At 66.0% G+C, this 55,375-nt stretch carries 53 protein-coding genes, 1 tRNA gene and 10 pseudogenes (2 of these 64 only partly in view); 36 read left to right on the top strand and 28 right to left on the bottom strand.

Annotated features, from left to right (window positions below; all coding sequences use genetic code 11):
• Positions 1-595, bottom strand: partial view of an HD domain-containing protein gene (locus ACFQJD_RS05105; RefSeq protein WP_379796625.1) — the 5' portion only. 206 nt of this gene lie to the left of the window's left edge; only the first 595 of its 801 coding nucleotides appear in the window; the start codon lies at positions 593-595; its stop codon lies beyond the left edge, outside the window.
• A 192-nt stretch (positions 596-787) separates the two neighbouring features.
• On the opposite strand from ACFQJD_RS05105, the gene ACFQJD_RS05100 reads away from it, so the two are divergent.
• The 3 genes from ACFQJD_RS05100 (at position 788) to ACFQJD_RS05090 (ending at position 1,936) form a co-directional block, all read left to right on the top strand.
• Positions 788-1,087, top strand: a complete 300-nt coding sequence (locus ACFQJD_RS05100; RefSeq protein WP_379800410.1) for a twin-arginine translocase TatA/TatE family subunit — start codon at positions 788-790, stop codon at positions 1,085-1,087.
• Between the two features lie 57 nt (positions 1,088-1,144).
• Positions 1,145-1,217: transfer RNA gene (locus tag ACFQJD_RS05095), tRNA-Arg, on the top strand.
• A 182-nt stretch (positions 1,218-1,399) separates the two neighbouring features.
• Positions 1,400-1,936: a hypothetical protein gene (locus ACFQJD_RS05090; RefSeq protein WP_379796623.1), complete on the top strand. Its 537-nt coding sequence runs from the start codon at positions 1,400-1,402 to the stop codon at positions 1,934-1,936.
• 32 nt (positions 1,937-1,968) lie between these two features.
• On the opposite strand, the gene ACFQJD_RS05085 is transcribed toward ACFQJD_RS05090, so the two are convergent.
• Complete coding sequence (locus ACFQJD_RS05085) at positions 1,969-2,892, bottom strand: sodium:calcium antiporter (protein WP_379796621.1); 924 nt, start codon at positions 2,890-2,892, stop codon at positions 1,969-1,971.
• 251 nt (positions 2,893-3,143) lie between these two features.
• Between ACFQJD_RS05085 and ACFQJD_RS05080 the strand changes: the two are divergent.
• From ACFQJD_RS05080 to ACFQJD_RS05035, 10 genes and pseudogenes are all read left to right on the top strand, one after another.
• Positions 3,144-5,994: pseudogene (locus ACFQJD_RS05080) on the top strand (type II/IV secretion system ATPase subunit).
• Complete coding sequence (locus ACFQJD_RS05075) at positions 5,995-8,031, top strand: type II secretion system F family protein (protein WP_379796619.1); 2,037 nt, start codon at positions 5,995-5,997, stop codon at positions 8,029-8,031.
• Complete coding sequence (locus tag ACFQJD_RS05070) at positions 8,013-8,549, top strand: DUF7287 family protein (protein WP_379796617.1); 537 nt, start codon at positions 8,013-8,015, stop codon at positions 8,547-8,549. The genes ACFQJD_RS05075 and ACFQJD_RS05070 overlap by 19 nt, the downstream gene beginning before the upstream one ends.
• Positions 8,550-8,551: 2 nt before the next feature.
• A complete protein-coding gene (locus tag ACFQJD_RS05065; protein ID WP_379796615.1) occupies positions 8,552-9,139 on the top strand; it encodes a DUF7288 family protein in 588 nt (195 codons plus the stop codon).
• A complete protein-coding gene (locus ACFQJD_RS05060; protein ID WP_379796613.1) occupies positions 9,127-9,840 on the top strand; it encodes a hypothetical protein in 714 nt (237 codons plus the stop codon). The genes ACFQJD_RS05065 and ACFQJD_RS05060 overlap by 13 nt, the downstream gene beginning before the upstream one ends.
• Before the next feature lie 136 nt (positions 9,841-9,976).
• On the top strand, positions 9,977-10,186 hold the full coding sequence (locus ACFQJD_RS05055; protein ID WP_379796611.1) for a hypothetical protein: 210 nt from the start codon (positions 9,977-9,979) through the stop codon (positions 10,184-10,186).
• The gene (locus ACFQJD_RS05050) at positions 10,183-10,431 is read left to right on the top strand and encodes a hypothetical protein (protein ID WP_379796609.1); all 249 of its coding nucleotides are present in this window, start codon (positions 10,183-10,185) and stop codon (positions 10,429-10,431) included. Before ACFQJD_RS05055 ends, ACFQJD_RS05050 begins: the two co-directional genes overlap by 4 nt.
• A complete protein-coding gene (locus ACFQJD_RS05045; RefSeq protein WP_379796607.1) occupies positions 10,403-10,891 on the top strand; it encodes a DUF7266 family protein in 489 nt (162 codons plus the stop codon). Before ACFQJD_RS05050 ends, ACFQJD_RS05045 begins: the two co-directional genes overlap by 29 nt.
• Positions 10,884-11,276, top strand: coding sequence for a DUF7289 family protein (locus ACFQJD_RS05040; RefSeq protein WP_379796605.1), 393 nt, complete (start codon positions 10,884-10,886; stop codon positions 11,274-11,276). The genes ACFQJD_RS05045 and ACFQJD_RS05040 overlap by 8 nt, the downstream gene beginning before the upstream one ends.
• The gene (locus ACFQJD_RS05035) at positions 11,276-11,644 is read left to right on the top strand and encodes a DUF7289 family protein (protein ID WP_379796603.1); all 369 of its coding nucleotides are present in this window, start codon (positions 11,276-11,278) and stop codon (positions 11,642-11,644) included. Before ACFQJD_RS05040 ends, ACFQJD_RS05035 begins: the two co-directional genes overlap by 1 nt.
• On the opposite strand, the gene ACFQJD_RS05030 is transcribed toward ACFQJD_RS05035, so the two are convergent.
• The gene (locus ACFQJD_RS05030; protein ID WP_379796601.1) at positions 11,634-13,103 is read right to left on the bottom strand and encodes a DUF7289 family protein; all 1,470 of its coding nucleotides are present in this window, start codon (positions 13,101-13,103) and stop codon (positions 11,634-11,636) included. The genes ACFQJD_RS05035 and ACFQJD_RS05030 overlap by 11 nt on opposite strands.
• A 184-nt stretch (positions 13,104-13,287) precedes the next feature.
• Between ACFQJD_RS05030 and ACFQJD_RS05025 the strand changes: the two genes are divergently transcribed.
• A complete protein-coding gene (locus ACFQJD_RS05025) occupies positions 13,288-13,500 on the top strand; it encodes a hypothetical protein (RefSeq protein ID WP_379796599.1) in 213 nt (70 codons plus the stop codon).
• Here the strand turns inward: ACFQJD_RS05025 and ACFQJD_RS05020 are convergent.
• Complete coding sequence (locus ACFQJD_RS05020) at positions 13,463-14,662, bottom strand: MBL fold metallo-hydrolase (RefSeq protein WP_379796597.1); 1,200 nt, start codon at positions 14,660-14,662, stop codon at positions 13,463-13,465. The genes ACFQJD_RS05025 and ACFQJD_RS05020 overlap by 38 nt on opposite strands.
• A gap of 174 nt (positions 14,663-14,836) precedes the next feature.
• Between ACFQJD_RS05020 and ACFQJD_RS05015 the strand changes: the two genes are divergently transcribed.
• Complete coding sequence (locus tag ACFQJD_RS05015; protein WP_379796594.1) at positions 14,837-16,369, top strand: aldehyde dehydrogenase family protein; 1,533 nt, start codon at positions 14,837-14,839, stop codon at positions 16,367-16,369.
• Positions 16,370-16,535: 166 nt separating this feature from the next.
• Here the strand turns inward: ACFQJD_RS05015 and ACFQJD_RS05010 are convergent, their stop codons facing one another.
• Genes ACFQJD_RS05010 through ACFQJD_RS04995 form a run of 4 tightly spaced genes read right to left on the bottom strand, consistent with a single transcriptional unit; the run spans position 16,536 to position 18,269 of the window.
• On the bottom strand, positions 16,536-17,342 hold the full coding sequence (locus ACFQJD_RS05010) for a carbon-nitrogen family hydrolase (protein ID WP_379796592.1): 807 nt from the start codon (positions 17,340-17,342) through the stop codon (positions 16,536-16,538).
• Positions 17,339-17,764, bottom strand: coding sequence for an SRPBCC family protein (locus tag ACFQJD_RS05005; RefSeq protein ID WP_379796590.1), 426 nt, complete (start codon positions 17,762-17,764; stop codon positions 17,339-17,341). The genes ACFQJD_RS05010 and ACFQJD_RS05005 overlap by 4 nt, the downstream gene beginning before the upstream one ends.
• 37 nt (positions 17,765-17,801) lie before the next feature.
• Positions 17,802-18,026, bottom strand: a complete 225-nt coding sequence (locus ACFQJD_RS05000; RefSeq protein WP_379796588.1) for a DUF7123 family protein — start codon at positions 18,024-18,026, stop codon at positions 17,802-17,804.
• Positions 18,027-18,086: 60 nt separating this feature from the next.
• Complete coding sequence (locus ACFQJD_RS04995) at positions 18,087-18,269, bottom strand: DUF7525 family protein (RefSeq protein ID WP_379796586.1); 183 nt, start codon at positions 18,267-18,269, stop codon at positions 18,087-18,089.
• 136 nt (positions 18,270-18,405) lie between these two features.
• Here ACFQJD_RS04995 and ACFQJD_RS04990 point away from each other — a divergent pair, with 136 nt between their 5' ends.
• Together ACFQJD_RS04990 and ACFQJD_RS04985 are read left to right on the top strand one after the other, a co-directional pair.
• Entirely contained in the window at positions 18,406-19,611 is a 1,206-nt protein-coding gene (locus ACFQJD_RS04990; RefSeq protein ID WP_379796584.1) for an LEA type 2 family protein, read from the top strand.
• A gap of 165 nt (positions 19,612-19,776) precedes the next feature.
• Positions 19,777-20,154 (top strand): DUF7528 family protein, encoded by a 378-nt coding sequence (locus ACFQJD_RS04985; protein WP_379800408.1) that lies wholly within the window; start codon positions 19,777-19,779, stop codon positions 20,152-20,154.
• Between the two features lie 18 nt (positions 20,155-20,172).
• Here ACFQJD_RS04985 and ACFQJD_RS04980 read toward each other — a convergent pair whose 3' ends face one another.
• The 4 genes from ACFQJD_RS04980 to ACFQJD_RS04965 all read right to left on the bottom strand — a co-directional run bounded on the left by ACFQJD_RS04980 (position 20,173) and on the right by ACFQJD_RS04965 (position 23,659).
• Positions 20,173-21,204: a PhoU domain-containing protein gene (locus tag ACFQJD_RS04980; protein WP_379796582.1), complete on the bottom strand. Its 1,032-nt coding sequence runs from the start codon at positions 21,202-21,204 to the stop codon at positions 20,173-20,175.
• Positions 21,205-21,305: 101 nt separating this feature from the next.
• Positions 21,306-22,355: an ATP-NAD kinase family protein gene (locus ACFQJD_RS04975; protein ID WP_379796580.1), complete on the bottom strand. Its 1,050-nt coding sequence runs from the start codon at positions 22,353-22,355 to the stop codon at positions 21,306-21,308.
• Between the two features lie 38 nt (positions 22,356-22,393).
• A complete protein-coding gene (locus ACFQJD_RS04970) occupies positions 22,394-23,179 on the bottom strand; it encodes a VOC family protein (protein ID WP_379796578.1) in 786 nt (261 codons plus the stop codon).
• A gap of 45 nt (positions 23,180-23,224) precedes the next feature.
• Positions 23,225-23,659 carry a TIGR04206 family protein gene (locus ACFQJD_RS04965; protein WP_379796576.1) on the bottom strand — a complete coding sequence of 145 codons (435 nt, stop codon included), beginning with the start codon at positions 23,657-23,659 and terminating at the stop codon, positions 23,225-23,227.
• A 207-nt stretch (positions 23,660-23,866) separates the two neighbouring features.
• Between ACFQJD_RS04965 and ACFQJD_RS04960 the strand changes: the two genes are divergently transcribed.
• Positions 23,867-24,277 (top strand): disulfide bond formation protein B, encoded by a 411-nt coding sequence (locus ACFQJD_RS04960; protein ID WP_379796574.1) that lies wholly within the window; start codon positions 23,867-23,869, stop codon positions 24,275-24,277.
• Here ACFQJD_RS04960 and ACFQJD_RS04955 read toward each other — a convergent pair.
• Positions 24,278-25,385 (bottom strand): annotated as a pseudogene (locus ACFQJD_RS04955) (OBG GTPase family GTP-binding protein).
• A gap of 146 nt (positions 25,386-25,531) precedes the next feature.
• On the opposite strand from ACFQJD_RS04955, the gene ACFQJD_RS04950 reads away from it, so the two are divergent.
• The 6 genes from ACFQJD_RS04950 (at position 25,532) to ACFQJD_RS04925 (ending at position 29,285) form a co-directional block, all read left to right on the top strand.
• Positions 25,532-25,735, top strand: coding sequence for a hypothetical protein (locus ACFQJD_RS04950; RefSeq protein ID WP_379796572.1), 204 nt, complete (start codon positions 25,532-25,534; stop codon positions 25,733-25,735).
• Between the two features lie 60 nt (positions 25,736-25,795).
• Positions 25,796-26,158 carry a DUF7541 family protein gene (locus tag ACFQJD_RS04945; RefSeq protein ID WP_379796570.1) on the top strand — a complete coding sequence of 121 codons (363 nt, stop codon included), beginning with the start codon at positions 25,796-25,798 and terminating at the stop codon, positions 26,156-26,158.
• Positions 26,159-26,206: 48 nt separating this feature from the next.
• Positions 26,207-26,536: a DUF6684 family protein gene (locus ACFQJD_RS04940; RefSeq protein WP_379796568.1), complete on the top strand. Its 330-nt coding sequence runs from the start codon at positions 26,207-26,209 to the stop codon at positions 26,534-26,536.
• A 67-nt stretch (positions 26,537-26,603) separates the two neighbouring features.
• Positions 26,604-28,364: a cytochrome c oxidase subunit I gene (gene ctaD, locus ACFQJD_RS04935; protein ID WP_379796566.1), complete on the top strand. Its 1,761-nt coding sequence runs from the start codon at positions 26,604-26,606 to the stop codon at positions 28,362-28,364.
• Positions 28,365-28,559: 195 nt separating this feature from the next.
• Complete coding sequence (locus ACFQJD_RS04930; RefSeq protein WP_379796564.1) at positions 28,560-28,817, top strand: DUF7520 family protein; 258 nt, start codon at positions 28,560-28,562, stop codon at positions 28,815-28,817.
• Positions 28,818-28,859: 42 nt separating this feature from the next.
• Positions 28,860-29,285, top strand: a complete 426-nt coding sequence (locus ACFQJD_RS04925) for a universal stress protein (protein WP_379796562.1) — start codon at positions 28,860-28,862, stop codon at positions 29,283-29,285.
• Here the strand turns inward: ACFQJD_RS04925 and ACFQJD_RS04920 are convergent.
• The 7 genes and pseudogenes from ACFQJD_RS04920 to ACFQJD_RS04890 form a co-directional block, all read right to left on the bottom strand.
• The gene (locus ACFQJD_RS04920; protein ID WP_379796560.1) at positions 29,282-29,803 is read right to left on the bottom strand and encodes a thioredoxin family protein; all 522 of its coding nucleotides are present in this window, start codon (positions 29,801-29,803) and stop codon (positions 29,282-29,284) included. The genes ACFQJD_RS04925 and ACFQJD_RS04920 overlap by 4 nt on opposite strands.
• Before the next feature lie 153 nt (positions 29,804-29,956).
• Positions 29,957-30,708: pseudogene (locus ACFQJD_RS04915) on the bottom strand (ABC transporter ATP-binding protein).
• Entirely contained in the window at positions 30,705-31,463 is a 759-nt protein-coding gene (locus ACFQJD_RS04910) for an ABC transporter ATP-binding protein (RefSeq protein ID WP_379796558.1), read from the bottom strand. Before ACFQJD_RS04910 ends, ACFQJD_RS04915 begins: the two are co-directional and overlap by 4 nt.
• Positions 31,460-32,644: a branched-chain amino acid ABC transporter permease gene (locus tag ACFQJD_RS04905; protein ID WP_379796556.1), complete on the bottom strand. Its 1,185-nt coding sequence runs from the start codon at positions 32,642-32,644 to the stop codon at positions 31,460-31,462. Before ACFQJD_RS04905 ends, ACFQJD_RS04910 begins: the two co-directional genes overlap by 4 nt.
• Positions 32,641-33,594 carry a branched-chain amino acid ABC transporter permease gene (locus ACFQJD_RS04900; RefSeq protein WP_379796554.1) on the bottom strand — a complete coding sequence of 318 codons (954 nt, stop codon included), beginning with the start codon at positions 33,592-33,594 and terminating at the stop codon, positions 32,641-32,643. Before ACFQJD_RS04900 ends, ACFQJD_RS04905 begins: the two co-directional genes overlap by 4 nt.
• Positions 33,595-33,697: 103 nt before the next feature.
• Entirely contained in the window at positions 33,698-35,122 is a 1,425-nt protein-coding gene (locus tag ACFQJD_RS04895) for an ABC transporter substrate-binding protein (RefSeq protein ID WP_379796551.1), read from the bottom strand.
• A gap of 122 nt (positions 35,123-35,244) precedes the next feature.
• Positions 35,245-35,916: a haloacid dehalogenase type II gene (locus tag ACFQJD_RS04890; RefSeq protein WP_379796549.1), complete on the bottom strand. Its 672-nt coding sequence runs from the start codon at positions 35,914-35,916 to the stop codon at positions 35,245-35,247.
• A gap of 153 nt (positions 35,917-36,069) precedes the next feature.
• On the opposite strand from ACFQJD_RS04890, the pseudogene ACFQJD_RS04885 reads away from it, so the two are divergent.
• The 3 genes and pseudogenes from ACFQJD_RS04885 to ACFQJD_RS04875 all read left to right on the top strand — a co-directional run bounded on the left by ACFQJD_RS04885 (position 36,070) and on the right by ACFQJD_RS04875 (position 38,512).
• Positions 36,070-36,823 (top strand): annotated as a pseudogene (locus ACFQJD_RS04885) (GNAT family N-acetyltransferase).
• A 67-nt stretch (positions 36,824-36,890) separates the two neighbouring features.
• Positions 36,891-38,381 (top strand): sodium:solute symporter family transporter, encoded by a 1,491-nt coding sequence (locus ACFQJD_RS04880; protein WP_379796547.1) that lies wholly within the window; start codon positions 36,891-36,893, stop codon positions 38,379-38,381.
• On the top strand, positions 38,381-38,512 hold the full coding sequence (locus ACFQJD_RS04875; RefSeq protein ID WP_379796545.1) for a hypothetical protein: 132 nt from the start codon (positions 38,381-38,383) through the stop codon (positions 38,510-38,512). Before ACFQJD_RS04880 ends, ACFQJD_RS04875 begins: the two co-directional genes overlap by 1 nt.
• 31 nt (positions 38,513-38,543) lie before the next feature.
• Here ACFQJD_RS04875 and acs read toward each other — a convergent pair.
• The 3 genes and pseudogenes from acs to ACFQJD_RS04860 form a co-directional block, all read right to left on the bottom strand.
• A pseudogene (gene acs / locus ACFQJD_RS04870) lies at positions 38,544-40,519 on the bottom strand (acetate--CoA ligase).
• A 177-nt stretch (positions 40,520-40,696) separates the two neighbouring features.
• Positions 40,697-42,393, bottom strand: a pseudogene (locus ACFQJD_RS04865) (acyl-CoA mutase large subunit family protein).
• Positions 42,394-42,505: 112 nt separating this feature from the next.
• A complete protein-coding gene (locus tag ACFQJD_RS04860; protein ID WP_379796543.1) occupies positions 42,506-43,144 on the bottom strand; it encodes an FAD-dependent oxidoreductase in 639 nt (212 codons plus the stop codon).
• A 186-nt stretch (positions 43,145-43,330) separates the two neighbouring features.
• Between ACFQJD_RS04860 and ACFQJD_RS04855 the strand changes: the two are divergent.
• Together ACFQJD_RS04855 and ACFQJD_RS04850 are read left to right on the top strand one after the other, a co-directional pair.
• Positions 43,331-45,089, top strand: a pseudogene (locus ACFQJD_RS04855) (2-oxoacid:acceptor oxidoreductase subunit alpha).
• Positions 45,086-45,948, top strand: a pseudogene (locus ACFQJD_RS04850) (2-oxoacid:ferredoxin oxidoreductase subunit beta). The pseudogenes ACFQJD_RS04855 and ACFQJD_RS04850 overlap by 4 nt, the downstream one beginning before the upstream one ends.
• Positions 45,949-46,054: 106 nt before the next feature.
• Here ACFQJD_RS04850 and ACFQJD_RS04845 read toward each other — a convergent pair.
• Positions 46,055-46,387 (bottom strand): universal stress protein, encoded by a 333-nt coding sequence (locus tag ACFQJD_RS04845; protein WP_379796541.1) that lies wholly within the window; start codon positions 46,385-46,387, stop codon positions 46,055-46,057.
• Between the two features lie 113 nt (positions 46,388-46,500).
• On the bottom strand, positions 46,501-46,683 hold the full coding sequence (locus ACFQJD_RS04840) for a hypothetical protein (protein ID WP_379796539.1): 183 nt from the start codon (positions 46,681-46,683) through the stop codon (positions 46,501-46,503).
• A gap of 242 nt (positions 46,684-46,925) precedes the next feature.
• On the opposite strand from ACFQJD_RS04840, the pseudogene ACFQJD_RS04835 reads away from it, so the two are divergent.
• Both ACFQJD_RS04835 and ACFQJD_RS04830 read left to right on the top strand, forming a co-directional pair.
• Positions 46,926-48,160, top strand: a pseudogene (locus ACFQJD_RS04835) (digeranylgeranylglycerophospholipid reductase).
• 105 nt (positions 48,161-48,265) lie between these two features.
• Positions 48,266-49,048 (top strand): aldo/keto reductase, encoded by a 783-nt coding sequence (locus ACFQJD_RS04830; protein WP_379800406.1) that lies wholly within the window; start codon positions 48,266-48,268, stop codon positions 49,046-49,048.
• 110 nt (positions 49,049-49,158) lie between these two features.
• On the opposite strand, the gene ACFQJD_RS04825 is transcribed toward ACFQJD_RS04830, so the two are convergent.
• The 3 genes and pseudogenes from ACFQJD_RS04825 to ACFQJD_RS04815 form a co-directional block, all read right to left on the bottom strand.
• Positions 49,159-50,265, bottom strand: a complete 1,107-nt coding sequence (locus tag ACFQJD_RS04825; RefSeq protein ID WP_379796537.1) for a DUF373 family protein — start codon at positions 50,263-50,265, stop codon at positions 49,159-49,161.
• 99 nt (positions 50,266-50,364) lie between these two features.
• Positions 50,365-51,365: pseudogene (sppA, locus tag ACFQJD_RS04820) on the bottom strand (signal peptide peptidase SppA).
• A gap of 70 nt (positions 51,366-51,435) precedes the next feature.
• Entirely contained in the window at positions 51,436-52,359 is a 924-nt protein-coding gene (locus tag ACFQJD_RS04815) for a coiled-coil protein (protein WP_379796536.1), read from the bottom strand.
• Positions 52,360-52,701: 342 nt separating this feature from the next.
• Here ACFQJD_RS04815 and ACFQJD_RS04810 point away from each other — a divergent pair, with 342 nt between their 5' ends.
• The 5 genes from ACFQJD_RS04810 to coxB all read left to right on the top strand — a co-directional run.
• Positions 52,702-52,845, top strand: a complete 144-nt coding sequence (locus ACFQJD_RS04810) for a hypothetical protein (RefSeq protein ID WP_379800592.1) — start codon at positions 52,702-52,704, stop codon at positions 52,843-52,845.
• A gap of 36 nt (positions 52,846-52,881) precedes the next feature.
• Positions 52,882-53,295, top strand: coding sequence for a DUF371 domain-containing protein (locus ACFQJD_RS04805; RefSeq protein ID WP_379796534.1), 414 nt, complete (start codon positions 52,882-52,884; stop codon positions 53,293-53,295).
• 38 nt (positions 53,296-53,333) lie between these two features.
• A complete protein-coding gene (locus ACFQJD_RS04800) occupies positions 53,334-54,143 on the top strand; it encodes an endonuclease III domain-containing protein (RefSeq protein ID WP_379796532.1) in 810 nt (269 codons plus the stop codon).
• A gap of 87 nt (positions 54,144-54,230) precedes the next feature.
• Positions 54,231-54,746 carry a DUF6789 family protein gene (locus ACFQJD_RS04795; protein WP_379796530.1) on the top strand — a complete coding sequence of 172 codons (516 nt, stop codon included), beginning with the start codon at positions 54,231-54,233 and terminating at the stop codon, positions 54,744-54,746.
• Between the two features lie 83 nt (positions 54,747-54,829).
• Positions 54,830-55,375, top strand: partial view of a cytochrome c oxidase subunit II gene (gene coxB / locus ACFQJD_RS04790; RefSeq protein WP_379796528.1) — the 5' portion only. Its footprint extends 243 nt past the window's final position; only the first 546 of its 789 coding nucleotides appear in the window; the start codon lies at positions 54,830-54,832; its stop codon lies beyond the right edge, outside the window.

Raw genomic sequence — 55,375 nt, 5'->3', positions numbered from 1 at the left:
TCGACAGGGTGTTGATGCCGCGGCCGCCCTTCTCGTAGGGGATTCGAGATCGACCTCGCTCCATGTCGAGGGCGTCGGCGACGCGGATGACGCCCGCCTCGCGCGTCAGAGGGTCCTCGGCGGTGTGGTGACAGAGGATGGCGTGGAGCACCTCCGACTTCACGCGGACGGCGTCGGTCGCGGAGTAGAACTCGGGGAGCAGGTCGTCCAGCACGTCCGCAGCGAGCGGAATCGAGTAGTAGACGTGGCCGTCGCGGTGGACGACGTGGCCGACGTCGTGGAGCGTCGCCGCGAGCGCGACGACGACCGGTTCGTCGGCTTCTTCGAGTCCCTGTTCGCTCGCCCCGTTGAACTCGACGCCGCCCGCCTTGAGCAGGTCGTACAGGGCGAGCGCCCGATCGCGGACGATCTGGATGTGTTTCGGCCCGTGGTCGTTGTACCCCTTCCGCGTGACCGCGTTGACGTTCTGCGCTTCGAGGTAGGTCTGTATCACCGGATCTTCGGCGACGACCGGCAGGAGTTCGTTCAGTTTCTCGTCGGGGAAGGCGTGGTCGGCGTCGGGATCGTAGTGGCGGCCCTCGTCGTCGGTGCTCATACGTTCGACTCACGGGGGCGCGGAGAAAAGCGACCGGGGATCCTGTCGGCGACGCCCGGGTCCGTCAGGGCGTCGAGCGTGCACCCCGTTTCGTCGGTCGAACGCCGCCGCAACCGGGCACCACCGATTCCGGGCGCGCAGACCGCGAAAGGCAAAAAGCCTATAATTACCACAAGGCAGGCTCTCGTAGTGATGCACGAGACAGTCATCCCACTGTTCCCGGGGCTGCCCGGCGGGCCGGAGCTGCTGATCGTTCTGTTCGTCCTCGTCCTCCTGTTCGGGGCGAACAAGATCCCGAAGCTCGCGCGTTCGACGGGTCAGGCGATGGGCGAGTTCAAGCGCGGCCGCGAGGAGATCGAAGATGAACTGCAGGAGATGAACGAACCGGCCGGCACGTCGTCGGAATCGACGGCTGATTCGACGACGGAGTCGACGACCGAATCGACGACCCAGCAAGAGTCCGACGAGGAAACCGAGACGACCCGCGAGTGAGTCCGGCCGCCGGACGGAAAGGGGCGTTTTTTGTTCACCTTCTCCTATTCTCGTCTAGGGCGTGTGGCCTAGCGGATAGGGCGAGGGGTTCCTAACCCCTCGACCGCGGGTTCGAATCCCGCCACGCCCGTGCAGCGAACGAAGCGAGCGAACCGGCATGGCGGGATTCGAATCACGCGAGACGAGCGGCGACGAGTCTCGCATCGCCTTCGACGACTACAGGGTTGTGTCGGAGGATGTATATCACCGCCGACTGGTTTGGCGAGTATGGACGCCGACGAGATTCGCCACTGGAGTGAGCAGTACGACGAGGTGTACGACGACGATCTCGAAGCAATCGAAGAGCGTTTCAACGAAACACTCCCCGACCAACAGTGTCTCACTCGAGACGGACTCGAAGACGTAATTCGGTGGAAACTGAACGGTCAGAAGGGCCGACGTGATCGGAATATCGAGAAGGTGAACACCGTCCCTGACGAATTTATCCAGCGCGTGAGCGAAGCCGCGTTCCTGGTCGACGATCCGAAGATACAGTTGAAGACGCTGCGGTCGATTCCGGGGTCGGTGGAGCGACGGCCACAGTCGTACTTTCCTTCTACGATCCCGAAACCTACGCCGTCGGTGATCGGTATATGGTTCACGAGCTATTCGGCGAAGATCGGAAGCTGCGAGTCACGGACTATCCGAAGATCCTTGCCGAACTGCGTGACCGGAATCCGGGGGTTTCGATCTCCGAACCGTCGAGAAAGCCTACTACCAACGGTATCGCGACGAAAACGACGTGGGGGAGTGATACTCTTCAGGCTCGCCGCGGCCAGGTCGCCGTCTTCCTGTCGCCGGAGTTCGTAGCGGTGCAGGTCTCGCCCGTCTCGGGAAACGCGTTAGACGAACACGAACGTCGGCACGTACAACAACAGACACCCCATCGCGTCCATCCGTCCCACGCGTTCCCGGTGATAAAACACCGCCACGACAGCGGCAGACGCGACGAGCATGTACGCCACGGACGTCACCGCCGCGCTCCGGTGAGCGACCTGAACGCCGCCGACCGCGGCACCGACGCCGAGCGAGAACAACGGATCGGTGATGTTGCTGCCGAACAACGTGCCGACTGCGATGCCGCTCTGTCCGCGGTAGACCGCGAGCGCCGCGATGGCGATTTCGGGGGCGGTGGTACCGAGGCCGGTCACCAAGCCGAGGAGGTAGTCCGGTGTGCCGAGGTCGGTCGCGAGTGCTGTCGCGCCGGTCACGAGCAGATGCCCGCCGGCGACGACGAAGCCGATGCCGACCGCGAGCCACACCAGTGGATGCGAAACGTCGTTCGGATCGGCGATTCGCGTGACGTCGTCGCGGTAGTCGGCGTGTTCGTATCGGACGAGGACGAACCCGAGATAGCCGAGCGCCAGCACGACGCCTTCAATCCGGGTGACGTCGCCGGACCACAACACGACCAGCATCGCACCCATCGCGGCCATCATGCCGCCGCCGTAGGTGCGGACCTTCTCGCGAGCGAGCGACAGCGGCGACACGAGCGCCACGATGCCGATGCCGAGCGTTATCTGTGACGTCGCCGATCCGACGATGTGTCCCACCAGGAGGTCGCCGGCACCGTACGCGGCCGCGTATATCGAGGTCGCTATCTCGGGGAGCGAACTCCCGATCGCCACGAGCGTGACGCCGATGAAGAAGACGGACACCCCGAGCGAACGCGCGATCGCCGTCGCCGACGTGACCGCGCGGTCGCTCCCGTAGACGAGAGCGGCGAGTCCACAGAGCAGCATCGCGCCGTCGAGCAGGTGATTCACGCTCGTGTCGAATCCGGAAGGGGGCGGACAAAAACACCCGGCCATCCGTCCCGGAACTTGAGATTCGGGTGGCGATCACTGAACGGTCGTCGCTCCGAGTCGGAGCGTGAGACCCACGCTGCGAGCCCGAATCTCCGTGGGAGATGCTCGACGGCGGCCGCGTCCCGCTGGCGTCGCGCCGTCCGAGACGTTTTAACGGGTGGTTAAATAGGCCGACAGGCTTTATACGCGCGGAGTAACCATACCACAGCATGGCTATCGACGACGCTGACGGCTCCGAATCCGGTGACCTGAGCGGAGGTCGGTCATCGGAAGCCGAGCGTCGCCAACGGGACGACGGCCCCGTTCGCGCCGGGGAGTACACGTGGGCGGAGTTCGTCGAGGAGTACGCCGAAGACGGAGTCGAGTCGGACGACGCCGACCCGCTGGCGAGTTCGGGTCTCGACCCGGAGGAGTATCTGGGCTTCGCTCCGGACGAACTCCCGGCCCGCCTCGCGATCGCACACGACGTCGCCGGCAGCCTCGACAGACTGACGCAGTCGGCGATGGACGTCTCGGAACGACGCGTCGCCAAAGACCGGTGGACGTGGGCGGACTACGAACAGGAGTACCAGTCGGACGAGCCGGTCGACCGGACGGAGGCGCTCGGATTCGACCCGGAGCGCGTCGAGAACGTGCTGGCGGGCGGAGCGCTCCACGCCGAGGTGCTCGACGGCGTCGTGGACCACCGAACGGTGGCGGTCAACGAGGAGTTCGACGAGGACGCCTTCTTCACGACGGCGCGCGGAGGGACGACCGTCGTCAACCGCTACGATCTGGAGAAGACGGTCCCACAGGAGAAGAAACTCCACTTCGAGGAAGTGAATCGCTACTGGGTGAACAAACCGTACGCCTTCATCATCATCTTCCGGTCGGTCAAGGAGAACGAACACAAGTACTACGCCGTCCAGCCGTACACGAACCCGATCGAGGAGGACCTCGTCGAGTTCCTGACGGGGAAACTCCAGACGGCGATCAAGTACTCGGAGGTGAGCGGGGTCGACGAGAAAGTCGACCGCAGGGAGGAGGTCATCGAAGACGAGACGTACACGCTGCTGGAGCGCTACGACCTCTACTCACGGGCGTCGGGGGGGGCTCCTCGACGCCATCGCGGACCAGCTCGGCGTCGAGGAGGAGACGGGGACGGCCGCACGGCTGCTCGGGAGCCTCGGCTGGCAGGGGCCGAGCGACGACGCCGACGAACTCGGACACATCTCGGCCAGACCGGAGCCCGCGATACTCGAACAGGACCCCGAGACGCTCTCGCAGTATCAGGTCGAGAAGCTACTCTACTACCTCAAACGCGACTTCGTCGGATACGAACGCATCGACCCAATCAAACACGACATCAACGTCGAGGACATCTCGTGTGACGGCTACAACTCGCCGGTGTTCGTCTATCACAGCGACTACGAGCAGATCATCACGAACATCTACCACGACGAGGAGGAACTCGACGACTTCGTGGTGAAACTCGCCCAGCGATCCGGGAAAGGCATCAGCAAACGCCGTCCACAGGTCGACGCGACGCTCCCGGACGGCTCCCGCGCTCAGTTGACGCTCGGCCGCGAAGTGTCGGGCCACGGGACGAACTACACGATTCGGCAGTTCAAGGACGTCCCCTTCACTCCGGTCGACCTCATCAACTGGAAGACGTTCTCGCTCGAGGAGATGGCGTATCTCTGGCTCTGTATCGAGAATCAGAAGTCGCTGGTGTTCGCCGGCGGGACGGCCTCGGGAAAGACGACCAGCCTGAACGCGGTGTCGCTCTTTATCCCCTCGAAATCGAAGATCGTCTCCATCGAAGACACCCGCGAGGTGGAACTCCCCCAGCGCAACTGGATCGCCTCCGTGACCCGCCCGTCCTTCTCCGAGGACGGCAAGGGCGACATCGACGAGTTCGACCTGCTGGAGGCGGCGCTCCGCCAGCGCCCGGAGTACATCGTCATGGGCGAGGTGCGCGGGGAGGAGGGGCGGACGCTGTTCCAGATCATGTCGACCGGCCACACCACGCTCACGACGTTCCACGCCGACTCCGTGGGCGAGGTGCTCAAGCGCTTCACGACCGACCCCATCAACGTCTCGAAGACGATGTTCACGGCGCTGAATCTGGTCTCCATCCAGGCGTCGACCCGCGTCGAGGGATCGAAGGTCCGCCGGAACAAGAACATCACGGAGATAAACTTCTACGACGCCGAGAACGACGAGATCAACGTCCAGGACGTCTACCAGTGGCAGGCGGAGACCGACGAGTTCCTGAAGATGAGCGCCTCGAACACACTCGACCAGATTCGCTTCGACCGAGGGTGGTCCCGCGCGCGACTCGACCAGGAACTCTTCCGGCGGAAAGTCATCCTCGCGTATCTCATCGACCAGGGGCTGAACACCTACACCCAGGTGGCGGCGACGTTACAGGCGTTCATCAACGACGAGGAGACCATTCTGACGCTCGTCGCCAACGACAAACTCGAGGCGAGCCTCGAAGACCTCCGGGAGATGGAGTCCGTCCTCATCGACATCGACCCCGAGAAAGAGGAGATGGTCCCTCGTCCCGACCCGAGCGAGGCGGTGCTCGAGGAGTGCGAGCAAGTCCTCGACCGCGCCGAGGAGGAGGTGTTAGACAACTTCCGCGGAGAGGATCTACAGGGCGTCGAATCCGCCCTGACGGGGCTGGAGACGGCACCGGACGTCGTCGCCGAGGCGACGGAGATGTCGGCGGACTCGCTGCTCTCGGACATCGATACGGGCGATGCGGCAGCGCCCGGCGACGTGACCCCGAACGCCGGCGACGCGCCGAGCGGCCAGTCCACAGAGGAGACGGTCGAGTTCTCCGACCCGACCGAACTCTTCACCGATTCGACCGAAGACGGTGAATCGGTAGACGGCGACGATACGGAGGCGTCCGGAGACGCCGAACCGGCGACCGACGCCGCCGTCGACGAGGGGGACGCGACCGACGCCGAACCGGCGGCCGACGCCGACGACGACGAATCGGCGGACGAAACCGACGCCAGCGTCGACGAGGCGTGGCGCTTCGGCGACGTCGAACGCGAGGAAGAGTAGATGAGCCTCGACACGGGACCGGGATCGAGGCTGTCGAGCGCGGGCAGCGTCGGCGACCTGTTCTACCCGCTCTTTCAGTGGTTGTTCGACGCCGACGGGGAGTTCGTCACGGAGATGGAGACGAAACTCGAACAGGCGCGGATGCCACACACGGTGGAGCTCTATCTGTCGCGAGCGCTGGCGGTGGGCGTCCTCGTCGGGATCGTCCTCTGGATCACCGGGACGCTCCTTGGCTACGGGATGTTCACGCTCGGAATCGTCTCGTCCGAGACGTTCAGCACCTCGGCGAACATACCGAGCGAGGCGCTCGTGGGGATCATCGAACGGATCAAGGTTCCGGCGATCGTCGGAATAACCGGGCTCTTCTTCGGTGCGATCGGATTCGCGGCCGGCTTCGGAACGCTCGTCGCCATCCCCTACTCGCGGGCGTCCGACCGGAAGCGCGAGATAAACATGCTCCTGTCGGATTCGGTGTCGTTCATGTACGCCCTCTCGGTCGGCGGACTGAACCAACTCGAGATCCTGCAGGCGATGGCGAAAGCCGAAGACACCTACGGCGAGGTCGCCCGGGAGTTCCAGAGCATCGTCGCGGAGACGGACTACTTCGGCACCGACTACCGGAACGCCGTCCAGAAACAGTCGACGATGACGCCGAGCGACGAACTCTCGCAGTTCCTCGCGGACATGCTCTCGATCATCAACTCCGGCGGCGACATGCAGCAGTTTCTCTCCGACAAGAAAGAAAAGCACATGCGCACCGCCAAGCAGGAACAGGAGGTCACGCTGGAGACCCTCGAACTGTTCGGCGAGATGTACATGACGCTGTCGCTGTTCCCGCTGTTGCTCATCATCATCCTGGTCATCATGAGCATGCTCGGCGAGGCGCAGGACCGGCTCCTCTACGCGACGGTGTACGTGTTGATACCGCTCACGGGCGTCGGCTTCCTCGTCCTCGTCTCGACGGTCAAACAGGACGACCCGGGCGACGGCTATCTCGAGCCGGCCGGCGGGAGCGAGCGGATGCAACAGAGCTACGAGGAGGGGCTCGTCCACCTCGGCCTCGTCGAGAGCTACGTCGGCCAGTTCGGCATCTTCGACCGGATTCACTCCCGCGAGGGGACCCACAAGACGAAGCAACTGCTCGCTCACCCCCACCACTTCTTCCGCGACAATCCCCTGTTCACGCTCGCGTTTTCCGTACCGGCAGCGCTCGTCTTGGTCGCCATCGCCGTCATGACCGGCGTCGTCCCTACCGCGTGGGACGGGATGATACAGGCCCCCGTCTGGGGGACGTTCGTGTGGGTCTATCTCCCGCTGTACGTGGTGTTGATCCCGCTCGGAGCCTTCTACGAGTGGAACGTCCGCTCCCGGACGGCGGTCACCGGGAACCTGTCGGACACGCTCCGCAAACTGTCGAGTGCGAACGACACGGGCCAGACGCTCCTCGAGTCCATCCGCTCCGTCTCTAACACCTCCTCCGGAAAGCTCGCCGACGAGTTCGAGATCATGTACGCGAAGGTGAACTACGGGGTGAGTCTCCGAGACGCGATAATCGAGTTCAACAACCGATACCACGTTCCGCGGCTCGCCCGAACGATGAAGCTCATCAGCAAGGCACAGGAGGCGTCGAGCCAGATCTCGGAGGTGTTGACGACCGCCGCCCAGGCGAGCGAGAATCAGGACGAGATCGAACGGGAACGGCGCTCCCGGACGCGGATGCAGGTGGCGATCATCCTCATGACCTACCTGACGCTGCTGGGTGTGATGGCCATCCTGAAGACGCAGTTCCTCGACGTGATGTCCGGGCTCACCCAGCAGGCGTCAGGGTCCGGCGGTTCGAGCGCCGGCTCGATGCAGTTCGCCGGCGGCATCGACACGAACCTGCTGTCGCTGCTGTTTTTCCACGCAGTGACCATCCAGGCCCTCCTCTCGGGGTTCATCAGCGGCTACATCCGGACGGCCGACCTGCTCTCCGGCGTCAAGTTCGTGGTCGTCCTGCAGACGATCGCCGTCTCGGTATGGCTGGTGGTCGGCTGATGCGCGCACAGACCACCATCGACTACGCCGTCGGCGCGAGCGTCTTTCTGCTCACCGTCGCGTTCGCGATCGCGTTCGTTCCGGGCATCCTCCAGCCGTTCACCGGCGGCGCACAGGAGGAGATAGCGACCGTCGACCGGGCGGCGGCGACGCTCGCCCAGGATCTGCTCGGCAGCCCCGAGACGCCGTATCTGTTGAACGAGACGTGTACCGAGGCCTTCTTCAACGGGACGACCGCCTGCGGATTCGACGGCGGACTCACCGTTCGCGAGCGACTGGGCTTGGACGACCGCCAGCGGATAAACGTCCGCATCGTCGGCCAGGACACCGACGGCGACGGCACTCGCGACCTCCTCTGTCGGACCGCGGCGGGACGCGTCGTCGAAGCACCGGGCGCGTCCTGTCGAACCAGATTCGTCGCCGGCGACTCGGTCCCGTCCGACGGGGCGGACGTCGTCAGCAGGCGAGCGGTCTACGTCGACGGCCGTGACGCGTTCGTCCTCGTCAGGATGTGGTAACCGTGAGGGCACAGGCACACACGCTCGAAGCCGTCGCCGCAGGGGTCGTGATCCTCGCGAGCGTCGTCTTCGCCCTGCAGGTGACGGCGGTGACGCCGCTCTCGGCGAGTACCTCGAACCAGCACATCGAGAATCAACAGCTGGCGACCGGAGAGGGCGTCCTCACGGCCGCGAGCGAGAACGGGGCGCTCGAACGGGCCGTGCGGTACTGGAACTCGACCACCGGCAGTTTCCACAACCTCCCGCCCGAGGTGGCGTACACGTCCACCGGACGGGTGAACAACACGACGCTCGGACGGATGCTCGTCCGGGCGTTCGAACCGCGCGGCGTCATCTTCAACGTCTACTTCGCCTACCAGACGACGAGCGGCATCGAGCGCCGGCAGTTCATCTACCGGGGCGAGGCGAGCGACCACGCCGTGACGGCGACGCGAACGGTCACGCTCTACGACGACGAGGCGCTGTACGACGAACACGAGCGGCCGACCTCGAACACCGTCAACGGGACGGGGAACTTCTACGCCCCGCCGACGTCGTCGACCGGGCTCTACAACGTGATCCGGGTGGAGGTGGTCCTATGGCGGATGTGAATCGGAGTCGCGCACAGCTGTTGCTCGTCGGCGCGCTGTCGCTGGCGACGATCTTCCTGCTGTTGAGCGTGCTGTTGAACTCGGTCATCTACACGGAGAACCTGGCGACGCGACAGACGAACGTCGACGCCGACAGCGCCGTCACCTACCGTCTGGACGCCCAGCGAGGCGTCGGCGACGCGGTCGAGTACGTCAACCGAAACGGTGACCGGAACTACACCGACCGATACGCCGAATACGAGCGACTCCTCGACGCGTGGCGCGGGCTTCGAACCAACTACTCCGTGACCGACGGGCGATACACGAACGTCACGCCGGAGTCCGGCTACGAGGGGACTCGCGTCGTCGACGACAACGCGTCGACGACCATGACGCCGCGGAACGGGAACGCGACGTGGACCGTCGCACCGGACGTGAAATCCCGGAATCTGGTGTTCGACGTCAACGTCTCGGCCGGCCTCCCGAGCGAGTCGGCGTCGGACATCGAGAACATCCTGCAGAGCAACTCCACGGGGTCTTTCGAGTCGTCGTCAACGACAGCAGCCCCACCGCCGTCGCCGTCTACAACAACTCCTCGACGGGCGACGCCCAACTGCTCGTCTACGAGTACGCGACCGGGGAGTACGGCACCTGCGACGTCCCGAACGGGCGGATCGACGTGTTTCGGGAACGCGCGGACGGGCGGGACTGCCGGCCGCTGACGCGGGTGTCGCCGTCGGGCGCGTACGACGTGCGGTTCGTCGACGGCGACCGCGCCAACGGAACCTACTCGCTCACGGTGGACCGTCTGGAGACGCCGCTTCGCAGGTCGGCGAATCGTGCGACGAACGGGAACCAGTGCACCCCGTTTACGCGCCGAACGCCACGGCGACGCCGTACACGACGCCGGCCGTCTACTCGACGACGATCCGCCTCGACTTCGCGAGCACGACCACCACGTATCGGACGGACGAGCGGATCGCACCGGCCGAGCGCGGTTCGCCGCCGTCCGACCCCCGATTCGAGAGCCTGAGCGTCTCGGACGACGGAGCGGGGACTTCACGGTGACCGTGAACGCGACGGATCCGAACGGCGCGCTCTCGACTGCCAGCGTGGAGCTCGTGAGCCCCACCGGGACGCAGAACACGACGAACACGTCGATAACGGGCGGCGTCTCGACGGTGATACCGATCTCCGGTCCCGACGTGAGCCAGTACCGGGTCGTGACGACGGTCGTCGACGCCGCAGGCAATCGGCGTTCGGTGACGGAGAAACACGAAACTGATGGCGACGACGCGGGGTGTCCGCCGTGAGGGGGAGCGCGCGACCTCGGTCACGGTCAGCTACGTCATCACGCTCGGCATCTCGGTCGTCCTCATCTCCGGGCTGGTCATGGCCGGCGGCAACGTCCTCGAAGACCAGCGGGACGGGGCGTCCCGGACGGGTCTCAGAGTCGCCGGCCAGCAACTCGCGAGCGACGTCGCGACGGTCGACCGACTCGTCACCGCGGGGACGGACGTCGACGTCAGCCTCGTCAGCGACCTGCCCGCACGCATCGCCGGCGAAGCGTACATCGTCGAAATCCGGGCGCATCCGACGCTACCGGAAGTCGCCGTCCTCACGCTGACCGCCGCCGAGTCCGAGGTCGTGGTCGAAGTGACCGTCAGGCACCGAACCCCGATTCGGCTGCCGACGCGCGTCAGCGGCGGCCGGCTGCGCATCGAATACGACGCCGACGCCGCGCCGGCGGAGGTGGTGGTTCGCGGTGCCTGACCGCGCCGTGAGCGACGTCGTCGGCTTCGTCCTCGTCTTCTCGCTCATCATCACCTCGGTGGGCGTCGTGACGGTGTTTGGGATCTCGACGCTCGAAGACGCGAGAACCGACGAACGAATCAACAACGCCGAGCGCGCGTTCGACGTCCTCGCGGACAACTTCGACGACATCGCGCGCGGCGGCGCACCGAGCCGAGCGACCGAGATCAAGCTCGCGGAGACGTCGCTGACCCTCGCCGAGACGGTCGACCTCTCGGTGAACGCGAGCGACGAGGCGGATCCGTATCCGTCCGAATTCCGCCCGATCGTCTTCAGCGCCGGATCGGAGACCGACATCGTCTACGAGGGGGTGCGATCGTCCGGTCACAGCGGGACGGCGCGGTGATGCTCCGGGAACCGAACTTCCTCATTTCCGAGGAGCGGACGGTCATCCATTACATCGAACCCGAGTCGTCGACGGTCGACCGAGTCTCCGGCAGTTCGACGGTGCTCGTCCGGGGCGTCCGGACCGTCTCACGGGTGTTGACCGCGCGCGAGGTCCCCTCGTCGGTCGTGTTGACGCTGCGGCTCCAGACGACGCCCGACCGGGCGGTCGCGTGGAACAGGTACTTCGAGGAACAGATCGACTGGAACGACGCACACACCAACGCGGCCGATCCGTGTACCGTGAGTGGCGGCACGGTCACCTGTACGTTCAACAGCGAGGAACTGTACGTCACCACGACGCGGATCGCCGTTGGGTTCAGTTCGTAGACGCGGTGACGTTGTTCTGCGTGACGTGGAGGTAGGTGATGACCTTCCCGCTCCCGTTGTAGTAGACGTAGCCGCTGGACGCCGTCTCGCTGATGCCCGCGTTGTTCCGGTCGGCGACGGCGAGGTCGATGTCCGGTCCCAGCATCGCGAAGTAGTGCCGAGTGATGAGCGCGAGGTCCTCGGAATCGCCCGACGTGTACGACGTGCCGGGGTCGGCGGGGTGTTGCGTGAACGACGCCCCGGAGACGAGGTTGTTCGTGCCGCGTTTGTGGTGGACGAGGTCTTTCTTGACGCCCTGGTACGACATCGTGTGGCTCCCGTTCGGGGGCACCAGATCGACGTTCACCCAGATTTCGTCTCCGTCTGCGGGTTTGCCGTTCACCTCGCCGCAGGTGGTCTGGAAGGCGTCGGGGTCGTACCAGCCCTGGTGCGTGTCGCCGCCGTCCTCGCTGTAGTAGATGGCGAGCGCGACGTCCTCGGCGCAGTCGTTCGCCGACGCCTCGATGTTGATCTCGAACTCCCGGTCGCCCTGCGTCGCGTAGAACGACCAGTCGAGGTTGGAAAACGACGAACTCTCGGTGTCCTGCGGGCGCAGGGTGAAAGAGAAGTCGGTGAGGGAGTGGCCGCTGTCCATCCCGCGGAGCGAGATCGACTGCGTCTCGGCGGGCATCCGGAAGTCGCCCCGAGTCCCGGTTGTGACGAGTTCGACCCGGACCGTCTCGTCGTCGACCATCGTCACGTTGCCGCTCGTCCGACTGCGGAAGTACGCCGCCCAGCCCTCGGCGTACTCGCTCTGGATGGTTGCCTGGACGCGCCCGTGCTCGACGGGGTTCTCGAACTCGTCGCCGTTCGGATACGTCTCGTTCGCCGGGTAGACCGGGACGCTGCTCGCCGTCTGTGTGAATCGCAACCGAGTCTCGCCCGACCCGGCGACGTTGCCGTTGACGACGATGATCGGGAACGTGAGCGTCGCCTGGCGGTAGTGGAACTCCGGCGGCGAGACGAGTCGACTGTCACCCGTCGAATCCGACCGCCAGACGCCACCGCCCTGATAGGCGATGCTCCTGTCGCCGCTGCGGTAGACGACGGCCCCGAGGTCGGTTTCCGGGAGGATTGTCGCGTTGGATCCGCTTCCGTCGTAGTTGATGTGCGTGATCTCGACGCTTCCGGCGGTCGAATCCACTTCGTACTGGCCGCTGCTGGTGGGGACCGAGATGGACTGCTGGTCGGCCTCGCCCAGGGCGACCGTCGACACCCGAGAGTCGAGCAGCGTCATCTGTTGTTCCGCCCGGTCCATCTCCGACTGCAAGCGGGTGTCGTCGAGAGCGCTCGCGCCGAACACGAGGACGGACGTCACGGCGACGAGGGTGAGAGCGATAACGAGTGCGTAGCCGACCACCTCGGACTGGGCCGATCGGTCGGTGAGCAGCTGGCGACCACGCGCCCGGAGACGGGTCATCTCGTCACAGTTCGCCGCGGATACGTAAAAGCGAACTGGCAAAGTGCGGATCGACCACGACCCCGGCGAGTGGCCCTACGACCGTCTCACACGCCACGAGAGGACCGAAGCCGATGGCGGCGACGCCCATGCGACCGCCGACCGGCGGAACTGGCTTATATCACGATAGATAATGTCAAACAGGATGCGAGTGCCAGCCTCCCTCGGGGAGACGGATGCGCTACTCGGCGGCGTCGCGGCGACGTTCGAGTCGCTGGCGGGGGTCGGCGCGATTCTCGCCGCTGCCGCTCTGCTGACGGCGAACACGGACCTGGCTACCACCGGCGTCGGCGTCGGCGTCGTCGGCGCGCTCGGCAGCCTCACCGCCGGGTTCGTTCGGACGGCACTGACGGAGTGATCACGACGCAGAACAGCGGTTCGGTCCCAGCTCTCAGTTCCGTCGCCTCCGCGTCGCTTCCGAGGTCGAGGACGCCGCGGTTCACCGCGAGGATCGCCTCGTAGTTCGGCGGCTTCTCGGGAAGGTGGGAGCGAACGTAGTCGACGAACGCCTCCTCGTCCAGTTCGAGCACGTCGAGCGACGTCCGGAGTCGGCCGATCGTCGTCGAGACGGGGTCGCCGGGCGTGGCGTGTTTCCACTCCCCGGAGTCGAGGACCGTCGCGTGGCCCGGGAGGACCGTCACCGAGTCCGGTTCGCTCAACAGCGTCCCGTGGATCGAGTCGTACTGCAGGCGGGCCCCCGTTCGTGCGCCTTCCGCCCCGAACTCGAGTTCCGTCCGTCCCGTCGAGTCGACGAACACCGTATCGCCCGTCAAGACGGCGTCGCCGTCGACGAGATAGCTGACGGCTTCGGTCGTGTGCCCCGGCGTGTAGAGCGCCTTGAGGGCGACGTTCCCCACGTCGAGCACCTCGTTTCGGGCCAGCGGTTCGTAGTCGTAGGCGACGTCTCGTTCCTCGGCGCGAGCACCGAGGTAGTAGGGGACGTCCAGTCGTTCGGCCAGTTGCCGGCCGCCGGAGACGTGGTCGGCGTGGACGTGCGTGTCGAGGACGTGCGCGATCTCCAGACCGGCGGCGTCGGCGGCGTCCTCGAACTCGGAGACGTGGCGCGTCGCGTCCACCACGGCGGCCGTCCCGGTCTCGCGACAGCCGACGACGTAGCCGAGACAGCCCTTGGCGACGCGCTGCACCTGCAGCAGTTCGAGGCCGTCGGCCGCCTCCACCGGCACAGCCTCGTAGACCTGGCTCCAGCCGCGCATCCCGTCGTCGACGGCGTAGACGTCGTCGTAGTCGCCCGTCGCTTCGAGTTGCTCGGCCAGTCTGAGCGACGTGACTCCCTTCGCACAGACGGTGACGACGGGGCGCGTCCCGTCGGCCAGTCGGCGAAACGTCGCCAGACGCTCCTCGTCGAATGACTCGTCCGGGCCGAAGGGGAAGTTCGCCGCGCCCGGAACGTGCCAGGCGTCGTAGCTCTCGGCGGGGCGGGTGTCGACGAGGGCGAACTTCCGCGCGTCAAGCCAGTCGTACAGCGTTCGGGGGAGATCTGCTCGACCATCGGGACTCACTACTCCGAACGAGGGCCGGGCGACGTACAAACATTGCGGGCGCGCGACTCCCGGTCGCCGTCCGCGGTCGGCGGTGCAGTTCGATCCCGTCGGAACGCGCCTCCCGTCCACGCTCCGCACCGCGATGTGGCCGGGCGGGGAGGTTTTTATCGCCTCGGCTACAACTTCCTCGGTATGAGCGAACGGACCACGGGTGCCTCGCAGCACTACGTCGACGGCGAGTGGACCGACGGGACGGGAACCGAGACGTTCGAGAGCGTCAGTCCGGCGACGGGAGAGTCGCTCGGGACCTTCCGGCGCGGAACGACCGACGACGTCGACGCGGCGCTGGCGGCCGCCGAGTCGGCGTTCGAGGGGTGGCGCGAACTCTCCTACGTCGACCGGGCGGAGTATTTGTGGGACATCTACCACGAACTCCGCGAGCGGACGGACGAACTCGGCGAGATCGTCACGAAAGAGTGCGGCAAGGAGATAAGCGAAGGGCGAGCAGACGTGGTGGAGGCGTTCCACATGGTCGAGTGGGCCGCCGGCGACGCCCGCCACCCGCACGGCGACGTCGTCCCGAGCGAAATCGCCAGCAAGGACGCGTACATGCGGCGCAAGCCGCGGGGCGTCGTCGGCTGTATCACGCCCTGGAACTTCCCCGTCGCCATCCCCTTCTGGCACATGGCCGTCTCCCTGGTCGAGGGCAACACCGTCGTCTGGAAACCCGCCGAGCAGACGCCCTGGTGCGGGCAGATCATCGCCGAGATGTTCGACGACGTCGGCATCCCGGACGGCGTCTTCAACATGGTCCAGGGGTTCGGCGACGCCGGCGCGGCCATCGTCGACGACGCCCGCGTCGACACCGTCCTCTTTACGGGGTCGGCCGAAGTCGGCCACGAGATCGCAGGGAAGGTCGGCGGCGAACCCGGGAAACTCGCCGCCTGCGAGATGGGCGGCAAGAACGGCATCGTGATCACCGCGAACGCCGACCTCGACCTCGCCGTCCACTCGGCGGTGATGTCGAGTTTCAAGACGACCGGGCAGCGCTGTGTCTCCTCCGAACGACTCGTCGTCCACACGGACGTCTACGACGAGTTCAAACAGCGGTTCGTCGACGTCGCCGAGTCGGTGGCCGTCGGCGACCCGTTGGACGAGGCGACGTTCATGGGGCCGCTCATCGACGACGACCTCGTGGCGAAGGTAGCGCGGTACAACGAACTCGCGCGAACGGAGGACGTGACCGTCCTCGTCGACAGGGAGGAACTCCCGGACGACGAGATTCCCGACGGCCACGAAGACGGGAACTGGGTCGGGCCGTTCGTCTACGAGGCCGACCCCTACGCAGATCTCCGCTGTACCCACGAGGAGGTGTTCGGCCCGCACGTCGCCCTGCTCGAATACGCGGGCGACGTCGAGGAGGCGGTCGAGATACACAACGACACCGATTACGGCCTCGCGGGGGCCATCGTCTCGGAGGACTACCGCGAGATCAATTACTACCGCGACCACGCCGAAGTCGGCCTCGCGTACGCCAACCTGCCCTGTATCGGCGCGGAGGTGCAGTTACCGTTCGGCGGCGTCAAGAAGTCGGGGAACGGCTATCCGAGCGCGCGCGAGGTCATCGAGGCCGTCACCGAACGCACCGCGTGGACGGTCAACAACTCGACGGAGGTACAGATGGCTCAGGGGCTCTCGGCGGACATCAAGACGAAAGACGAGTGAGGGGGCGAGGGGTGAGACCGGAAGTCCCTGTGAGACCGACGGCGGGCGGTCCGGCGAGCCTGAGACGCTGGCGGTGTGTCTGCCAACACTCGACGAGAAAAGCGTCGACTGTCGGCACGAGTATCTATCCCGGTGATGCAAATAAAGCCTCCGGCCCGCGTCGGCGTCACCGCCGGTCGCGCAGCGCGGGGAAGTCGTCGCGGACCGACTCGACGCGGTCCGGGGAGATGTCGGTCGTGACCACCGTCGGGTCGTCGCCCGCGCGCGCCACCGGCGTCCCCCACGGATCGTAGACGGCGGACCGACCCAGCAGTTCCGCGTCCTCGAACTCGGCCACGCCGTTGATCGCCGCGACGTACGTGAGGTTCTCGATGGCCCGCGCCCGCGGGAGCGTCGTCCAGTGTTCGACCCGGGGGTAGGGCCACGCGCTCGGAACGAGCACCAGCGTCGCGCCGGCGTCGGCCAGCCGCCGATACAGCTCGGGAAAGCGCAGGTCGTAACAGGTCGTCATCCCCACCGTGAATCCCTCGAACGCGACGGTTTCGAGGGCTTCTCCCGGCGTCAGGAGCCGCGTCTCGGCGGACTGGTAGCCGAACAGATACTGTTTGCGGTAGACCGCCCGGCGCGTTCCCGTCCGGTCGAAGAAGACGCTCGTGTTCGCCAGTCCTTCCTCGTCGGGAACCGAGAATCCGGCGTCGGCGCTGGCGTCGAGGTCCTCGACGTGGCTGCCGGCGAGGAGGCCAACGTCGTACTCGTCGGCGAGGGCGGCGAGGCGTTCGAACGTCGGCCCGTCGAGGGGCTCGGCGTCGCGGGCGTAGGAGTCGAAGGCGAAGTAGCCGACGGTGAACAGTTCCGGGAGGGCGACGAGGTCCGCCCCGCGATCTACGGCGTCGGCGATGGCGGTTTCCGCTCGGGACAGGTTGCCATCGACGTCGCCGGCGGTCTGGTCGAGTTGTGCGAGTGCGAGTTTCATGCTCTGAGTCCGAGATCGCGCCGCAGGGCGGTTTCGAGGTTCGCCAGTTCGTCGTCGAGGTGGCGCTCGAAGTAGCGTTCGACGCCCGGGAACCGGCCGTCGACGACGAACTCGTTGTGGAGGCGACAGCCGTCCGGCGTCTCCTCGATCGTGTGTTCGCCGGTGACGTGCATGACCCGGGACCGCCCGACGAACTTCACGTACCGGGGTTCGTCGCGGGTCACGTCCTCCGTCTCGACGGTGACGGTCGAGTTCAACACGGGAATCGGGAGGCGGACGTGCCACGTCGTCGACCGGTCGTCGGTCTCGAAGTCGTCGACGACGCTTATCGCTCCGGCGCGTTTCCCGGGGTCGGCGATGAACTCCCAGACGCGTTCGCCCGGAACGTCGAACTCGAACGTCCGCCGGATACGAACAGTCATAGGGGTACGTCTGCCGGAGTCGACAAAAATCCGGGGATTAACACCGGGTTACCCGCCAGGTCGTCGACCGGGCGCGACCCCACTTCTCGATATCCACGTCGTCGGATTTCTCGGCGAGTCGAGGGAGGCGCGACCCCACCTGTTTGGCCGTCAGGCCGATGGCGTCGGCGATGTTCTTCGCCCGGAAATACCGCTCACCGTGCGAGACGCTCTCGCGGAGGTGGCTGAGGATGCGCCGTTCCTCTTCGGTGTATTCCGTCATCGTTCACCCCTCAGACGGTTGACGGTATTAACGATTACCCGTTAGTTCCCCGCCCTAACGCTAGCCGTACACCTGGGCACCGACGACGGCGAGCGACGCGGCGATCATCGCGACGGCGAAGCCGGCGGCCTTGCCGAGTTGGCCGGGGGCGGCGAGCATCGCCACAGCGCCGACGACGGCCAGGATGGAGAACAACGCGCCGAAGCCGATTCCCTTGTCGGTCTGAACCGTATTCCGCACCATAGTCGAGGGTTCGAGGGCGCGTACTTATATTTTCGGCTGTCGGGTCGCGAGACGGCCTTCGATTCGCCGCCCCCGTCCGGCGGACGTCGCGTCCGCTGCCACAAACGTTACCCCGACCTCCGCCGTGACATCGGACATGGTGCTGTCGGACCTGCTCTCGAACCGATGTCGAGTGATCGCCGTCGGCGTGGCGCTCCTCGTCGTCGGCGTCGGCGCGGCGGTCGCACTCGGAATCCTCGGCGCGCCGTCGGTGACGGGCGTCGACAACCGATTCGGCGGCGTCAACGCGTCGACGACGGTCGTCGAAAGCGACCTTCAGGTGTCGAATCCGAACCCGTTCGGGGCGACGCTCGGCGGCCTCACGGTCGATTACGCCATCGACATGAACGGCATCAGGATGGCCAACGGGACCAAAGACGGCGTCGCCGTGAGCAGCGGACAGTCGACGCTCCCGTTCACGACGTATCTGTCGAACGAACGGATCCCTCAGTGGTGGGTGAGCCACGTTAGAAACGGCGAACAGACGACCCTCGCCGTCCACGCGGACGTTCACTCCTCGGCCGTCGGCGCGTCGTTCGGCGCGCCCAAAGTCGAGAAGTCGATCGATACGGACGTCCTCTCGGGGTTCAACTCGACGGAGACCCGACCGGTGAACGCCGATCAGCCGCTGGTGTCCGACCCCGTGATGTACGTCAACGAGACCAGCGCCGAGTGGGGGAACGTCACGTCGGCTCGGACGCCGATCCGGACGTCTTTCACCGTCTACAATCCCAAATCCTATCCGATCCCGGTGGCCGAACTCGGCTACACGATCGACATGAACGGCGTCCGCGTCGGCGAAGGAGCGACGGAGGGGTACGGGACCGTCCCGCCGAAGTCGACGCGGACCCTCCGGGCGACGACGTACATCCAGAACGACGCCATCGACGAGTGGTGGGTGAGCCACCTCGAACGGAATCAAACGACGACGCTCCGGATGGACTTCTATCTCCGACTGGAGATTCGGGGCACCACGGTTCGGATACCTATGGACGCGCTGACGTACACCAAGACGTTCGAGACGGACATCTTCGACAACAAAGACGACGGAACTGCGACGCGGACGCCGACCGAGTCGGGAGACGGCGAGACGTCGACACCAACCGAGACGTCGACACCGACCGAGACGTCGACACCGACCGAGACGTCGACGCCGACCGAAACGCCGCCCTCGGACGGACTCGTCGACGCCACGCCGACCGCGACGCCTACGCCGACCGCGACGCCCACGCCGACTGCGACGCCCACGCCCGACGGATCGGACAACCAGACGACGTCCGACGGCGGCCTGCTCGACGTCTGACCGTCCTCGCCGATAGAGTTTTCACTCCGGACGCCCCTACGTAGTCGTACATGACACGGAGTAGCCAGGCTCCTGATCGAGTTCTTCTCGTGCGATGAGACAGCGGTTTCGGTGACGACCGACGACGAATCGATTCTCGTGCAGTTTGGTGACGACGCCTGTGAACTGTCCAGAGGCGACGCCGCCGACCTGCAGGCGGCCCTCGGTGACGCCCTCACGGAGAAACGCGAGTTCTTCCGGACCGCCGGCGAGTACCGCGAGGACGGGAGTTACGTCGTCTCGCGACGCAGCGCGGAGTCGACGGGCAACGAGAAAGTGTTCCGAAGCTTCGACGAACTGCGCCGCCTCTACGAGCGGTTGCCGGCGACGTTCACCGCCGAGGACGTGAGTCGGACGGGCATCACGGGCTCTCGTCGGCACATGCTGATTCGGCACTTCGCGGAGCATCCGGCGTTCGATTGCGACGTTTCGAGCCGAAGTCCGCTGACGGGGACGAAACGGACGGGGCCGGCGACCGACGCCGCCGACGCGACCGCCGACTGAGTCGTCCGCGATCGGGCGTCACTCGATGGCGACGTGATCGGATTCCTCGTTGAGCGCCAGATTCGCCGCGATCTCGGCGTTCCGCATCGCGTACTGGGCGGTCTGCTGGAGGCTCACGAGAACCTCGCGGATTCGCAAGAGCTCCTCGTTGGGCATCTCCGGCAGGTCGTCGAGGATCTCCTGCTCCCGGTCGCTGATTTCGCGGAACAGCTGTCGGACCTCGACGGTGCGGTCGTAGTCGCGCTCGACCACGGCCTGAACCGCAGTGACGGTGATCTCGTCGACCTGATCGGTGAACTCGCGGATGCGCCGCATCGTCGATCCGTCGACGTCGAGGGTGTGGCCCTCGGCGTTGAGGGCGATGTTGGCGATGTCCTCGGCGTTGTCGGCGGTCAGTTCGAGGTTCTTCGCCACCGAGCGGTAGCCGATGAGGGGGAATCCGGAACCGAGACCCACCGCCCGCGCGAGGTTCGGATTCTGGTAGGCCATGAAGATGAGCCGCAGGAGGAGGACGAATATCTTGTTGGCCTGCCGTTCGCGGTTGAGCGCCCGTTGAGCGAGGTCGGGGTTACCGTGTGCCAGCGCCTTGACCGCCTCGCCGCGCATCGTACTGCCGGTGTTCTCCAGCCGTTCGAGGAGGTTGTCGAGCGTGAAGTCCTCCGGGTCGACCGAACACCGGATGGCGATGCGCTCGGGCGTCTCCTCGATGACGCCGAGGCCCATCAGTTGCGTCTCGGCGCGGTAGACGGCGTTGATGTGTTCGCTGTCGAGGGCCCCCTCGCTCTTCTCGACGTGGATCACGCGCCGCCCGAGGACGTACTGGGCGACGATCGCGCGTTCGAGCGAGTCCGAGTCGAGGTTGTCCGCCCGGATCGTCGCCATCGAATCCTCGGTGTTCGCCGACTCCGGGAGGACGGTCAGCGTCCCCTTCCCGCCCATCCGGATCGACACCTCGTCGCCCTTGTCCACGTCGTGTTCCTGTGCCCACTCCGCGGGGAGCGTCATCGCCAGCGTCGACGGCCCCTGCCGTTGCACTTTCCGCGTTTCCATACGATTCCGTAAGCAGTCCGGAGACCTTAAGTTTCACTCTGTGACCTTAAACTTCATAAATCATGTACAAAGAGAGCGCGAGCGAGGAGAGCTACTAGGTCTCAATCTATTCGCATCAGTCGGTGCTCGAACCGGCCAACCCTGACCTTGGTCCAGCCTCGGAGCTGTTCGTCGAGGTCCGGGTCGTCGGTGTCGACGTGGAGTTCGCCCAGCTGGTCGAGCTTCGCCCGCGAGGCGACGACGTGGATCTCACACTGTCGTATGACATCGGGTGAGAGCTGTGGGTTGCCGCGGCCGAAGACGAAGCCCTGTCCGCCGATGGGCGAGACGACGACGACGTTTTCGTCGCCCAGGTGGGCGAGTATCTCGCGTTCGCTCGCGTCGCGGACCAGCAGTTCGCCGTCGCGCCAGACGTCGATGCCGAGGGGCGACCCCTCGAATCCGAGCGCTTCCTTCACCGCCCCGACGGTGCTCCCCGGACCGAGGACGTAGGTGACGCCCGGCTCGACGTCGGCGGCGACGCCCGCCGCGAGCGCCTCGACGGTGCCGCCGCCGAGTTGCTTCGACGACTGGAGCTGTTCGCCCACGGGGACGTGCGCGACGGCGCGGAGCTCCGGACGAACCTCGCCGTCGCGGTAGTCGTCCTCGTCGATGTCGAGCACCTCGCGGCGTTCGGTTCGCTCGAACGACGCGACGACGGCAGCGGCGTCCTCGGGCGAGACGGCGAACACCGAGGAGTACACCTTCACGCCCGCGGGGACGCCGAGCATCGGGACGTCCGTGTCCGCCAGCGTCTCGGCGACGTCCGCGGCGGTACCGTCGCCGCCGACGAACAACACGAGGTCGACGTCGGCCTCGACGAACGTCTCGACGGCCCGGCGGGTGTCGTCGGCCGTGGTCTCCGATCCTTCCGGCCGGCCGAGGATTTCGGGATCGAAGCCGGCGTCGCGGGCGACGCCCCCGCCCATCGGGTCGCCCCACGTCAGGATCTCGACGCCGTCCGGGAGCGCACGCAACGCCCGCCGCGCCCGGCCCGGCGCGCGCGGTTCGGCCCCGCGTTCGCGGGCCTCCGCGACTTTGCTGTCGGTCCCTTTCAGCCCGACCCGCCCGCCCATGCCGGCGATGGGGTTGACGACGACGCCGATTCGCATAGTCGTATCCGGAAGGCGAGCGGTGAAAAGAATCCCGCTTATTCGGGGAACAGCGGCGGTTCCAGCGATTCGCGCTCGATGAGCTCGATTTCGTGGCCGTCCTGGTCTTTCGTGAACGCGTACACGTCGTCGCAGGATTCGGGGTCGCGATACTCCTCGGCCTCGCGGACCAGCAACTGCTCCCAGTCGTCGTGTAAGTCGTCGACGCGAACGCAGAGGTGACCCCACGCGTCGCCCATCGTGTACGTCCGACCGTCGTAGTTGTAGGTGAGTTCGACGGCCATCGCCTCCTCGGGCGCGCCTTCGGGTTTCATGAAGTAGTTGGCGAAGGTGTCGGCCTCCCAACGATCCGTGTGTTCGTACTCGAACTTGCGCGTCCAGAAGCCGATGGCTTCGTCGGCGTCCTCGACGCGAATCATGGTGTGGTCGATGCTCCACCGGGTGCCGTGGTCGCGCTGAACGATTTCGATTTCGTGGCCGTCGGGGTCTTTGACGAAGGCGTAGCGGCCGCCACAGGAGTCCGGGTCGCGGTAATCCTCGACGCCCGCGTCCATGAGTTCCTCGTAGGCGTCGTAGACGTCCTCGACGCGAACGGCGATGTGGCCCCAGGCGTCGCCCATCTCGTAGTCGGACCGCCCCTCGTTGTGAGTGAGTTCGAGCATCGCACCCTCCTCGTGCAGTTCCTCGGGGCCGAGGTAGACGATGGTGAAGTCGTCTCCGTCCCAGCGGTCTTTCTCCTCGTAGTCGAGGTGGGACCGGTACCACTCCAGCGACCGGTCGAGGTCCGCGACGCGCATCATCACGTGGTCGAGCGTGCCGGACATAGGAGAGCGGTGGGGCGCGGCGTCGAAAAGGCTACCGGAGGCGGGTCAGGCGTCGCACACGAGCGGTCGGTAGAACCACCACGCGACGGCCCAGAGGACGAGGGTTCCGACGGGGTAGGCGACGCGTCCGGGCTGAACGGAGAAGCCGGAGGCAACCGAGAGGCCGGCGACGCCGGCGAACACGAGGAGGCCGGCGGTGACGCGAACGTCCTCGCGGCCGGTGACGACGCCCGCGACGGCGCTCGCGAGCGCGAGTACGTAACAGAGAACCCCAAGGGGCCACGCGAGGATGAACTCGGGGAGCCCGGCGGTGTACCGAAAGAGGAAGTGATAGAGCGACGTGACCGACCCCTGTGCGGGGGTGGCGAGCCCCCACGGAAAGACGAGCGTCACGTACCCCGATTCGTAGACGAGGGCGGTCCACGGGACGGCGAGGAGAGCGAAGAGGGCGACGACGGCACGACGGGGAGAGCGCGACACGGCCGGGCGTTCGGTCCGGATGGCAAAATCAGTACGGTTCGGGACGACGAGTTCGGGGGTTTGGTCCCGTCTCCCGTCGCACCGTCCGGTCGGCGACGGTTACGGCACGGGCGTCGCTCTCGGGGAGTGAGCGACCGAAGACGCCGACGGCGACGCCGAAAAAAGTGACTCGACAGGTTCAATTCCGTCCGGTGGCGGATGGGTAGCATGCGCCGACTCCGGGCGACGCTCGTCGGACTCACCGTCGTCGCCGCCGTCGCCACGGCGGGGAGCCTCTGGCTCAGCCTCGGACGCGGACTCACGCCCTGTCGACTCTGCTGGTATCAGCGGATACTCATGTACCCCCTCGTCGTCGTCCTCGGCGTCGCCGCCGTCGAGAACCGGCCCCGCGTCTGGCTAACCGCGCTCCCGCTGTCGGTTGCGGGCGTCGCCGTCGCGGCCTCCCACTCGTATCTACAGGTCGCGCCGAACCCCGCCAAGACGTGTTCCATCGGCGGCGAGAGCTGCGTTCGGATTCAGTACACCCTGCTCGACGGCCTGTTGACGATTCCGCGCCTGTCGCTGGCCGGGTTTTTGATTCTCATAGCGGGACTGGTGGCTATCGCCCGCGTGGAGTGATTACTTCCGGGCGACGACGCGGAGAACGTCCTCGTCTTGCAGTTCGTGGTCACGGCCCACCTGCTGTTCGTCGTGTTTGGCGCTGGGCCCGGTGACGCGCGCGAACCGGAAGCGCTCGTCGAGCATGCCGCCGAGTTTGTGCAAGGCGTCGTCGACGGTGTTCTCCTCGCGCAGGACCAGCGGTTCGTCGTAGTCGACGCCGCGGCCCGGTTTGTCCATGTAGATCCGAATGAGGCCGAGGGCGTCCCAGATGCGATCTTTCAGCGCCTCCAGCCCTTTCTCGTCCTCGGCGCTGATGAAGATCGCGTCGTCGGGGTCGACGCCCACTTCGCGGAGGTTCTCCTCGACCGTCGGGAGGTAGTCGTGGTCGATGAGGTCCGCCTTGTTGACGGCGACGACGGACGGGAGGTAGACGCGGTTGTCCATGATGCCGTCGACGAGCTCGTCGATGGAGAGGTCGCCACGAACCGTCACGTCGGCGTTGACGTAGCCGTGTTCGCGCAAGACGCCCGTTATCGTGTCCTCGTCAAGCTCCACGTCGTCGGATTTCGTCACTCGGATCCCCCCTGCCCTTCTTGGAGATCGAGAGGTTCGGCGGCGACGTGTCCAGACGGACCTTGTTGTAGTAGAGTTCCTCGCTGAGGCGTTCGTACTGCTGGATCTCGAACACCGAGAGGAGGAAGACGACGAGGTCCGCCGTGCGGACGACCGACAGGACTTCCTTGCCGCCGCCGCGGCCGTCGGCCGCGCCTTCGATGAGGCCCGGCACGTCCAGCATCTGTATGTTCGCGCCGTTGTACTGGAGCATCCCCGGATTGACGTCGAGCGTCGTGAACTCGTACTCGCCGACCTCGCTCTCGGCGTTCGTGAGCGCGTTGAGGAGCGTCGACTTGCCGACGCTCGGGAACCCGACGAGGGCGACGGTCGCGTCGCCGGTCTTCTCGACGGCGTACCCCTGTCCGCCGCCGGCGGAGGACTGGTTCTCGAGTTTCTCCTTTTTCTCCGCGAGTTTCGCCTTCAGTCGCCCGATATGCGCTTCGGTCGCCTTGTTGTAGGGCGTGTTGGCGATCTCCTCGCGGAGGTCCTCGATCTCTTCCTCCAGTCCCATTAGCGTAAACTCCGCCGCGTACGGCGAAAAACCCTTTCCATTCCGAATCCGCTTCGTCCGACGTTCACGAGACGACGTAGGCGCTCGACAAGTGATAGTGTTTCGACACGGTTATACGAGGGGCCAGATATCCGTAGGGTAGATAGATGCCGGATCCCGAGAGCCTCCGGGACAGCACGCAGATCGTCGTGCCGTGCGACGCACTCAACGGGTTGCGTTCCGACCTCGAAGCCGAATTCGCCGTCACGGTTTTTTCGACGGACGACGTCGACTGTCGCATCATCGGGAGTCCGATCGAGATCAAGGAAGTGAGCGACTTCCTCGCGCGCGACGGTGTGAACATCGCCTAATCGCCGACGCGGCCGGCGGTCGTTCCGAAGCGCTTTGTAGCAGCGACACGCAGGCGGCGTATGAACGAGCAACCGGGGTTGAGCGACCAGTATCGGATGGCGAGTCCGTGGCCGATGTTCGTCGCACTCGGAATCCCCATCGCGGAACTGGGAGTGCTGTTCGACGTGTTTCCGGTCGCCGTCGCCGGGCTGCTCCTGTTCTGTGGGAGCGTCGCCGGGCTGTTGCGCGAATCGGAGTACGTCTCCTCGCCCTGGCTCGCGATGGGCGTGTTCGCCGTCGTCCTCGTCGGTATCGGCGTCGCCTTCGTGTTCACCGACGTCAAACTCGTGACGCGGGGCTACGCCGTCGCCACCGCGGGCGTCGTCCTCGCCGTCGGTGCCGTCGGCGGGAGCCTCTTTCTCCCCGACGACGCCGTCGTCTGACCGCGTCGAACCGACAACCTATTTGGTCGCGCCGTTCGACCACCCCACATGACGACTCGCATCTTCGACCGGGAAACCATCCTGGACCTGACTGTCAACTTCATCCCGCTGGCCATCATCCTGTTTTTCGTCGTCGGCTACGCCGTCGTGAATCCGTTCGGCTGGGACCCGCTCGCGTCGGGGCTCCAGTTCGCGCTGCTGGTCGTTCCGTTCGCCCTGCTCGCCGTTCTGACGTACCTCTCCGGGAAGGCCATCTCGCAAGCCGAGGACGAACGACCGGTCTACCTGCCGGGACAGGCCACCGTCTCGGGCGCAGAGCCGATCGAGGAACGAGAGTCCGAAGGCGCGATCGAGGGCGACGCCGGCGGCGAGTCGTAGCGCCGGCGACCACCCCACTCGGACCGGTCCCGAATCTTTCTTTACCCTGCACTCCACAACGTCGCGTATGCAAATCACGGGACAGCTAGCATTGACAGTCCTCATGGGAATCTTTCTCGTGGGTGTCGCCGCGTGGCTCGCACGCGTCGAGAACTGGCGGTCGTACACGCCGCTCGCGAGTGGCGGCGGCGGCGCACACGGCACCGGGCACGCCGAGAAGCCGTCGGGCGTCATCCGGTGGCTGACGACCGTCGACCACAAAGACATCGGCATCCTCTACGGGTTCTTCGGGATCATCTCCTTTGTCGTCGGCGGCCTGATGGTGCTCGGGATGCGCATCGAACTCTTCGACCCGGGCGCGACGCTCATCTCGGAATCGTTCTACAACTCGCTTCTGACCAACCACGGCATCACGATGCTGTTCCTGTTCGGGACGCCGATAATCGCGGCGTTCTCGAACTACTTCGTTCCCCTCCTCATCGACGCGGACGACATGGCGTTTCCGCGCATCAACGCCATCGCGTTCTGGCTGCTCCCGCCGGGCGCGTTGCTCATCTGGGCCGGCTTCCTCCCGCTCGGTGATATCGTCCCTGCACAGACGGCGTGGACGCTGTACACGCCGTTAGCGGCGGGCGTCGGCAACGGCAATCAGGCCAACGCGGGCGTCGACCTACTGATACTCGGCCTCCACCTGACCGGCGTCTCGGCGACGATGGGTGCCATCAACTTCATCGCGACCATCATCACCGAACGCGCCGAAGAGGTGACGTGGGCGAACCTCGACATCTTCTCGTGGACCATCCTCACCCAGTCCGGACTCATCCTCTTTGCGTTCCCCCTCCTCGGGAGCGCGCTCGTCATGCTCCTGCTCGACCGGAACCTCGGGACGACGTTCTTCGCCGTGGAGGGTGGCGGCCCTATGCTCTGGCAACACCTGTTCTGGTTTTTCGGCCACCCCGAAGTGTACATCCTCGTGTTGCCTCCGATGGGCCTCGTGAGCTACATCCTGCCGCGCTTTTCCGGTCGGCGGCTGTTCGGCTTCAAGTTCGTCGTCTACTCGACGCTCGCCATCGGCGTCCTCTCCTTTGGCGTCTGGGCACACCACATGTTCACGACCGGCATGGACCCGCGCCTGCGCGCCTCCTTCATGGCCGTCTCGCTCGCCATCGCCATTCCCAGCGCAGTTAAGACGTTCAACTGGATCACGACGATGTGGAACGGAAAACTCGAGTTGACGACTCCGATGCTGTTCTGTATCGGCTTCGTCGCCAACTTCATCGTCGGCGGCGTCACCGGCGTCTTCAACGCCTCCATCCCCGTCGACCTCATCCTCCACGACACCTACTACGTCGTGGGACACTTCCACTACGTCATCATGGGTGCGATCGCCTTCGCCCTCTTTGCGGGGATGTACTACTGGTTCCCCATCTACACCGGACGGATGTACCAGCGCCGCCTCGGCAAGTGGCACTTCTGGCTGACGATGATCGGCACGAACCTCACGTTCTTCTCGATGCTCATCCTCGGCTACGCCGGGATGCCACGCCGGTACGCCACGTATCTGCCGCAGTTCTCGACGCTCCACCAGCTCACGTCCGTCGGGGCGCTCATCCTCGCCGCCGGCACCATCATCTGGGCGTACAACTTCGCCACTTCGTGGATAGAGGGGCCGAAAGTCCAGGACGGCGACCCGTGGAACCTCGAAGAGACGGGGATGCACACCGCCGAGTGGGAGTGGTTCGACCGGAAAATCGAGACCGCAGTGACCGACGGCGGCGAAGAGGAGTCCGTGGTCGCTGACGGCGGCGGAGAGCGGGACGACGCCTGAGTCGGCGTTCGGTTCGCAGGTCGCTTCTCGCTCAGGCGACGAGGATGATTCCCGTCGCGAACATCAACAGCGCCATCCCCCGAGCACGATGCCGAGCAGATCCGTATCGGTCATAGTCGACGATGAGCGCCGAGTACCAAAGGCCCGTCGGTCCGAAAGGAAAGGGCTAATCGGCCGGCCCGGCGAGTGGGAGTCGTGTCACGGACGCAGTTGGACGGTCGGCGACTGGTGCTCGTCCTCTACGCCGTCGTAGTCTTCCTGAGCGCCGTCGGCGGCGTTTTCGTCGGAACGTTCGTCCCCGACCTCAGAGCGCCGTCGCTTTTCTTTCTCGTCTCCCTCCCGCCGACGCCGACCGGACTGGCCGTGTTCGGCGCGGTCACCGTCGGCGTCGGCCTCGGCGTCCCGTTGCTCCTCGTCGTCCTCGTGTCGAGGGGAGACGACCGGGCGGCGTGAATCGACCCCAAGGACTAAGCCCAATCTCGTTGATTTCCGAATATGTACACCGTCCTCATCGGTGTCGACGACGACGAAGAACGGGCTCGCTCCTGTGCGCAGGCAGTCGCCGACCTGCCCGGGGACGCCGCGGAGAAGTCGGTGACGGTCATCCACAGTTTCACGAACAACCCGAGCGGCGCGTCGGCCACGCAGGTCCGCTCCGTGCGCGAAGTGTCGGAGTTTTTCGACGAACAGGGCATCGAGTACGAGGTCGCCGAATCGAGCGGTGACCCGACCGAGCAGATACTCGACACCGCCGAGGAGATCGGTGCGAACCTCATCGTCCTCGCCGGACGGAAACGCTCGCCGGCGGGCAAGGTGCTGTTCGGGAGCGTCACGCAGTCCGTGATTTTGAACGCCGACATCCCGGTGATGGTGGCGGGCGAAGTCAAAGAGACGGCCGAAGTCAGAGAGACGACCGACTAAGTGTAGACGTCCGCGAACGCGTCTTCGAGCGCTTCCGGGGAGTGGCGGCCGGCCATCGTCGCTTCGAGACGACCGTCGCGAAACAGCAGCATCGTCGGCGCGGCGTCGACCTCGAACTCCCGACGAAACTCGACCGCCGATTCGCCGTCGAGACCGGCCGCCGCGACGCCGTCTGGCAGCGCCGACAGGACGGCGTCGAGGTCGTCTTTCATCGCGTCGCAGGGCGAACAGCCGTGGGTCCACACCGACAGCAGCGAGTTGGGGTGGTCCGCGAGGAACGACTCGTACGTGTCGTCGTCGAGCACCGGAAGCGGCTCTGGGACGGGCGATCCCGGGCCGAGTTCGACCATCACGGCGGCCATGTGCGCGAGCGTATCCCGGTCCGGCGGATCGTCGAGATACGACTGCACAGCGAGATACGCGACCAGTTCCTCGCGCGTGACGCCCTCGCGGTCGATGCGTTCGGCGGCGGTCTCCCGGTCGACGTCGAACAGTTCCGCGATAGCGGCCCGGAACACCGACTCCTTGGCGTCGCCGTAGGTGTCGCGGTAGACGTCGCGGACGGCCTCGAACTCCCCGTCGTCGAGAGCATCCCGTCGTCGGTTTCGTGGACGGCACCGGCGGCGATGAGCCGGTCGAGCGCGTCTTCGAGGGCTCCAGTTCCGTCCATCTCAGACACCCAGGTATTTCTCGCGGGTCGCTTCGTCCTCGCGGAGCGCCTCCGCGGTGCCGTCGAAGACGACCTCGCCCTGGTCGAGGACGTACGCGCGGTCCGCGATCTTCATCGCGGCGACGGCGTTCTGTTCGACCAGCAGGATGGTCATGCCGTTCTCGCTGATGCGGCGGATGGCGTCCTCGACGCTCTGGATGATCTGTGGGGCCAGACCCTCGTACGGTTCGTCGAGCATCATGATGTCGCCGCCCTGCTTGAGGGCGCGGGCGATGGCGAGCATCTGCTGTTCGCCGCCCGAGAGCGTCCCGGCCTGCTGGGTGCGTCGATCGTCGAGTCGGGGGAACTGCGCGTAGACCTCCTCGTTCGAGAGCCCTCCCTCCGCGAAGGAGAGCGCACGCCCCACGCGATTCGACCAGTTCCGCGAGACGCCCGAGAGGTGGATGTTCTCCTCGACCGTGAGGTTCGGGAAGATGCGACGCTCTTCGGGGACGAGCGAGACGCCGCGCGCGGAGATGTTCTCGGTGGATTCGTCGGTGATGTCGTCGCCCTTGAACCGCACCGTCCCCGAGCGCACGTCCGGCGGCCGCGCACCCGCTATCGAGCGGAGCGTGGTGGTCTTCCCGGCCCCGTTACGGCCGAGGAGCGCGCAGATTTCCCCTCCCTGACCTCCATAGAGACGTCCCAGAGGATGTGGCTCTGTCCGTAGTACGCGTCGACGCCGTCGAGTTCGAGGAAGGCGTCGGCGCTCACAGTTCGACACCTCCGAGATACGCCTCCTGCACTTCGGGGTCACCCTGTACCTCTTCGGGTGTCGCGTCGGCGATGACCCGCCCACGGTTCAACACCAGTATGCGGTCGGCGATGCGGAAGATGACTTCCATGTCGTGTTCGACGATGAGGATAGTCAACTCCAGGTCGTCCTGGAGTTCCTCGATGAGTTCGACGGTCGCGTGTGTCTCGCCGGGGGACATCCCCGCGGTCGGTTCGTCCATGAACAGCATCTCGGGTTCGGACGCGAGCGCGATGGCGATTTCGAGGCGGCGTTTGTCCCCGTAGGGGAGACTCGCCGCCTCGTGGTCGCGCTGGTCGAGCAGTTCGACGGCGTCGAGCATCCGCTCGGAGATGCGGTGGACCTCGTCGAACGACTCCCGTTTCCTCAGGAAGTTGAGCTGGAACGAGCCGTGTTCGGCCGCCAGTGCCGCGATTTCGACGTTCTCCTCGACGCTCATCTCGGGGAAGATAGAGGCGGTCTGAAACGACTTCGAGAGGCCGCGCTGGACCGCGTCGTGTGGCTCCACCCCCGTGATGTCCTCCCCGTCGAACTCGACGGTGCCGCGGGTCGGTTCCAGCATCCCGGTGATGCAGTTGATGAGCGTCGATTTCCCGGCTCCGTTGGGACCGATGACGGCGCGGGTCTCCCCGCGGTCGACCTCGAACGAGACCTCGTCGACGGCGGTGAGTCCGCCGAACTGTTTGACGAGACTCGTCGTCGAGAGCAGGCTCACGCCTCCTCACCCCCGTCGTCGTCGCCGCGCCCGGTGAGGGCGACGACGACGTCACGAACGCCGCCGTAGACGCCTTTGGGGAACACCCAGACGATGACGACGAACACCGCGCCGAGGACGAACCGCCAGAGCGAGCCGATCGCCCCGATGACCGGGAGACTCACGCCCGAGATGACGTTCGAGACGTACTCGAAGATGAGCGCGCCGAGGACGGGCCCGACGAGCGAACCGGTACCGCCGAGGATAGTCATGATGACGAAGTCGCCGGAGGTGATCCAGTAGAGCGACGTCGTCGGGTGGATGTACGTCTCGTGAATAGCGAACAGCGCGCCGCCGGCACCGGCAAAGCCCGCGGAGATGATGAACGCCATGTGCTTGTACCGGAAGACGTCGAGGCCGACGAAGGAGACGCGCTGTTCGTTCTGTCCGAGCGCCTTGAAGATGAGGCCGTACGGCGAGTTGATGATGCGATTGGCCATCCAGAGGGCGAAGACGGCGGCGACGGCGACGAAGACGTACTGCCAGGTGTAGGCCCTGAGGAAGTCGGCCCCCAGAATCGCCTCTTCGAGTTCGAACGTCCCGAGGAGATGGCCGACGTTCACGTCGGAGAAGCCGTTGTCGCCGTTGGTGAGCCACGCGCCCGGTCCGAGCGCGTAGTAGTAGAGCATCTGTCCGAACGTGAGCGTGAGCACGGCGAAGTAGACGCCGCTCCGCCGAATCGAGACGAAGCCGATGGGCCACGCGATGACGAGGGCGGCGAACGTCCCGACGCCGACCATCGCCAGCGGGCTGTGGGCGACGGCCGTCGGCAGGAACGCCGTCGCCTCCGCCGTGAAGATGCCGGCCGCGTACGCCGACACGCCGAAGAAGGCGGCGTGGCCGAACGAGAGCAAGCCGGTGTATCCGAGCAGGAGGTTGAAGCCGATGACGACGATGCCGAAGATGAGCACCAGCGTCGGGAGGCCGACGTAGCCGCCGATAGAGAAGCCGATCGCCTCGCCGATCTGCGTCAGCAGATTCACGAGGAGGTAGGGAAAGACGAACAGCGAGAGGACGAAACCGACGACCACCAGATCGTCGCGGGCGAGGATGCGTTCGAGGAGGTCGTCGGTCGACCCGTCCACGCGTTCGGTCGCCTCGTCGACGACCGGCCCGCCGTCGGGTTCCGTGTCGTCGCTCATTCTCCCACCTCGACGCTACCGAAGATGCCCTGCGGGCGGAAGACGAGCACCAGCGCCACGAGCAGGTACATGACGATGAACGCCCACTGCGAGTACGTCTGCTGGAACGCGGCGACGACGACGCCGAGGACCATCCCGCCGGCGATCGCGCCGACGACCGAACCAGCGCCGCCGACGACGATGGTCAGAAACGCCGGGACCAGCGCCCGTTCCATCCCGATCTGCGGGCTTATCGTCTGGAACGACGCCCCGATGAGGCCGGCGAACGCCGCCAGCGCCGCTCCCATGGCGAACACCAGCGTGTACGAGCGGTCGATGGGGATGCCGAGCAGGCGGACCATCTCCGAGTCGCGCGTCCCCGCCTGCACGACGAGGCCGAAGTCCGTCCTCTCGATGACGAAGTACGTCGCCAGAATGACGACGCCCGCGATGAGGACGATGTAGAGCCGCCAGCGCGGGAACGACCCCACGATGGGGAGCCCGATCGGCCCCGACGCCTGAACGCCGAGGAGCGTCTCCGGCGGGATGGACTGGAAGGTGTTGCCGCCGATGACCTGCTTGACGAGTTCTTCGATGATGAGCGCGAGGCCGAACGTCACGAGCAGCTGGTCGGTTTCGGCCCGGTCGTAGAACGGTTCGGCCACGAACCGCTCCATCAGCGCCCCGACGACGAAGCCGATGATCGGGACGAGAACGAGCGCGGCGAGGAAGCCGGCACCGAGGCCGACCTGCTGTATCCCGGAGTTGTACAACAGCCCGTTGGTGAGGGCGGCTTCCTTGAACACGAGGAGTCCGGCGTAAGCCCCGATGAGGTACAGCGCCCCATGTGCCAGGTTGAGGAACTCCATCGTGCCGAGGATGATAGTCAATCCGATACCCAGTAGCGCGAAGACCGCGCCCTGCTGGAGCCCGTTGAGGAGAATCGTTACTGCCTGTGAGAGTAAGCTCATGTTCGTTCCTGTAGTTCAGTTTGTTGCTGGTTGTAATAGTTATCGGTGAGCCGTCAGTTTGGGCCTCCGGCCGCATCGCCGAAGAAAGCGAGACGTCGGGGCGTTACTCGTACGGGCCGAGTTCGCACTCGGCCGCGGGGCCGGTGCTGCAGTCATAGCCCAAGTCGTCCCGCGACGTCTGGCCGACGACTTCCAGTAGCTTGTCTTCGGTCTGTTCGGACGGCGGGAGCCCCCGCGTGACGGCGACTTCGCGCATGGCCTGATGGTCGCATTTGCGCAGGACTTCGCTGCCGACGCCGAAGCCGCTGTACTCGTAGTCCTCCATCTGCCGGATGACTTCGGGCGGATAGAACGTCCCCGCGCGTTCGGCGGCCGCCGAGTACTGGAGCGTCTGGAAGTACGCCAGTCGCGCGGCGTACGACGGGACCTTGTCGTACTCGTCGCGGAACGCCTGCGTGAACGTCTGGGACGGGCCGTCGGAGTACTGCCAGTTCCACTCCGCGGTGCCGAAGATCCCGCCGATCGAGTCCGCTGCCGCCTGCGCCATGAGGCGATTGTACAGCGGGACGACGATCTCCATGTCCTCGTCCAGTCCCTGATTGATCGCCTGCGGCAGCGAATTCGCGGCGTCCAGCCCGTAGTGGGCGAGAACGAGCACGTCCGTCTCGTCTCTCGGAACGTCCGAGAGGTACGACGAGTAGTCGGAGGTCCCGAGCGGCGTCGGGACGGCCTCGATCTGGTTCCAGCCGCCGATCTCGTTGAAGAACTTCTGCATCGAGGACTGGACGGTCTGTCCCCACGTGTAGTCGGCGTACAGTTGGTAGAAGTTCAGGTTCTCACCGTACTCTTCGGCGAGAACCGGTGCGAGTGCCTGTCCGGTCATGTACGCGTTGAACATCTCCCGGAAGGAGTAGCGAACACAGGACGAGCCCGTCGTGTCGTTGGAGTGGGTCAGGCAGGCCATGAACATGACCTTCTCGTCCTGACAGAGTTCCTGGACCGCGATGGCCACTGCCGAGGAGGAGCCGCCGGTGACCATGATGGCGTTGTCGCGGTTTATCATCCGCTGTGCGGCCTGCCGTGCGGTGTCCGGGTCGGTCGCCGTGTCGCCCTCGACGGACGCCACCGTCTTCCCGAGAACGCCGCCGCCCGACAGGTCGTCCATGTTGTCGACCCAGCCGCCGCCGTTGTTCAGGTGTTGCTTGGCGAGGTTGTACGCACGGAGTTGGTCCGCTCCCTCCTGGGAGTACGACCCCGACTGGGGGACGTTGAACCCGTAGACGACCTCGTCGCTCTCGACCGGGAAGTTACCGAGCTCGGGATAGTCAGTACCGCCGCCACCATCGCCGCCTCCGCCGCCGTCGCCCCCGCCGCCTCCGCCGCCTCCGTCACCGCCGCCGTCGCCCCCACCGCCTCCGCCGCCGCCATCGCCGCTGCATCCCGCCAACCCCGCGATCCCTGCGGTCCCCGCAACGCCAGCTACTTTCAACACGTCACGTCTGTTTAGCGGTTTGCTATCACGTACCATAGCACATTCGCCGGACAGGACGTTAATAATTGTTCCGAACATATTGCCTAATACACATCTCCGTATAATTAAATACCTAATATGAAATACGACAGGACGGCCCGCGAAATCCGGCTCGACGATCAGGCGAGTCGATCCGCCAGTTCGCTCAACGACCGGGCGACCACGTCGGGGTCGGGACCGACGGCTTCGGGCGGGTCACGGTGTCGGTTGACCCAGCCGGTTCCCATTCCGGCCTGTCCCGCGCCTGCGATGTCCCACGCGTTCGACGAGACGAGACGGCACTCACCGAGGTCGCGTCCGAGCCGGTCTGCGGCGTTCTCGTAGACGTCGGGCGCGGGCTTGAACGTTTTCACCTCGTCGGCGCTGATGATGCCGTCGAGATGGGCGTCGAGGCCGGTGTTCGACGCCAGCCGCTCGAGCATCGCCGGGTTCCCGTTCGAGAGGACGACGACGTCGTGTCCGGCGTCGCCGAGCCGTTCGAGCGCCTCGGCCGCGTCCGGGAAGGGATCGAGATGGTTGTACGCTTCCTGAATGCGCTTCCGCCCCTCCGTGCCCGGGTCGAGTTCGTACTGGTCGAGCGTGTACGCCAGCGCCCGTTCGGTGACGTTCCAGAACGGCTCGTAGGCGTCCATCAGCGCGACCTGGTAGGAGTACTGGAGCTGTTTTTGTCGCCACGTTCGGTCGACGGCGTCGACGAGCGTCTCCGAGACGTCCAGTTCCGCCGCGAGGCGGTCGCTGACGCTACTCGTGTCACACAGCGTCCCGTACATGTCGAAACAGAGCCCTGCCATAGTCAGGCCGTCGCACGCCAGCCTCTTAGCCTCTCCCCCGCCGACGCGGCGCTTCCCGACGCGGAGCGCTGTCCCCGGCGCGAAGCGCCGTCTTCGTTCAAAACGTTGCCGGAACCAACGGGATTGTTAATCGCTCGCGGCGAACTACTACACATGGACGTCCGAGACGCGACGACGAACGATATCACCGGAATCCGCGAGGTAGCACACGGCTCGTTGGCAGCCTCCTACGGACACGCTCTCGACGAGGACATCATCTCCCAGGCCGTCGAGCGGTGGTACGACGAAGCGACGCTCGCCGACGACCTCACCGACGCGAACACCGAGTTCCTCGTCGCCGTCGACGGGGAAACGTCGTCGGCTTCGCGCAGAGCTACGTGGTCGACCGGCGCGACACGGTCGGCGAGATCGACTGGCTCCACGTCGCTCCCAACCGACGTGGGGAGGAGTCGGTGACGACCTGCTGGAAGCGCTCGAGACCCGACTGCTCGAACACGACGTCTCCCGGATCGAGGGTCGCGTCCTCGCCGCCAACGAGGCCGGTACCGACTTCTACGAGAACGAGGACTTCGAGTTGGTCGGCGAGCGAACGGTGGAGATCGGCGACGAACCGTTCGTCGAACGCCTCTACTCGAAGTTCTGCGAAAGCGAAGCGCGGCAGGTCCTCACCGAAGCGCGCACGACTCCGGACGGCCGACAGGTCTACGTCGCGTTCGACGAGAGCGTTCGCGGGAGGCGGGGACCGTTCTACACGGTGTATCTCGACCGCGAACGGAAGGAACGCTACGGCTACGTCTGTGGCAACTGCGAGAGCTTCGCCATCGCGATGGACTCGATGGGCCGCGTCGTCTGCAACGACTGCGACAACCGCCGGAAAGCGACGCGGTGGGACGCCGCGTACCTGTGATTACCCGGTTGTATCATAAGGTATTAATCCGGTGCGCCCGACGGACCGGTATGAATCGAGGGAAGCCATGGTAACGTCCGGCGCGCTCCTCGGCATCGTGGGCGTCGTCCTCGTCGGCTTCGCCGCCGTCGGCGCGTGGTACGCCCGCGGACGCATCGAGACGGTCGAAGATTTCATCACGGCGCGAAACAGCGCCCACGGCGGGACGCTGACCGCCACCATCGTCGCCTCGAGCATGGGGGCGTGGATCCTGTTCAGTCCGGCCGAGGCTGGGGCGGCCTTCGGCGGCCTCACGGCCGTCTTCGGCTACGCCATCGGCTCGTCGCTCGCACTCGTCGCCTACGCCGTTCTCGGCCCGCGCATCCGACGGCTCATCCCCGAGGGCCACAGCCTCACCGAGTACGCCTACGCCCGGTACGGACCCGCGATGTACGCCTACGTCCTCGTCGTCAGCGTCGCCTACATGTTCGTCTTCCTCGCCGCTGAGTTCACCGGCATCGCCAGCGCGCTCTCGCTCGTCGCCGGCGTACCGGGGTGGCAAACGGCGACGCTCGTCGGCGCGACGGTGCTCGCCTACACGGCCTACGGCGGCCTCCGTGCGAGCATGGTGACCGACGCCGTCCAGACGCTTCTCATCCTCCCCTTGCTCGTCGTCGCCGTCGTCGCGACGCTGCTCGCCCTCGGCGGGACGAGCGGCGTCCACGAGACGATCACCGCCTCGTCGCCCGAACTGCTCGTTCCCGGCTACCTCCCCGGCGTCACCTTCGGTGCCTACGTCGTCGTCGCCGTCGTCGCCGCGGAACTGCTCAATCAGGCCTGGTGGCAACGGGTCTACGCCGCCGCCGACGAACGGACGCTCCGCCGATCGTTCCTCCTCGCCGGCGTCGCCGTCGTCCCGATGGTGCTGCTCGCCGGCGTCTTCGGCCCCATCGCCGTCGGCCTCGGACTCGTCTCCGAACCCGGCGACGCCAGCATCTCCTTTTTCCTCGTCGTGAACGACGTCCTGCCCGGATGGGCGGTGACCGCCGTCGCCGTCCTCGCCGTCCTCCTCGTGGTCTCCAGCGCAGACACCCTGTTCAACGCCATCGCCAGCGTCGTCACCGCCGACCTTCCGCGGCTGTTCGGCGTCGAAGGCGCGGCGCTCACGACGGCGGCACGCGCGTTCACCGTCGTCGTCGCCCTCGCGGCCACCGTCGTCGGCGCACAGGGGTACAGCGTCCTCACGCTCTTCCTGCTCGCCGACCTGCTCGCGTCCGCGACGTTCTTCCCCCTCTTCTACGGTCTCTACGCCGAACGCGCGTGGTCCGGCGGCGTCCTCCTGTCGAGCGCCGTGGGTCTCGTCGTCGGTCTCCTCCTGTTTCCGCCGGCGCGAGGGATCGTCTCGGCACTCCCCGGCGCGGGCGCGCTGCCCGCCCCGGCCTACGTCTCGTCGTTCCTCTCCGCCGCCGCCCTCTCCGTCGGCCTGTCGGTGCTCACGGCCCGCCTCTACGGCGGCGAATACGACCTCACCCGCCTCGCCCGCGAAATCCGCCGCCTCGACGACGGAGGTGAGCCCTGATGGTCGCTCCGACGCTCGCGTTCGCCCCGCTCTCGCCGCTCGCGTTCGCCGCCGTCGTCTGGGGATCGGTCGGACTGGTCGTCCTCGTGTTCGTCTACGAACTGATCACCGTCGTCCGCGAAAGAACGTGAGACACCGGGCTCCCGGTGCGGGAGCGTCCGACTACGGCTCTCGGACTTTGCGCTGGATGTCGTCGACGACGTCGGGGTTCCGGAGCGTCGACGTGTCGCCGAGTTCCTCGTCGTTCGCGATGTCTTCGAGGAGGCGGCGCATGATTTTCCCCGAGCGCGTCTTGGGCAGTTCGGGCGTGAAGACGACCTCCTCCGGGCGGGCGATGGGGCCGATGGCGTCCTCGACGCCCTCGATGATGCGTGCGCGGAGGTCCTCGCTCTCGTCGTAGCCCTCCTCGGTGATGACGTAGGCGTAGACCGTCTCGCCTTTCACCTCGTGGTCGCCGCCGACGACGGCCGCCTCCGCGACGCCCTCGACGCCGACGATGGCCGACTCGATCTCCATCGTTCCCAGCCGATGGCCGGAGACGTTGATGACGTCGTCGACGCGGCCGAGAACCGTGATGTAGCCGTCGTCGTCGATCTTCGCGCCGTCCTCGGGGAAGTAGACCCACTCGTCTTCCTCGGGGTCGGAGTACTCCTCCCAGTACTCCTCGACGAATCGCTCGTCGTTCTTGTAGAGGGTCCGGAGCATCCCCGGCCACGGCTTGTCGACGGTGAGATAGCCCGCCCGGCCGGCGTCGACTTCGTGGCCGTTGGTGTCGACGACGCGGGCGTCGATGCCCGGCAGCGGCGGCCCGGCCGAACCGGGTTTCATCGTGCCGATGCCCGGGAGGGTGGTGACCATCATGCCGCCCGTCTCGGTCTGCCACCACGTGTCCACGATCGGACACTCCTCGCCGCCGATGTGCTTGTAGTACCACTTCCAGGCGCGCGGGTTGATGGGTTCGCCGACCGTGCCGAGCAAGCGCAGCGACGACAGGTCGTGTTCCTCGGGGAAGCGACTGCCCCACTTCATGAACGCCCGGATGGCCGTCGGGGCGGTGTAGAAGATGTCGACGGAGTACTTCTCGACCAGTTCCCAGAGGCGGTCGCGCGCAGGGTAGTCCGGCGTCCCCTCGTACATGACCGTCGTCGTGCCCAGCGAGAGCGGGCCGTAGACGATGTAGGAGTGGCCGGTGATCCAACCGATGTCCGCCGAACACCAGTAGGTGTCCTCGGGTTCGATGTCCAACACCGCGTGGGAGGTCCACGTCACGTACGAGAGGTAGCCGCCGGTCGTGTGTTTGACGCCCTTCGGCTTGCCGGTCGTCCCCGAGGTGTACATCAGGAAGAGCATGTCCTCCGCGCCGCGTTCGACCGGGTCGACCCGGTCGCCGAGGTGGTCGGCCATCAGGTCGTCCCAGTCGTACTGGTTGCCCTTCAGGCTGTGGTCGAGTTCGTCGCCGAGGCGGTCTTTGACGACGACGGCCTCGACGCCGTGGTCGACCGCGTCGAGTCCCTCGTTCGCTTTCTCGACGTGGTCGAGGGCGTCGCCGCGTCGGTAGTAGCCGTCACACGTGACGAGATACTCCGAGTCGGCGGCGTTCATCCGGGTCGCCAGCGCCTCCGACGAGAATCCGGCGAAGACGACGGAGTGAGGCGCGCCGATGCGGGCACACGCCAGCATGGCGATGGGGAGTTCCGGGACCATCGGCATGTACATCGTCACCACGTCGTCCTCCTCGACGCCCAGTTCGCGCAGGGCGGCCGCGAACTCGTTGACCTCGCGGTAGAGGTCCTGGTACGTGTAGGTGCGCGTCTCGCCGAGTTCGCCCTCCCACTTGATGGCGACGCGGTTCTTGTTCCCGTCTTCGAGGTGCCGGTCGATGCAGTTGTACGACGCGTTCAGCGTGCCGTCTCCGAACCACTCGTAGAACGGCTCGTCCGAGTCGTCGAGCACCTCCGTGTACTCGCGCTCCCAGTCGAGCATGTCGGCCGCCTGCGTCCAGCAGTCGGGCCAGTTCTCCTCGAACTCCTCGTAGATGCTCTCGTCGGACACGTTCGCCTGGTCGACGAACGACGCCGGGGGTTCGAACGCCTCCTGTTCCTCTGCCGGGCTTCCAGTTCGACGTCAGCGTCGGACATGTTCATGCTAAATAATCAAATCCTTCGTGATAAACTTACGCACGCTTCCACGAGCGCGGATTCGGAGGGGGCCGACAATACGATTTCGGAATCGACGGGGCGAATCGACACACTGCGAAGGGGCGAACGGAGTTCGAACGGCCGTCGCCGGCGGGGTTCAGCGGCGGACGACCCGCCTCAAACGACGCTCGCCGTCTCCTGATACGTTCCGTACGCGTCGGCGAAGACGTCCATGATCTCGCCCATCGTCGCGTAGACCTTCACGGCGTCGACCAGCACCGGCATGACGTTCTCGTCGTTCGCGATCGCGCGTTCGACGTCCGCGAGGGCGTCCGCGACGGCGTCGTCGTCGCGTTCCGCCCTGACCCGGTCGAGGCGGGCGAGCTGTCGCTCCTGCGCTTCCTCGTCGACGGTGAGGATGTCCGGGCGGGTGTCCTCCTCGACGGCGTACTCGTTGACGCCGACGACGGTTTCTTCCCCGTCTCGACCCGCTCTTGGTACTCGTAGGACGCCTCCTGGATCTCGCGCTGGAAATACCCCCGTTCGATGCCCTGGAGGACGCCCTCGCGCATCGACCCCTCGCCCATGTCGCGTACCTCCTCCAGGTAGGCCATCGTCTCGGCCTCCACCTCGTCGGTCAGCGACTCGATCATGAAGCTCCCGCCGAGGGGTCGATGCTGTCGGCCGCGCCCGACTCCTCGGCGATGATCTGCTGAGTGCGGAGGGCGACCCGGACGGCCTCCTCGCTCGGCAGGGCGAGCGCCTCGTCGAAACTGTTCGTGTGGAGGCTCTGTGTCCCCCGAGGACGCCCGCGAGCGCCTGCAAGGTGACGCGCACGACGTTGTTGAGGGGTTGCTGGGCGGTCAGCGCCGCGCCCGCCGTCTGGGTGTGGAACTTGAGGCGCTTCGACGCCGGGTCGGCGGCGTCGTACCACTCGTCCATGATCCGGGCGTAGACGCGCCGCCCGGCCCGGAACTTCGCGATCTCCTCGAAGATGGAGTTGTGGGAGTTGAAGAAAAAGGAGAGCTGTGGCGCGAATTCGTCGATTTCCAGTCCACGGTCGAGCGCGTCCTCGACGTAGGCGAAGCCGTCGGCGAGGGTGAACGCGAGCTCCTGGATCGCCGTCGATCCGGCCTCGCGGATGTGGTAGCCCGAGATGGAGACGGGCTGGATTTTCGGCGTCTCCCTGACGGCGAACTCGATGGTGTCGGTGACCAGCGACAGCGAGGGTTCCGGGGGAACGACCCACTCCTTCTGGGCGATGAACTCCTTGAGCATGTCGTTCTGGAAGGTACCGTCGAGTTCGTCGCGGGGGACGCCGCGCCGGTCCGCGAGGGCGACGTACATCGCGTAGACGACCGGCGCGCTGGGGTTGATGGTGAAGCTCGTCGTTACCTCGCCGATGTCGATGCCGTCGAAGAGGATTTCCACGTCGCGCAGGGTGTCGACGGCGACGCCCTCCTGCCGACTTCGCCGTCCGAGAGCGGGTCGTCCGAATCCTTCCCCATCAGCGTCGGCATGTCGAACGCCGTCGAGAGGCCCGTCTGTCCGTGTTCGACGAGGTAGTGGAAGCGTTCGTTCGTCTCTTCGGCCGTGCCGAAGCCGGCGAACTGTCGCATCGTCCACGTCCGCCCGCGGTACATCGTCGGGTAGACGCCGCGGGTGAACGGTTCCTCGCCGGGGAACCCCAGATCCGACTCGTAGTCGAGGTCGACGACGTCGTCGGGCGTGTAGAGATCGTCGATCTCCAGGTTCGAAACCGTGGCGAAGCGTCCCTTCCGCTCGCCGTACTGCTCGCGGACCGGGTCGCGGGTCTCCCGTTCCCACTCCCGGCGCGCCTCGCGGATGTCGGCGAGTTCGTCGTCGTCGTACATGTCAATACGGTGAGGGCGACGACGAATTAAGGGTTTGGGTGGTGTTGGCACCCCACACTCACCGCTGACAATGGCCACCGGAATCCGACGGGCGTTCGGTCGGAGCGCCCGCTCAGCCGAAGTTCTCGACTTTCGCGTCGTCGGGGTCGCCGCCGGCGGCGGCGATGGCCTCGCGTGCCTCATCGACGAAGTCGTCGAAGCCGTAGACGAACACCTGTTCCCCGGGTGCGCTCGTGATGACGTCGGCCAGCGGGTCGGCGAGGGGACCGTCCGTGACGGTCACCGTCGCCCCCGCCTCGCGCAGGTCGTCGAGGCGTGCGGTATGAGCGGGGTCGTCGTCGCGGTAGACGATCGCGACCTCGTTGCCGTCGCGGTGGGCGCGTTCGCCGATGCCGACGGCGGGGCCGATGCCCGGGCCGCCGGCGACGACGACGACGCGCGCCTCGCCCTCGTAATGGTTCGATCCGAAGGGCCCCGAGAGCTCCAGTTCGTCGCCCGGCGAGAGGTCGGCGAGATGCCGGCTGAAGGGGCCGGCCTCGTCGGCGTCGATGCCGACGGTCACCTCGAAGGAGTCGGCGACGTCGGGCGAAGAGAGCGTGTAAAAGCGGGCGTACTCCTCGCCGTCGACGGTGGCGGCGAGCTTGACGAACTGGCCCGGGAGGGCCTCGAATCCCGCCGGCGTGCGAAAGCGGATGGCGACGGTGTCGGAGCCGACGGGCTGTACGTCCGTGACGACGACGGTGGCATCCATAGCCGCCGTTGGATCGGGCCGGTCAAGGGCCTTCGCATTCGGAGATAACGTTCATCATCGATCACAACCGACCGTTCGTAGCGTTACTCCCTCGGTCAGACCGTCTTCGTCCATATCACGTCGCCTTACGGTGGAAATCGGCCTTTCAGAAGGCTTTTGATACGGCCGTTGGAAGTCCAACCCAACATGCCTGCGGACTTCAATTGGGCAGTCGGTGGCGAGGCCGGGGACGGCATCGACTCCACCGGGAAAATCTTCGCCCAAGCACTGTCGAGAGCGGGCCGACACGTGTTCACCTCGAAAGACTTCGCGTCGCGGATCCGCGGAGGCTACACGGCGTACAAGGTTCGGACGTCGGTCGACCGGGTACAGAGCGTCGTCGACCGCCTCGACGTCCTCATCGCGCTGACACAGCGGACCATCGACGAGAACCTCGACGAACTCCACGAGGAGCGTCATCATCTACGACGGCGAGCGGACGACGATGCAGGACGTCGAAATCCCCGACGGGATGGTCGGCCTCGACGTTCCGCTCCAGCGACTGGCCGAGGAGGCCGGCGGCGCGATCATGCGCAACGTCGTCGCTCTCGGCGCGGCCTGTGCCGTCGCCGGCTTCCCGATCGAAAACCTCGACAGCGCCCTCCAGAAGCGCTTCGGCGACAAGGGCTCGTCCATCGTCGAGAACAACGAGGAAGCCGCCCGGAAGGGGCGCGACTACGTCGAAGCGGAGTTCGACCACGACTTCGACTACGACCTCGAAACCACGGACGAGGATTACGTCCTCCTCAACGGCGACGAGGCGATCGGCATGGGCGCGCTCGCCGCCGGCTGTCGCTTCTACGCCGGCTATCCCATCACGCCCGCGACGAACGTGATGGAGTATCTCGTCGGCCGCATCGAACAGTACGGCGGCCACGTCGTGCAGGCGGAAGACGAACTCTCCGCCATCAACATCGCCCTCGGAGCGGCGCGCGCAGGTGCCCGGGCGATGACGGCCACCAGCGGCCCCGGCATCGACCTGATGACCGAGACGTTCGGCCTCGTCGCTACCTCCGAGACGCCGCTGGTCATCGCCGACGTGATGCGCTCGGGGCCCTCGACCGGGATGCCGACGAAACAGGAACAGGGCGATCTGAACATGCTGCTCTACGGCGGCCACGGCGAGGTGCCGCGGTTCGTCCTCGCGCCGACGACGGTGGCGGAGTGTTTCCAGAAGACCGTCGAGGCGTTCAACCTCGCCGAGAAATATCAGGTTCCGGTCTACCTCGCTTCCGATCTCGCACTCGCCGTCACCGAACAGACCTTCTCGCCCGAGGCGTTCGACATGGACGCCGTCGAGATCGACCGCGGCAAGGTCGTCGACGACGACTCCATCGACGAGTGGCAAAACGAGAAAGGGCAGTTCCAGCCCCACGCCCTCACGGAGGACGGCGTCAGCCCGCGCGCGTTCCCCGGCACCGAGGGCGGCGCACACATGTCGACCGGCCTCGAACACGACGAACTCGGTCGGCGGACTGAGGACACCGACATGCGCGTCGAGCAGGTGGACAAGCGGAACCGCAAAGTCGAGACGGCGCGGGAACGCGAGGACTGGTCGCCCCGCGAGTTCGGCGACGAGGACGCCGACACGCTGGTCGTCTCGTGGGGGTCGAACGAAGGGGCCATCGTCGAGGCCATGGACCGACTCGCGGAGGACGGCATCGACGTGCGCTTCCTCTCGGTCCCGTACATCTTCCCGCGCCCGGACCTGAGCGAGGAGATGCAGGCGGCCGACGACGTCATCGTCGTCGAGTGTAACGAACGAGGGCAGTTCGCTGACCTCGTCGAGCACGACGCGCTCCAGCGCGTCTCGCGCGTCAACAAATACGACGGCGTGCGTTTCAAGGCGGACGAACTCGCAGAAGAGATCGAGGCAACCCTCGCGGAGACGGAGGCAACAGCATGAGCTCAGACGTTAGATTCACGGACTTCAAATCCGACAAGCAACCGACGTGGTGTCCCGGCTGTGGCGACTTCGGGACGATGAACGGCATGATGAAAGCGCTGGCCCAGACGGGCAACGACCCCGACAACACGTTCGTCGTGGCCGGCATCGGCTGTTCCGGCAAGATCGGGACGTACATGCACTCCTACGCGCTCCACGGCGTCCACGGACGCGCGCTCCCGGTCGGCACGGGCGTCAAACTCGCCAACCCCGACCTCGAAGTGATGGTCGCGGGCGGCGACGGCGACGGCTACTCCATCGGCGCGGGCCACTTCGTCCACGCCGTCCGTCGCAACGTCGACATGAGCTACGTCGTCATGGACAACCGCATCTACGGCCTGACCAAGGGGCAGGCCTCGCCCACCAGCCGCGAGGACTTCGAGACGTCGACGACGCCCGAAGGCCCACAGCAACCGCCGGTCAACCCCTCGCGCTCGCGCTGGCCGCCGGCGGCACCTTCATCGCGCAGTCGTTCTCGACGGACGCCCAGCGCCACGCCGAAATCGTCCGGAAGGCCATCGAACACGACGGCTTCGGCTTCGTCAACGTCTTCAGCCCCTGCGTGACGTTCAACGACGTCGACACCTACGACTACTTCCGCGACCACATCGTCGACGTCGACGACACCGACCACGACCCGACTGACGAAACGGCCGCCAAGGAGAAAATCCTCGCCGCCGACAAGGAGTATCAGGGCGTCCTCTATCAGGACGACGCCTCCGTCTCCTACGCCGAGCGCCACGGCCTCGACAGCGACATGACCGAGATCCCGGACGGCGCGCCCGAGGACGCGATGGACCTCGTCCGCGAGTTCTACTGACGGCGCTCACTTTACGACCGTCACCGGCACTGGCGCGGTTCGCGCCACGCTCAGCGCCACGCCGCCCGAGAGCAGACGCCGCACCCGCGAGTCCGCCGCGGCGCGATCACGACGTGATCCATCCCCGGGCGTCGACGTACGTCGCGATGGCCGAGGGTGCACGCCCGTGGACGACGTCGGTCTTCACCGCGCCGTCCCGTCCGTCAGCGAGCGCCGTCGCCCGGCCGAGGGCGTCGTCCGCCGCTTGGCGGGCCGTCTCGTACCACTCGCCCCAGTAGCCGAGGAGCGGCGGGACCAGTCCCGCGTGGTCGGATTCGAACGGGTCGATGACGTAGAGGGCGGTGACGGACGCGGCGGGGTAGGCGTCGAGCGCGAACTCCAGAGCCCCGAACGGCGGATCGGTGTTGTAGAGGGGGACGAGTATCCGGTGGCTACTCACGGCTATCGCCCCGATATACGCCCGGTCGCACTTGACAGTTTGTGTCGGCGGAGTTGCGAGCAGTCGAACGGGCGACGCCGCGAAAACGCCGACGAGGGCGACGCCGACGCGGATCAGGCCGTTTCGACGCGGAGTTCGTACCGCGTTCCGCAGTCGAGACAGCGAGCGTCGTCGGCCTCGATGAGCGCCGTGATGGGGACCTCACCGTAGTCGCAGTTCGGACACTCGTACATCAACGAATCCCCGGCGATGCGGTGGGCGACGGCGTTGGTGTTTTCGGGCGTGAGGCGCGGCATAGTGTTCATTGTTACCACTCGACCCCCAAATAGCCGGCGGTGAGCGCCGGGGACACCCTCACAGTCCGCCTCAACGAGGCCGGGCCAGCCGCCGGAAGCGACGTTGCAGCGAGCGACTCCCTCGTGAGGCAGTCGGACGCGTGGCGCTCCGATGACGGCGGGCGATTCGCGTGTCGCTCATTGGAGACGGTTCTTCGTCCCGGTTCAGCAAGACTGATTACGCTCTCGTAGTATCGGAAGATATGTCCGACCGTTTCGACGTTATCGTCGCGGGTGCCGGGCCTGCTGGGGCCCAGTGTGCCCGCGATCTCGCTCAGCGGGACTACGACGTCCTCGTCCTCGAAGCCGAAGCCGAAGACGGATTCCCCCGCCAGAGCAACAAATCTACCGCCGGCACCTTCCCCTCCATGATGGCATCTTTCGGCGTGCCGGACGAGGTGGTGATGAACTACACCGACGACGTGATTCTGGAATCTCCCAACGCCCACTACGTCCAGCACCAGCCGGGTGCCGTCCTGGAGTTCGCCGACTTCAAACGGTGGCTCGTCAGCGAGGGTCGCGGCGAGGGGGCGACCTATCGCTTCGACGCCCGCGTGAGCGGTCCGATCATGGAGGACGAAAAGATAACTGGCGTTCGGTACGCGGGCGGCGAGGAGGTCTACGCCGACATCGTCGTGGATGCGACGGGTCCCGCGGCACCGCTCTCCAAGGCACTCGGCGTGAGCGACCTGAAACGGGAGCGCCAGGCGATCGGCATCGAGTGGGAGATGGCGGGCGTCGACGTCGACCACTCCGACTACGCCGACCTCACTGATACGATGATGCTCCGTCTCGACCACGAGTACGCCCCCGGGGGCTACTCCTGGATCTTTCACACCGGCGGCGACACTGCGAAGGTCGGGCTGTGTTACATCCAAAACGAGAGCCACCAGCGGTACGGCCGCGACGGCGCGAGCATCGACGACTACCTCAACCACTGGCTCGAAACCGACCCGCGATTCGCCGACGCCGAACGTATCGCCGACAAACAGCAACACCGCGGCTCGGCCCACATCCAGATGCCGGGCAAACTCTGTACTGACAGCTTCTTGGCCATCGGCGACACCGTGCCGACCATCGACCCGCTGTGGGGCGAGGGCATCCACAAGGGGATGAAATCGGGGCGTATGGCCGCCATCACCGCCGACCGGTGTTTCACCGAGGCGGACCCCGACACCTCCGCTGAAGCCATGTCCGTCTACAGCAAGCTGTGGCACAGCGAGGTCGCCCCCGGATGCGGGAGCGCCTGCTGATGACCGAACTCCTCTATCTCGCCCCAAACGAGCGGTACGACACGCTGATGGCGGACCTTCGGGCCGCCGACAGAGATCTGCTGGCGAAGGTCAACGCGGGCAACGTCCGTGCGATGCTGAAACTCCTCCACCTTCGCGACATCCCTCTCCTCGGGAAATTTGCGAAAGAGCGCCTCCTGGAGTGACGCTACCGGCACGAACCAGTCGTTCCACAACGCCTTTCGCGGTGGCACCCTCCGATTTCACACATGACGGCACCCACCAGCGACGACGTTCCGCGAGCGGACGGCATGCCCGTGCTCGGCCTCGGGACGTGGGAGAACACCGACCCCGACGCGTGTGCGAACGCCGTCGCGACGGCGCTCGAGACGGGCTATCGCCACGTCGACACCGCCCAGGCCTACGGCAACGAGAAGTCGGTCGGCGACGGCCTCGCCGCGGCGGACGTCCCCCGCGACGACGTCTTCCTCGCGACGAAGGTGTGGGCCGACGACCTCGCGTACGACGACGTCCTCGAATCCACCGAGGAGAGCCTCGACGCACTCGGCGTCGACTACGTCGACCTGCTGTACGTCCACTGGCCCGCGCGGGCGTACGACCCCGAGGAAACCCTCGCGGCGTTCGACCAGTTGTACGACGAGGGCCGCATCGAACGCGTCGGCGTCAGCAACTTCGAACCCGAACAGGTGAGCGAGGCCGTCGACGTCGCCGACGCACCGATCTTCGCCAACCAGATCGAACTCCACCCGCTCCTCCAGCAGCGCGAACTCCGCGAGCACTGCGCGGAACTCGGCGTGGAAGTCGTGGCGTACTCGCCGCTCGCACGGGGCGGAGTGTTCGACGTGCCGGAACTGACCGAGATCGCGGAGAAACACGGCATCAGCGAGGCGCAGGTGTCGCTCGCGTGGCTCCGCGAGAAAGGCGTCACCGCCATCCCGAAGGCGACGAGCGAGCACCACATTCGAGACAACTGGGCGTCGCTCTCGCTCGCACTCGACGACGAGGACGTCGAGAGAATCGACGCCATCGACCGCACGGATCGCCGAGTCGATCCCGACTTCGCGCCCTGGTGAGGCGGTCCCCCGGCACGTCGTCGGGAGAGATGGTCCCCCGGCACGCCGCCGGGGAGGTGGTCACCCCGGCACGCCGCCGGGGTGACTACGGAATCACCTCGCCGGAGCGACTACGGTCCGACCGCATCCTCTATCGACTCGTCTCGCAGACTCGCGGCGACTTTGACGCCGATCAGCGAGATGACCAGCCCGGAGACGACGAAAAGCGCGAGGCGCTGGGTCGGCGAGAGCGTCACGCGTCCGAACAACACCAGGTTCGGGAGGACGCCCTCGCGTTCGAGGAAGTAGCCGGCGAACCCCCGGATGACCAGCCCCAGCGCGACCACGCCGAACGGGAGGTTCAGATACGGCGCGGGGACACCCTCGGACTCGATGAGTTCGTCGAGGAGCCGCCCCGCGCTGGCGGTGAGCGCCGCGAGCGCCAGCCACGGCACGCCGCGGTAGAGAAACTCCATCACGGGAACGAAGACGCCGGACCCGGTCGGGGAGATGGCCAGCGCACCGAGAAAGAGGCCGACCAGGGCCAACCCGGCGGCGACGACGTAGGTGACGACCGACACCTGACCCGAGTAGAGCGCCTGCTGTACCTGTTCGGGGAGGTCCGCGAGGTGTTCGTCGACCGCGAGCCCCTTGTAGAGGAGGGCGGCTCCGAGCAGGGACGCGAGGCCGGCGAGGGCGACGCCCGGTGAGAACCGCACGAGCAACACGGGGAGCAAGAGCAGGCCGATTCCGAGGGGGACGAGGACGGTCGAGCGGAGTTCCTCGTCGGCGAGAAACTGCTTGAGCAGGTAGTACGTCGACTCGATGTCGCGGGCCTGCCGGACCACGACCCGGTCGACGGAGTCGACGGGGAGTCGGCTCTCGATGACCGGTACGAGCCGTTCGTCCTCGGCGCTGTCGGTGACGACGACGACCGAGTCGGGGTCGTGCGACTCGACGAGGTCGTCGAGCTGGGCGGCGACCGAGCGGTCGGCACCGACCGCGCTGTCGCCGGTCCCGGAGACCACGGCCACGACGGCGTCTTCCCGGTCGTCGCGGAGGTCGCGGGCGACGCGAAGCGACTCCAGCAGGGAGTTGACGCTCGAATCCTCCGGGTCGGCGAGGCCGACGTCGATGACGAGAGACTGCACGGCCTCCCACCCGACGACGGGCATCGAGAGGCCGACCTTGCGGCCGATGTCGTTCGCGCGGTCGACACAGAGAACGAGCGTCGTCACAGCCGAGTCGAACACCCCGGAGAATAAATAACCCTCGCCGTCAGCGGAGGGCGTGCCGGCGTCGACGCACCGTCCGCGGTCGTTCCGGGACGAGCGCGCTCAGAATCGGAATCGGAACTCCGCGTCGTCGTCGAAGGCGCTCGCGAGCCCCGCGCCGAAGGCGTACGCGAGCGACTGCCCGCCGCCGCGGAGGCGCGTCGCGAGGCCACGGGACGGAGTGAACTCCCGCACCGACACCTCCTCGTCGAGTTGCGTTTCGAGAGACTCCTCGACGTCGTCGCGAGAGCCGAGGCCGTCCACGAGGCCGACGTCGTGAGCCGTCTCGCCGAGGTAGACGCGGGCCTCGGTGTCGCGGATCGTCTCCGGATCCATGTCCCGTCCCTCGGCGACGCGCTCGACGAAGTCGTCGTAGAACTCGTCGACGATGCCCTGGAGGTAGTCGCGGTCGTCCTCGGAGAGTTCCTTCAGGGGGACGCCCGCGTCCTTGTACTCGCCGGCGGCGAACCGCTCGTAGGAGACGCCGAGGTCGTCGGCGAGTTCGGCGACGTTCACCCGCGACCCGATGACGCCGATGCTGCCGACGAGGCTCGCCTCGTGGGCCCACAGTTCGTCGCAGCCGCTCGCGATCCAGTAGCCGCCGCTGGCGCAGGTGTCGGTGGCGTAGGCGACGGTCGGCCCGTCGAACGCGTCGACGGCGCGACGGATGTCGTCGCTGGGGACGACCTGGCCGCCGGGCGTGTTGAGTTTCACGAGGAGGGCGCGGACGTTGTCGTCCTCGTCGGCCGCGTGGATCTGTTCGACGACGTCGTCCGCCGGCGCGCCGACCACGCGCGACGGAACCGGGCCGGGGTGCCGCCGTCGCGAGTGATCGGCCCCTCGACGGCGACTTCGCCGACGTTGTAGTCGGGGAACGCCGTCCGAGCGTAGTCGCCGGCGACGCGAATCCCGAGGAGGGCGACGCCGACGACCAGGAGCACGCCGACCAGGTCGGCGAGCGAGCCCGGAATTTCGTAGAAGACGATCCAGCCGACGACGGCGGCGACGATCGCGCCCGTCGCGACGACGAACAGTCGGCCGACGGACGCGGCTCTGTCTGTCACGCAGTCTCACCACGCATACACGTCGCTGGGGCGGCAGTCGGTATAAATCCCCAACCGGCAGAACAGACGTTTAGAGCAGCCCCGTCTTCTGGAGCTTCATCAGGTCTTCGGTATCGAGGGTTTCGCCTTCCTTGAACTTCTGGTAGATCTCTTCGGCCTCCTCCTTGGCGGCCTCGCGTTCGGCTTCCCGCTCGTCGCGCTGCTCCTCTTCTTCCTGCTTGTCGAGTTCGCGCAGGCGCTTCTGGACGCGCACGAAGTCCTCGTGGTGGCGGTCGGCCGCCTCCTGAGCCTCGACGAAGAGTTCGTGCATCGCGTCGGCCTCGTCACGGATGTCGTCGGCCTCGCGGTAGGCCTCGATCATCTGGTTGTGGTGTTCCTGGGCCTCGTCGGCGAGTTCCGTCACCTTCTGGTGGTGTTGGCTCGCCTCCGAGCGGACCTCCTCGGCCTCCTCGATGAGGTCTTCGAGCTCGCTCGAGTCATCGAGTTTGTCCTTGCGCTCCTGGTACTCTTCGCGCTTCTCCTCGATCTTCTCGATGAGTTCGCGCTCGTCTTCGGCGCTGAGGACCTCGGTCTGCTGGCGGAACTCGAGCTGCTCGATCTCCTCTTCGAGCTCTTCGAGATCTTTGCCGTCGTTGAGCTCGAGATCCTGTTTCATCCGCTCGACCTCGTCGAACAGCTCGTTGGCCTTCGCGTTGAGCTCGTTTCGCTTCTCCTTGTGCTCTTGGACCTGCTCGTTGAGCTCGTCGCGTTTCTCTCGATGCTCCTGCGCTTCGTCGACCTTCTCGCGCGTCTTCGCGTTCAGGTCGTCCCGCTTGGAAGCTCTCTCGGAGGCCATCTGGTTCAGCTCGTTTCGTCGGTCGCGTAGCTGACCGGCGAGTTTGATGAGCTGACCTTTCGAACCGTCGTCGAGTTTGTCTTCCGTGAGCTCGACGTTGTTACTCGCGTCGAGTTTCTGTACGTCGTACTCGTTGAGAACGTCTTCCTGTGTTACCATGCTTGAAACCTCGATACCATCACCGCTCCGGGCGTGCCAGCGGCTCGTCGTGATGCGACCAGCCGTGGATAAGAATTCCCGATCATTCTGCGTGCGATTCCGCTGAGACGCCGGAGGCGCTCTGGTACTACTCGGTAAGACGGTTACATACATAAGTACTTCGGTGGTTGGACCAGTGTAAACAGCTACCAAACCCCGCGACAGCGTCCGTGTGAGGGCATCTCACGCTCCCGGAGAGTATATATAAACCGACGGCCGACACGTCCGACTACTTTCACTTCCACCGCGCACGTGGCGCGATTTGATAACCCATCGCGACCGACTGGAGGTATGCTCGGAAACGTGACGTGCACGTGCGAGGCCGAGGGCTGTGACCGTCCGCTGGACGACGAGTCGCTGATGATCGCGATGCGGACGGACGCCGGCGAACGCCGCGCCTACGAGTGTGGCTGCGGTGCGGTGACGGTCACCGTCGTCCGGCCGTAAGGGAACCCCTATATCCGGCCACCGGTGAGCGGGTGCATGGACGAAGTCATCCGCGCCCACGGTCACGAGAACGTCACCGCGCGCCACGAGAGCACGTTCGAGGTGACGACGGACGACTGGCTCACTCCCGCCGGCGACTGCATCGTCGGCGTCGACGCCAATCGGGCCCCCGCCGACTTCGACGCCGCGTTCGTCGAGGCCTGTCGCGACGAGTCGGCCCGGATCGTCGCCATCGTCGAGGTAGACGGCCGCGCCCAGCGGGTGGTCGGCCGCGGCCATCCCGACCTCACGTTCGACAGCAGCCGAAGCGCCGTCGGACGGACCAGCGACTACGTCGACGACCGGACGGTCCTCGTCGGTGCCGACGCCGCCGCCGCGGACCTCGACCGCGAGCTGATCGCCGCCCTCGCGGACGGTGCGGACCTGACGCTGACGCTCGCCGTCGAGTAACGGGTCGGTTTTTCCGTCGGCGACGCCCACTGGCACCCATGGCAGACGAACCGACGGAGAACATAAGCGGCGGTGCAGACGGCGGCGTCGACGCCGAGTTCGAGGCCGGCGAGGCGTCGACCCGCGCGGAAGCCGTCGTCGACGTCCTCGGCGACCTGTACTGGCAGAAGGCCTACGGGGGACGGGACGCCTTCGAGTGTCTCGTCCGGACCGTGCTCAGTCAGAACACGAGCGACGTGGCCAGCCAGCCGGCCCACGACGCCCTGATGGACCGGTACGGCGGTGGCGACCTCGCGCGGACGCTCGCGGACGCCGACCGCTCGGAACTCGCGGACGTCATCCGTCCGGCGGGCCTCTACAACCAGAAGTCGAGAGTCATCACCGAGGTGGCCGCCGAGATCGTCGACGTGTTCGGCGGTGCGTCGGCGTTCGACGAGTTCGTGACCGAGGGCGACGCCGACGAAGTACGGACGCGACTCCTCGAATTCCGCGGCGTCGGCCCGAAGACGGCCGACTGCGTCCTCCTGTTTTCGGGCGGGCGCGGCGGCGTCTTCCCTGTCGATACCCACGTTCACCGCGTCGCTCGGCGGCTGGGTCTCGCTCCACCGGACGCCGACCACGAGACGGTGCGCGAACGCCTCGAAGAGGCCGTCCCGCCCGAGAAGTGCGGCTTCGGACATACGGCGACGATTCAGTTCGGGCGTGAGTACTGTACGGCGAGAAAGCCCGCGTGTCTCGACGGCCCCGAAGCCTGTCCGCTGTACGACCGCTGTGACCGCGTCGGCGTCGACGAACTCGACGGGAGCGTCGTCGACCCCGCGTCGACGACCGAAGACGCCTCCTCGTGAATCCACCGGGGCGAGGTTCGCGTTCACACGCCGCATATGTTCGGTGGTACCATTTATCACGGAGGAGTGATAACATGATTATCGATCATGGTAGACGAACTCGCGAGTACTGGCGAACCAGTCGTCGACGAGGCGACGCTGGAGGCGGAGATCCCGATAACGATCAAGGTCGTCGGGTCGGCGATGCTCGGTGGGCTGATCGGAATGCTGCTGATGGTGCCAGTGCTGGTCGGCGTGCCGATCGTCTTCGATCTGTTCCGGACGGAACCCCTGGAGAACTTCGCGACCTTCCTGTCGTACGTCGGCTTCGAACAGTCGGTGATGCTCGGGGCGGGCCTCTTCGTCGCCACCGGAGCGACCGTCCTCCCGCTGACGTTCGTCGTCGTGGGTGGGTTCCTGCCGCCGAAGGAACCGCGCTACCTCCGGGGCGTCACCTTCGCCACGATATTCTGGACCGGATTCGTCCCCGCGTTCTGGCCGGACGAGAGCCTCACGGTCGTCGCCGTCTTCCTCGTCGTGTCGCTGCTCGCCCACTGGGTCTACGGCCTCGTCCTCGGACGCGTCCTCGACGGGACGACCGGCATTCCCCAGCACGACGTGTAGCGTTCCCGTCCGCCACCGACCGACTTGCGCATCGACTCACCCCACCGCAATAATTATTAAAGTTTGTGCAGGAGTGTGATGGGATGCTATCGAACGCCACGGTATGGGCTCTCGTGGTTCTCCTTCAGAGCAGTATCGTCCCGCGGGGTTCGCGCTCCGAGGTGTTCAACCAGATTCTACAGGTGTTCCTCTGGCTCGGAACCGCCGTCGGCGTCGTCGTCATCGCCTACATGTGCTGGAAGGCGTACAAGTACCGGGCGAGCGGCGGCCACGTCGACGAGTCGGCGGTCGACCGGCCCGACCTGGGCGAACTCCCGCAGGGGAGCGGCGGGGGACGAAAACTGTTCGTCTCGTTTAGCATGAGCGCGATCATCGTCGTCTCGCTCATCGCGTGGACCTACGGGACGCTGTTGTTCGTCGAGGAGAGTCCGAGCGTCGAGGAGACGGGCGGGGACGAACTGGTCATCGAGGTCGTCGGCTCGCAGTTCATGTGGACGTTCGTCTACCCGAACGGCCACGAGAGTCGCACCTTGCGCGCGCCCGTCGACCGGGAGGTGAAACTCAGGGTCACGTCCGCGGACGTGTTCCACAACTTCGGCGTCCCGGGGCTCCGGGTGAAAACCGACGCG

It is taken from the genome of Haloplanus sp. GCM10025708, from assembly GCF_042663985.1.
Taxonomy (GTDB): Archaea; Halobacteriota; Halobacteria; order Halobacteriales; family Haloferacaceae; genus Salinirarus; species Salinirarus marinus.
The sequence above is the reverse complement of the archived record's forward strand: the minus strand, read 5'-3'. Positions and strand labels throughout refer to the sequence as shown.

Coding starts and splice junctions, on each gene's coding strand:
- ACFQJD_RS05100 (WP_379800410.1), top strand. CDS start 788: ATGCACGAGACAGTCATCCCACTGTTCCCGGGGCTGCCCGGCGGGCCG.
- ACFQJD_RS04990 (WP_379796584.1), top strand. CDS start 18,406: ATGGTGCTGTCGGACCTGCTCTCGAACCGATGTCGAGTGATCGCCGTC.
- ACFQJD_RS04900 (WP_379796554.1), bottom strand. CDS start 33,594: ATGAGCTTACTCTCACAGGCAGTAACGATTCTCCTCAACGGGCTCCAG.
- ACFQJD_RS04800 (WP_379796532.1), top strand. CDS start 53,334: ATGGCAGACGAACCGACGGAGAACATAAGCGGCGGTGCAGACGGCGGC.
- ACFQJD_RS04945 (WP_379796570.1), top strand. CDS start 25,796: ATGAACGAGCAACCGGGGTTGAGCGACCAGTATCGGATGGCGAGTCCG.
- ACFQJD_RS05000 (WP_379796588.1), bottom strand. CDS start 18,026: ATGACGGAATACACCGAAGAGGAACGGCGCATCCTCAGCCACCTCCGC.
- ACFQJD_RS04875 (WP_379796545.1), top strand. CDS start 38,381: ATGGTCGCTCCGACGCTCGCGTTCGCCCCGCTCTCGCCGCTCGCGTTC.
- ACFQJD_RS05075 (WP_379796619.1), top strand. CDS start 5,995: ATGAGCCTCGACACGGGACCGGGATCGAGGCTGTCGAGCGCGGGCAGC.
- ACFQJD_RS05045 (WP_379796607.1), top strand. CDS start 10,403: ATGGCGACGACGCGGGGTGTCCGCCGTGAGGGGGAGCGCGCGACCTCG.
- ACFQJD_RS04795 (WP_379796530.1), top strand. CDS start 54,231: ATGGTAGACGAACTCGCGAGTACTGGCGAACCAGTCGTCGACGAGGCG.
- ACFQJD_RS04815 (WP_379796536.1), bottom strand. CDS start 52,359: ATGGTAACACAGGAAGACGTTCTCAACGAGTACGACGTACAGAAACTC.
- ACFQJD_RS04960 (WP_379796574.1), top strand. CDS start 23,867: ATGCGCCGACTCCGGGCGACGCTCGTCGGACTCACCGTCGTCGCCGCC.
- ACFQJD_RS04840 (WP_379796539.1), bottom strand. CDS start 46,683: ATGCCGCGCCTCACGCCCGAAAACACCAACGCCGTCGCCCACCGCATC.
- ACFQJD_RS05030 (WP_379796601.1), bottom strand. CDS start 13,103: ATGACCCGTCTCCGGGCGCGTGGTCGCCAGCTGCTCACCGACCGATCG.
- ACFQJD_RS04925 (WP_379796562.1), top strand. CDS start 28,860: ATGTACACCGTCCTCATCGGTGTCGACGACGACGAAGAACGGGCTCGC.
- ACFQJD_RS04970 (WP_379796578.1), bottom strand. CDS start 23,179: ATGTCCGGCACGCTCGACCACGTGATGATGCGCGTCGCGGACCTCGAC.
- ACFQJD_RS04995 (WP_379796586.1), bottom strand. CDS start 18,269: ATGGTGCGGAATACGGTTCAGACCGACAAGGGAATCGGCTTCGGCGCG.
- ctaD (WP_379796566.1), top strand. CDS start 26,604: ATGCAAATCACGGGACAGCTAGCATTGACAGTCCTCATGGGAATCTTT.
- ACFQJD_RS04890 (WP_379796549.1), bottom strand. CDS start 35,916: ATGGCAGGGCTCTGTTTCGACATGTACGGGACGCTGTGTGACACGAGT.
- ACFQJD_RS05035 (WP_379796603.1), top strand. CDS start 11,276: ATGCTCCGGGAACCGAACTTCCTCATTTCCGAGGAGCGGACGGTCATC.
- ACFQJD_RS04940 (WP_379796568.1), top strand. CDS start 26,207: ATGACGACTCGCATCTTCGACCGGGAAACCATCCTGGACCTGACTGTC.
- ACFQJD_RS05060 (WP_379796613.1), top strand. CDS start 9,127: ATGGCGGATGTGAATCGGAGTCGCGCACAGCTGTTGCTCGTCGGCGCG.
- ACFQJD_RS04980 (WP_379796582.1), bottom strand. CDS start 21,204: ATGGAAACGCGGAAAGTGCAACGGCAGGGGCCGTCGACGCTGGCGATG.
- ACFQJD_RS04895 (WP_379796551.1), bottom strand. CDS start 35,122: ATGGTACGTGATAGCAAACCGCTAAACAGACGTGACGTGTTGAAAGTA.
- ACFQJD_RS04830 (WP_379800406.1), top strand. CDS start 48,266: ATGCCCGTGCTCGGCCTCGGGACGTGGGAGAACACCGACCCCGACGCG.
- ACFQJD_RS04805 (WP_379796534.1), top strand. CDS start 52,882: ATGGACGAAGTCATCCGCGCCCACGGTCACGAGAACGTCACCGCGCGC.
- ACFQJD_RS04880 (WP_379796547.1), top strand. CDS start 36,891: ATGGTAACGTCCGGCGCGCTCCTCGGCATCGTGGGCGTCGTCCTCGTC.
- ACFQJD_RS04905 (WP_379796556.1), bottom strand. CDS start 32,644: ATGAGCGACGACACGGAACCCGACGGCGGGCCGGTCGTCGACGAGGCG.
- ACFQJD_RS04860 (WP_379796543.1), bottom strand. CDS start 43,144: ATGGATGCCACCGTCGTCGTCACGGACGTACAGCCCGTCGGCTCCGAC.
- ACFQJD_RS04975 (WP_379796580.1), bottom strand. CDS start 22,355: ATGCGAATCGGCGTCGTCGTCAACCCCATCGCCGGCATGGGCGGGCGG.
- ACFQJD_RS05025 (WP_379796599.1), top strand. CDS start 13,288: ATGCGAGTGCCAGCCTCCCTCGGGGAGACGGATGCGCTACTCGGCGGC.
- ACFQJD_RS05005 (WP_379796590.1), bottom strand. CDS start 17,764: ATGACTGTTCGTATCCGGCGGACGTTCGAGTTCGACGTTCCGGGCGAA.
- ACFQJD_RS05010 (WP_379796592.1), bottom strand. CDS start 17,342: ATGAAACTCGCACTCGCACAACTCGACCAGACCGCCGGCGACGTCGAT.
- ACFQJD_RS04950 (WP_379796572.1), top strand. CDS start 25,532: ATGCCGGATCCCGAGAGCCTCCGGGACAGCACGCAGATCGTCGTGCCG.
- ACFQJD_RS05070 (WP_379796617.1), top strand. CDS start 8,013: ATGGCTGGTGGTCGGCTGATGCGCGCACAGACCACCATCGACTACGCC.
- ACFQJD_RS05015 (WP_379796594.1), top strand. CDS start 14,837: ATGAGCGAACGGACCACGGGTGCCTCGCAGCACTACGTCGACGGCGAG.